The organism is Tessaracoccus sp. SD287 (assembly GCF_017355265.1).
Lineage (GTDB): Bacteria > Actinomycetota > Actinomycetes > Propionibacteriales > Propionibacteriaceae > Aestuariimicrobium.
In genome coordinates this window covers 1-54,730 of sequence record NZ_JADIJQ010000012.1, presented here as the reverse complement: position 1 = coordinate 54,730, position 54,730 = coordinate 1, and the positions used below count along the sequence as shown (strand labels likewise).

At 70.1% G+C, this 54,730-nt stretch carries 57 protein-coding genes, 3 tRNA genes and 1 pseudogene (1 of these 61 cut by a window edge); 23 read left to right on the top strand and 38 right to left on the bottom strand.

The features are described from left to right. The 4 genes from IPV09_RS06950 to IPV09_RS06935 form a co-directional block, all read right to left on the bottom strand. A protein-coding gene (locus IPV09_RS06950) for a ribose-phosphate diphosphokinase (RefSeq protein WP_207474511.1) crosses the window boundary here: on the bottom strand, positions 1-197 show its 5' end (the start). Its footprint begins 784 nt before the window's first position; only the first 197 of its 981 coding nucleotides appear in the window; it begins with the start codon at positions 195-197; its stop codon lies off the left edge, out of view. Beyond that, positions 194-1,492: a bifunctional UDP-N-acetylglucosamine diphosphorylase/glucosamine-1-phosphate N-acetyltransferase GlmU gene (gene glmU, locus IPV09_RS06945; RefSeq protein ID WP_207474510.1), complete on the bottom strand. Its 1,299-nt coding sequence runs from the start codon at positions 1,490-1,492 to the stop codon at positions 194-196. Before glmU ends, IPV09_RS06950 begins: the two co-directional genes overlap by 4 nt. 27 nt (positions 1,493-1,519) lie before the next feature. Beyond that, complete coding sequence (locus IPV09_RS06940; protein ID WP_207474509.1) at positions 1,520-2,902, bottom strand: 6-phospho-beta-glucosidase; 1,383 nt, start codon at positions 2,900-2,902, stop codon at positions 1,520-1,522. A gap of 42 nt (positions 2,903-2,944) precedes the next feature. Next, positions 2,945-3,023: transfer RNA gene (locus tag IPV09_RS06935), tRNA-Gln, on the bottom strand. A gap of 105 nt (positions 3,024-3,128) precedes the next feature. On the opposite strand from IPV09_RS06935, the gene IPV09_RS06930 reads away from it, so the two are divergent. Then, positions 3,129-3,776, top strand: coding sequence for a TetR/AcrR family transcriptional regulator (locus IPV09_RS06930; protein ID WP_370590248.1), 648 nt, complete (start codon positions 3,129-3,131; stop codon positions 3,774-3,776). On the opposite strand, the gene IPV09_RS06925 is transcribed toward IPV09_RS06930, so the two are convergent. The 5 genes from IPV09_RS06925 to rsmI are packed head-to-tail and all read right to left on the bottom strand — an operon-like array spanning position 3,773 to position 7,874. Continuing rightward, positions 3,773-4,267, bottom strand: a complete 495-nt coding sequence (locus IPV09_RS06925; RefSeq protein WP_207474508.1) for a MarR family winged helix-turn-helix transcriptional regulator — start codon at positions 4,265-4,267, stop codon at positions 3,773-3,775. The two genes, IPV09_RS06930 and IPV09_RS06925, sit on opposite strands and share 4 nt — an antisense overlap. 26 nt (positions 4,268-4,293) lie before the next feature. Beyond that, positions 4,294-5,232, bottom strand: coding sequence for a 4-(cytidine 5'-diphospho)-2-C-methyl-D-erythritol kinase (locus IPV09_RS06920; protein WP_370590247.1), 939 nt, complete (start codon positions 5,230-5,232; stop codon positions 4,294-4,296). 4 nt (positions 5,233-5,236) lie between these two features. Then, positions 5,237-6,103: a 16S rRNA (adenine(1518)-N(6)/adenine(1519)-N(6))-dimethyltransferase RsmA gene (rsmA, locus tag IPV09_RS06915; RefSeq protein WP_207474507.1), complete on the bottom strand. Its 867-nt coding sequence runs from the start codon at positions 6,101-6,103 to the stop codon at positions 5,237-5,239. Continuing rightward, the gene (locus tag IPV09_RS06910; protein ID WP_207474506.1) at positions 6,100-7,002 is read right to left on the bottom strand and encodes a TatD family hydrolase; all 903 of its coding nucleotides are present in this window, start codon (positions 7,000-7,002) and stop codon (positions 6,100-6,102) included. The genes rsmA and IPV09_RS06910 overlap by 4 nt, the downstream gene beginning before the upstream one ends. Then, positions 6,999-7,874, bottom strand: a complete 876-nt coding sequence (rsmI, locus tag IPV09_RS06905) for a 16S rRNA (cytidine(1402)-2'-O)-methyltransferase (RefSeq protein ID WP_207474505.1) — start codon at positions 7,872-7,874, stop codon at positions 6,999-7,001. The genes IPV09_RS06910 and rsmI overlap by 4 nt, the downstream gene beginning before the upstream one ends. A 206-nt stretch (positions 7,875-8,080) precedes the next feature. On the opposite strand from rsmI, the gene IPV09_RS06900 reads away from it, so the two are divergent. Continuing rightward, positions 8,081-9,670 carry a dolichyl-phosphate-mannose--protein mannosyltransferase gene (locus IPV09_RS06900; RefSeq protein WP_242681343.1) on the top strand — a complete coding sequence of 530 codons (1,590 nt, stop codon included), beginning with the start codon at positions 8,081-8,083 and terminating at the stop codon, positions 9,668-9,670. A 9-nt stretch (positions 9,671-9,679) separates the two neighbouring features. Here the strand turns inward: IPV09_RS06900 and IPV09_RS06895 are convergent, their stop codons facing one another. After that, positions 9,680-10,876, bottom strand: coding sequence for a serine/threonine-protein kinase (locus IPV09_RS06895; RefSeq protein WP_207474504.1), 1,197 nt, complete (start codon positions 10,874-10,876; stop codon positions 9,680-9,682). 57 nt (positions 10,877-10,933) lie between these two features. Here IPV09_RS06895 and IPV09_RS06890 point away from each other — a divergent pair, with 57 nt between their 5' ends. Continuing rightward, positions 10,934-12,079 carry a hypothetical protein gene (locus IPV09_RS06890; RefSeq protein ID WP_207474503.1) on the top strand — a complete coding sequence of 382 codons (1,146 nt, stop codon included), beginning with the start codon at positions 10,934-10,936 and terminating at the stop codon, positions 12,077-12,079. Between the two features lie 113 nt (positions 12,080-12,192). Here the strand turns inward: IPV09_RS06890 and IPV09_RS06885 are convergent, their stop codons facing one another. Both IPV09_RS06885 and IPV09_RS06880 read right to left on the bottom strand, forming a co-directional pair. Beyond that, a complete protein-coding gene (locus IPV09_RS06885) occupies positions 12,193-13,446 on the bottom strand; it encodes an APC family permease (protein WP_370590246.1) in 1,254 nt (417 codons plus the stop codon). A gap of 36 nt (positions 13,447-13,482) precedes the next feature. Beyond that, on the bottom strand, positions 13,483-14,031 hold the full coding sequence (locus IPV09_RS06880) for a DUF2231 domain-containing protein (RefSeq protein WP_207474502.1): 549 nt from the start codon (positions 14,029-14,031) through the stop codon (positions 13,483-13,485). 134 nt (positions 14,032-14,165) lie between these two features. Between IPV09_RS06880 and IPV09_RS06875 the strand changes: the two genes are divergently transcribed. The 3 genes from IPV09_RS06875 to IPV09_RS06865 are packed head-to-tail and all read left to right on the top strand — an operon-like array spanning position 14,166 to position 17,560. Next, positions 14,166-15,185, top strand: coding sequence for an ABC transporter substrate-binding protein (locus IPV09_RS06875; RefSeq protein ID WP_207474501.1), 1,020 nt, complete (start codon positions 14,166-14,168; stop codon positions 15,183-15,185). After that, positions 15,182-15,988, top strand: a complete 807-nt coding sequence (locus tag IPV09_RS06870; RefSeq protein WP_370590245.1) for an ABC transporter ATP-binding protein — start codon at positions 15,182-15,184, stop codon at positions 15,986-15,988. Before IPV09_RS06875 ends, IPV09_RS06870 begins: the two co-directional genes overlap by 4 nt. 3 nt (positions 15,989-15,991) lie before the next feature. Next, positions 15,992-17,560, top strand: coding sequence for an ABC transporter permease subunit (locus IPV09_RS06865; protein ID WP_207474500.1), 1,569 nt, complete (start codon positions 15,992-15,994; stop codon positions 17,558-17,560). A 16-nt stretch (positions 17,561-17,576) separates the two neighbouring features. Here IPV09_RS06865 and IPV09_RS06860 read toward each other — a convergent pair whose 3' ends face one another. The 3 genes from IPV09_RS06860 to IPV09_RS06850 are packed head-to-tail and all read right to left on the bottom strand — an operon-like array spanning position 17,577 to position 20,695. Beyond that, the gene (locus tag IPV09_RS06860; protein WP_207474499.1) at positions 17,577-18,632 is read right to left on the bottom strand and encodes a glycosyltransferase family 4 protein; all 1,056 of its coding nucleotides are present in this window, start codon (positions 18,630-18,632) and stop codon (positions 17,577-17,579) included. After that, entirely contained in the window at positions 18,622-19,797 is a 1,176-nt protein-coding gene (locus tag IPV09_RS06855; RefSeq protein ID WP_207474498.1) for an MFS transporter, read from the bottom strand. Before IPV09_RS06855 ends, IPV09_RS06860 begins: the two co-directional genes overlap by 11 nt. A gap of 31 nt (positions 19,798-19,828) precedes the next feature. Then, positions 19,829-20,695 (bottom strand): HAD family hydrolase, encoded by an 867-nt coding sequence (locus tag IPV09_RS06850; RefSeq protein WP_207474497.1) that lies wholly within the window; start codon positions 20,693-20,695, stop codon positions 19,829-19,831. Between the two features lie 191 nt (positions 20,696-20,886). On the opposite strand from IPV09_RS06850, the gene IPV09_RS06845 reads away from it, so the two are divergent. Next, positions 20,887-22,248, top strand: a complete 1,362-nt coding sequence (locus IPV09_RS06845; protein WP_207474496.1) for a hypothetical protein — start codon at positions 20,887-20,889, stop codon at positions 22,246-22,248. Between the two features lie 4 nt (positions 22,249-22,252). After that, positions 22,253-23,167, top strand: a complete 915-nt coding sequence (locus IPV09_RS06840; RefSeq protein ID WP_207474495.1) for an alpha/beta hydrolase — start codon at positions 22,253-22,255, stop codon at positions 23,165-23,167. Between the two features lie 10 nt (positions 23,168-23,177). Here the strand turns inward: IPV09_RS06840 and IPV09_RS06835 are convergent, their stop codons facing one another. From IPV09_RS06835 to IPV09_RS06820, 4 genes are all read right to left on the bottom strand, one after another. After that, entirely contained in the window at positions 23,178-23,363 is a 186-nt protein-coding gene (locus IPV09_RS06835) for a DUF6767 domain-containing protein (RefSeq protein WP_207474494.1), read from the bottom strand. 49 nt (positions 23,364-23,412) lie between these two features. Then, entirely contained in the window at positions 23,413-23,643 is a 231-nt protein-coding gene (locus IPV09_RS06830) for a hypothetical protein (RefSeq protein WP_207474493.1), read from the bottom strand. A gap of 119 nt (positions 23,644-23,762) precedes the next feature. After that, complete coding sequence (locus IPV09_RS06825) at positions 23,763-24,674, bottom strand: SDR family oxidoreductase (RefSeq protein ID WP_207474492.1); 912 nt, start codon at positions 24,672-24,674, stop codon at positions 23,763-23,765. Next, complete coding sequence (locus tag IPV09_RS06820) at positions 24,671-25,123, bottom strand: nuclear transport factor 2 family protein (RefSeq protein ID WP_207474491.1); 453 nt, start codon at positions 25,121-25,123, stop codon at positions 24,671-24,673. The genes IPV09_RS06825 and IPV09_RS06820 overlap by 4 nt, the downstream gene beginning before the upstream one ends. Positions 25,124-25,226: 103 nt before the next feature. Here IPV09_RS06820 and IPV09_RS06815 point away from each other — a divergent pair, with 103 nt between their 5' ends. After that, entirely contained in the window at positions 25,227-25,886 is a 660-nt protein-coding gene (locus IPV09_RS06815; RefSeq protein WP_207474490.1) for a TetR/AcrR family transcriptional regulator, read from the top strand. An 82-nt stretch (positions 25,887-25,968) separates the two neighbouring features. Here IPV09_RS06815 and IPV09_RS06810 read toward each other — a convergent pair. The 3 genes from IPV09_RS06810 to IPV09_RS06800 all read right to left on the bottom strand — a co-directional run bounded on the left by IPV09_RS06810 (position 25,969) and on the right by IPV09_RS06800 (position 27,087). Further along, a tRNA-Ala gene (locus tag IPV09_RS06810) sits at positions 25,969-26,041 on the bottom strand. A 70-nt stretch (positions 26,042-26,111) separates the two neighbouring features. Beyond that, the gene (locus IPV09_RS06805) at positions 26,112-26,552 is read right to left on the bottom strand and encodes a cyclopropane-fatty-acyl-phospholipid synthase family protein (protein ID WP_207474489.1); all 441 of its coding nucleotides are present in this window, start codon (positions 26,550-26,552) and stop codon (positions 26,112-26,114) included. Positions 26,553-26,610: 58 nt separating this feature from the next. Beyond that, on the bottom strand, positions 26,611-27,087 hold the full coding sequence (locus IPV09_RS06800) for a cupin domain-containing protein (RefSeq protein WP_207474488.1): 477 nt from the start codon (positions 27,085-27,087) through the stop codon (positions 26,611-26,613). Positions 27,088-27,243: 156 nt separating this feature from the next. Here IPV09_RS06800 and IPV09_RS06795 point away from each other — a divergent pair, with 156 nt between their 5' ends. Beyond that, positions 27,244-28,755 (top strand): Hsp70 family protein, encoded by a 1,512-nt coding sequence (locus tag IPV09_RS06795; RefSeq protein ID WP_207474487.1) that lies wholly within the window; start codon positions 27,244-27,246, stop codon positions 28,753-28,755. 2 nt (positions 28,756-28,757) lie between these two features. Here the strand turns inward: IPV09_RS06795 and IPV09_RS06790 are convergent, their stop codons facing one another. Both IPV09_RS06790 and glp read right to left on the bottom strand, forming a co-directional pair. Further along, positions 28,758-29,537, bottom strand: coding sequence for a hypothetical protein (locus IPV09_RS06790; protein WP_207474486.1), 780 nt, complete (start codon positions 29,535-29,537; stop codon positions 28,758-28,760). 94 nt (positions 29,538-29,631) lie between these two features. Further along, positions 29,632-30,921 carry a gephyrin-like molybdotransferase Glp gene (gene glp, locus IPV09_RS06785; RefSeq protein WP_207474485.1) on the bottom strand — a complete coding sequence of 430 codons (1,290 nt, stop codon included), beginning with the start codon at positions 30,919-30,921 and terminating at the stop codon, positions 29,632-29,634. Positions 30,922-30,939: 18 nt separating this feature from the next. Here glp and IPV09_RS06780 point away from each other — a divergent pair, with 18 nt between their 5' ends. The 4 genes from IPV09_RS06780 to IPV09_RS06765 all read left to right on the top strand — a co-directional run bounded on the left by IPV09_RS06780 (position 30,940) and on the right by IPV09_RS06765 (position 33,150). Next, positions 30,940-31,602 carry a 5-formyltetrahydrofolate cyclo-ligase gene (locus tag IPV09_RS06780; RefSeq protein ID WP_207474484.1) on the top strand — a complete coding sequence of 221 codons (663 nt, stop codon included), beginning with the start codon at positions 30,940-30,942 and terminating at the stop codon, positions 31,600-31,602. A 50-nt stretch (positions 31,603-31,652) separates the two neighbouring features. Continuing rightward, entirely contained in the window at positions 31,653-31,994 is a 342-nt protein-coding gene (locus IPV09_RS06775; protein WP_207474483.1) for an FmdB family zinc ribbon protein, read from the top strand. 87 nt (positions 31,995-32,081) lie between these two features. After that, complete coding sequence (locus IPV09_RS06770; protein WP_207474482.1) at positions 32,082-32,711, top strand: SAF domain-containing protein; 630 nt, start codon at positions 32,082-32,084, stop codon at positions 32,709-32,711. A gap of 58 nt (positions 32,712-32,769) precedes the next feature. Continuing rightward, the gene (locus IPV09_RS06765; protein WP_207474481.1) at positions 32,770-33,150 is read left to right on the top strand and encodes an MscL family protein; all 381 of its coding nucleotides are present in this window, start codon (positions 32,770-32,772) and stop codon (positions 33,148-33,150) included. Positions 33,151-33,159: 9 nt separating this feature from the next. Here IPV09_RS06765 and IPV09_RS06760 read toward each other — a convergent pair whose 3' ends face one another. Both IPV09_RS06760 and IPV09_RS06755 read right to left on the bottom strand, forming a co-directional pair. Continuing rightward, positions 33,160-33,519, bottom strand: a complete 360-nt coding sequence (locus tag IPV09_RS06760) for a hypothetical protein (protein WP_207474480.1) — start codon at positions 33,517-33,519, stop codon at positions 33,160-33,162. Continuing rightward, complete coding sequence (locus IPV09_RS06755) at positions 33,516-34,892, bottom strand: UTP--glucose-1-phosphate uridylyltransferase (RefSeq protein ID WP_207474479.1); 1,377 nt, start codon at positions 34,890-34,892, stop codon at positions 33,516-33,518. Before IPV09_RS06755 ends, IPV09_RS06760 begins: the two co-directional genes overlap by 4 nt. 59 nt (positions 34,893-34,951) lie before the next feature. Between IPV09_RS06755 and IPV09_RS06750 the strand changes: the two genes are divergently transcribed. Next, positions 34,952-35,027, top strand: a tRNA-Arg gene (locus tag IPV09_RS06750). Between the two features lie 6 nt (positions 35,028-35,033). On the opposite strand, the gene trxA is transcribed toward IPV09_RS06750, so the two are convergent. From trxA to nagA, 5 genes are read right to left on the bottom strand one after another with little or no spacing between them, the layout of a single operon-like run. Then, a complete protein-coding gene (gene trxA, locus IPV09_RS06745; protein ID WP_207474478.1) occupies positions 35,034-35,402 on the bottom strand; it encodes a thioredoxin in 369 nt (122 codons plus the stop codon). Between the two features lie 56 nt (positions 35,403-35,458). Beyond that, a complete protein-coding gene (locus tag IPV09_RS06740) occupies positions 35,459-36,226 on the bottom strand; it encodes a class I SAM-dependent methyltransferase (RefSeq protein WP_207474477.1) in 768 nt (255 codons plus the stop codon). Positions 36,227-36,240: 14 nt separating this feature from the next. Then, positions 36,241-37,317, bottom strand: coding sequence for a hypothetical protein (locus IPV09_RS06735; RefSeq protein ID WP_207474476.1), 1,077 nt, complete (start codon positions 37,315-37,317; stop codon positions 36,241-36,243). Continuing rightward, positions 37,314-38,009, bottom strand: coding sequence for a metal-dependent transcriptional regulator (locus IPV09_RS06730; RefSeq protein ID WP_207474475.1), 696 nt, complete (start codon positions 38,007-38,009; stop codon positions 37,314-37,316). The genes IPV09_RS06735 and IPV09_RS06730 overlap by 4 nt, the downstream gene beginning before the upstream one ends. Then, a complete protein-coding gene (gene nagA / locus IPV09_RS06725; RefSeq protein ID WP_370590244.1) occupies positions 38,006-39,154 on the bottom strand; it encodes an N-acetylglucosamine-6-phosphate deacetylase in 1,149 nt (382 codons plus the stop codon). The genes IPV09_RS06730 and nagA overlap by 4 nt, the downstream gene beginning before the upstream one ends. 99 nt (positions 39,155-39,253) lie before the next feature. On the opposite strand from nagA, the gene IPV09_RS06720 reads away from it, so the two are divergent. Further along, positions 39,254-39,934 carry an acVLRF1 family peptidyl-tRNA hydrolase gene (locus IPV09_RS06720; RefSeq protein WP_207474474.1) on the top strand — a complete coding sequence of 227 codons (681 nt, stop codon included), beginning with the start codon at positions 39,254-39,256 and terminating at the stop codon, positions 39,932-39,934. On the opposite strand, the gene pdxH is transcribed toward IPV09_RS06720, so the two are convergent. After that, positions 39,912-40,574, bottom strand: coding sequence for a pyridoxamine 5'-phosphate oxidase (gene pdxH / locus IPV09_RS06715; RefSeq protein ID WP_207474473.1), 663 nt, complete (start codon positions 40,572-40,574; stop codon positions 39,912-39,914). The two genes, IPV09_RS06720 and pdxH, sit on opposite strands and share 23 nt — an antisense overlap. A 55-nt stretch (positions 40,575-40,629) precedes the next feature. On the opposite strand from pdxH, the gene serC reads away from it, so the two are divergent. Next, positions 40,630-41,736 (top strand): phosphoserine transaminase, encoded by a 1,107-nt coding sequence (gene serC / locus IPV09_RS06710; RefSeq protein WP_370590243.1) that lies wholly within the window; start codon positions 40,630-40,632, stop codon positions 41,734-41,736. Between the two features lie 5 nt (positions 41,737-41,741). On the opposite strand, the gene IPV09_RS06705 is transcribed toward serC, so the two are convergent. Further along, positions 41,742-42,728, bottom strand: coding sequence for a hypothetical protein (locus IPV09_RS06705; RefSeq protein ID WP_207474471.1), 987 nt, complete (start codon positions 42,726-42,728; stop codon positions 41,742-41,744). A gap of 111 nt (positions 42,729-42,839) precedes the next feature. On the opposite strand from IPV09_RS06705, the gene IPV09_RS06700 reads away from it, so the two are divergent. Next, a complete protein-coding gene (locus IPV09_RS06700) occupies positions 42,840-43,691 on the top strand; it encodes a hypothetical protein (protein ID WP_207474470.1) in 852 nt (283 codons plus the stop codon). Here IPV09_RS06700 and IPV09_RS06695 read toward each other — a convergent pair whose 3' ends face one another. Then, positions 43,692-47,096, bottom strand: a complete 3,405-nt coding sequence (locus IPV09_RS06695; protein ID WP_207474469.1) for a pyruvate carboxylase — start codon at positions 47,094-47,096, stop codon at positions 43,692-43,694. 80 nt (positions 47,097-47,176) lie between these two features. On the opposite strand from IPV09_RS06695, the gene IPV09_RS06690 reads away from it, so the two are divergent. After that, positions 47,177-47,839 carry an SIMPL domain-containing protein gene (locus IPV09_RS06690; protein WP_207474468.1) on the top strand — a complete coding sequence of 221 codons (663 nt, stop codon included), beginning with the start codon at positions 47,177-47,179 and terminating at the stop codon, positions 47,837-47,839. Positions 47,840-47,842: 3 nt separating this feature from the next. Here the strand turns inward: IPV09_RS06690 and IPV09_RS06685 are convergent, their stop codons facing one another. Continuing rightward, positions 47,843-49,393 carry an NCS2 family permease gene (locus IPV09_RS06685; protein ID WP_207474467.1) on the bottom strand — a complete coding sequence of 517 codons (1,551 nt, stop codon included), beginning with the start codon at positions 49,391-49,393 and terminating at the stop codon, positions 47,843-47,845. A gap of 113 nt (positions 49,394-49,506) precedes the next feature. Here IPV09_RS06685 and IPV09_RS06680 point away from each other — a divergent pair, with 113 nt between their 5' ends. Beyond that, positions 49,507-49,788 (top strand): DUF2530 domain-containing protein, encoded by a 282-nt coding sequence (locus IPV09_RS06680; protein WP_207474466.1) that lies wholly within the window; start codon positions 49,507-49,509, stop codon positions 49,786-49,788. Here IPV09_RS06680 and IPV09_RS06675 read toward each other — a convergent pair. Together IPV09_RS06675 and IPV09_RS06670 are read right to left on the bottom strand one after the other, a co-directional pair. Continuing rightward, positions 49,752-50,537: a DUF3027 domain-containing protein gene (locus IPV09_RS06675; RefSeq protein WP_207474465.1), complete on the bottom strand. Its 786-nt coding sequence runs from the start codon at positions 50,535-50,537 to the stop codon at positions 49,752-49,754. The genes IPV09_RS06680 and IPV09_RS06675 overlap by 37 nt on opposite strands. Further along, positions 50,538-50,921 (bottom strand): cold shock domain-containing protein, encoded by a 384-nt coding sequence (locus IPV09_RS06670; protein WP_207474542.1) that lies wholly within the window; start codon positions 50,919-50,921, stop codon positions 50,538-50,540. A 173-nt stretch (positions 50,922-51,094) separates the two neighbouring features. Between IPV09_RS06670 and IPV09_RS06665 the strand changes: the two genes are divergently transcribed. Next, positions 51,095-52,408, top strand: coding sequence for an MFS transporter (locus IPV09_RS06665; RefSeq protein ID WP_207474464.1), 1,314 nt, complete (start codon positions 51,095-51,097; stop codon positions 52,406-52,408). Here IPV09_RS06665 and nagB read toward each other — a convergent pair. Then, on the bottom strand, positions 52,402-53,184 hold the full coding sequence (gene nagB, locus IPV09_RS06660; RefSeq protein WP_207474463.1) for a glucosamine-6-phosphate deaminase: 783 nt from the start codon (positions 53,182-53,184) through the stop codon (positions 52,402-52,404). The two genes, IPV09_RS06665 and nagB, sit on opposite strands and share 7 nt — an antisense overlap. Positions 53,185-53,327: 143 nt before the next feature. On the opposite strand from nagB, the gene IPV09_RS06655 reads away from it, so the two are divergent. Together IPV09_RS06655 and IPV09_RS06650 are read left to right on the top strand one after the other, a co-directional pair. Next, positions 53,328-54,116, top strand: coding sequence for a hypothetical protein (locus IPV09_RS06655; RefSeq protein WP_207474462.1), 789 nt, complete (start codon positions 53,328-53,330; stop codon positions 54,114-54,116). Continuing rightward, positions 54,113-54,730 (top strand): annotated as a pseudogene (locus IPV09_RS06650) (DEAD/DEAH box helicase); the annotation flags it as partial. The gene IPV09_RS06655 and the pseudogene IPV09_RS06650, both read left to right, overlap by 4 nt.

The window sequence follows — 54,730 nt, the reverse complement described above, 5'->3', positions numbered from 1 at the left end:
TGGATGACGAAGGCGTCCGAGCCTCGCACCGACTCCTCGAAGCGAACGTAGATCTCGGTGTTGGCGTAGGCCAGCGCCCGGGTGGGCACCAGCGGGACGCCCATCAGTTCGGAGATCTCATGGGCCAATTCTGGGTATGCGCGCCCCGAGAACAGCTTGATCTCTTTGTCATTGGGGCGCTTGACGCCACTGGTCACTGGGAGTCCTCCGGACGATCGGTGTGCTGGGCATTGACGTGGATGGTCTCGGCATCGATCAGGATCGCACCGGGCTGGAGCAGACTACCGGCCTCGACCCCGACCCCACCGACATAGCTCAACGGAGCGATGGTGGAGCCGTCGCCGATGGTGGCGTTGCGGATGGCGACGAAACCGGCCGCGGTGGTGCCCTGGCCGAGTTGGGCACCCGGCCGCAGGTGGGCGAAGGGACCGACCACGGCACCGGGCCCGACCACCGCCAGTTCGGCGTGACTACGAATGACGGTGGCGCCTTCACCGACCTCGACGTCTCGCAGGGTGGTGTCGGGGCCGATAGTGGCCCCGGACGCAATCGAGGTGGCGCCCTCCAGGTGGGTGTTGGGCAGCAGGGTGACGTCCTGGCCCAGGTCGACCTCCGACTCGATCCAGGTGCTGGTGGGGTCGAGGACCGTGACGCCTGCCCGCTGCCACTTCTCGACGATGCGGCGGTTCATCTCGGCATGCATCCGGCCCAACTGGACCCGGTCGTTGACGCCCTCGGTCTGCCACAGGTCGTCGATGATGTGGGCGCCGACCCGGTGACCGGCCCGGTTGGCGATGGTGATCACGTCGGTCAGGTACAACTCGCCCTGGGCATTGTCGGTGTCCAGGTTCGACAGGCCGTGGCGCAGCACCTCGGCGTCGAAGACGTAGATGCCGGAGTTGATCTCGCGGACCTCGGCCTCATCAGGGCTGGCGTCCTTCTGTTCGACGATGCGGGCGACCCGGTCGCCGTCGCGGATGACTCGACCGTATCCGGTCGGGTCGGGCACGACCGCCGTCATCACGGTGGCCTTGTTCCCGGCGCTGCGGTGCGCCTCGACCAGTTCCACCAGCGTCTCGCCGGTCAGCATGGGCACGTCGCCGTAGGTGACCACCACCTCGCCGGTGATCTGCTCCAGTCCGACCAGTCCGCAGCCCACGGCATGCCCGGTGCCCTTCTGCTCCTCCTGGACCGCGGTCCTCACCTCGGGGGCGATGTCGTGCAGGTGCTCGAGCACCTGCTCGCGGTTGTGGCCCACCACGACCACCAGGTTCTGCGGGTCGAGCGCCCCGGCCGCCGAGACCGCGTAGCTGAGCATCGTCTGGCCGGCGACGCGGTGCAGCAGCTTGGAGGTGGTCGACTTCATCCGGGTGCCGCCACCGGCTGCCAGCACGACGACGGCAGCCACCGGTGACGGGCTTCCTGGGTCCTGGGGACGGGATGGGTCCTGGCTGGGCTGGGTCACGGGTTCCTCCGCTTCACGGCTGTACATCGAGGTGCCGGACTGGCGGTGCCCACTCTATCGGCTCGGCGACGACCCCAGTGCGGCCAGTTGGGGATAGTGCGCGACCAGGTCGTCCAGCACCTGGGTGGCGACGGCGTAGGAGTCGACCAGCGGGTGGTGCACCAGCGCCAGCAGCGCCTGCCGGCGGGACTGCTGCAGGGCGGCGGCGATGGTGGCGTTCTCGACGTACTTGGCGTTGCTGACGATGCCCCGGGCGTGGGGCCACAGGTCATCGACCGGTTGGGGATGGATGCCGGTGGCGTCGATCCGGCAGGGGGCCTCGATGACGTCCTCGTCTGCCAGGGCGCCGATGGTGCCCCTGTTGGCGACGTTGAGGATCAACTCGGCCGGTTCGTCGTTGGCGATGGCGTGCATGATGGCCAGCGCCACCTGGTCGTAGCCGCCGGTCTGCAGGTCGTCCTGGTCGCGTTCGAAGCTTCCGGCAGCCTCACGGTTGGATGCCATGTAGGTCTGCTCGCGTTCGAGCCGGGTCGCCTCCCACAGGTCCAGCGCCCCGGGTCCCCCACCCAGGGCGGCGACCGCGGCGTAGAAGCGTCCCTGCTGGGCCGCCAGGAACTGTCCCCGCGGGTCCGTGGCCGCCAGGTCGGCGGCCAGTGCCTCACGGGTGAAGTAGTAGTAGTGCAGGTACTCGTTCGGGATGGCACCCAGTGTCTGGATGAGCGGGGCACCGAAGAGCCTGCCCTCCTCGAAGGTCTCCAGCAGGTCGGCGCGCTCCAGCAGCAGCGGCAGCACGTCCGCGCCGTCCACGTGCAGTCCGCGCAGCCAGCCCAGGTGGTTCAGGCCCAGGTAGTCAGGACGGATCTGCGCCCCCGGCTCGTCGGGCACCAGACCGGCCCCCCGCAGCGCCTTGAGGGCGCGGCGGGCGAGCCCGACAGGTGAGTCGCAGATGCCCACGACCCGGTCGCCGAGCCGCTCCCGCAGCACCTGGGTGATCACCCCGGCCGGGTTGGAGAAGTTGATCACCCAGGCCGAGGGCGCGTGGGTCTGGATGGCCTCGGCGAACTGCAGCGCGACCGGGATGCTTCGCAGCGCATAGGAGATGCCGCCGGCGCCGACGGTCTCCTGGCCGATGACCTGGTGGTCCAGGCAGATGCGTTCGTCGGCGGCCCGGGCATCAGTGCCGCCGACGCGGACCGCGGAGAAGACGAAGTCGGTGCCCGCCAGGGCCTGGCCTAGGTCGGTGGTGGCGATGACGGTGGGCGCGTCCTCACGACCGGCGGCCAGTTCGGCGACCACCTGGCTGATCGCGGCCAGGCGCACCTCGTCCACGTCGTACAGGCGCACCTCGCTGACCCGTCCGGGGCTCTGGTCGGCCATCAACGCGCGGTAGACCAGCGGGACGCGGAAGCCGCCGCCACCCAGAAGGGTCAGCTTCATGGTGTGGCCTCCTGCGGTCGGAGTTTGAGTCGAACGCGATTGCTCCCCGGGCAGGAGTCGAACCTGCGTCGCTAGTCCTGATTCAAAGTCAGGCGGGCCCTACCGGCAGACCAACCGGGGAACGCTGCCGCACGGGCAACACCGACACTCTACGCAAACTCCCTCGCCGAGCGCATGTCGTGGCGTCGCGGTGGAACCCGACCCCGTCATCGGGGAAACTGGGCCGGTGACCCAGACACCAGAGTCCCGCCGCGTCCGCGTCCGGATGACCAGCGCGGAACGTCGCGAACAACTGATCGACGTGGCCAGGGCGTTGTTCGCCGCCAATGGCTTCGAGGGCACCTCGGTCGAGGAGATCGCCGCCCGGGCCCTGGTGTCCAAGCCGGTGGTCTACGAGCACTTCGGCGGCAAGGAGGGCCTCTACGCCGTGGTCGTCGACCGCGAGTCGCGGGCCCTGCTGCAGTCGATCCGCACCTCGCTGATGGTGCACGCCGGGTTCCGGGAGCTGATTGAGCGGGGCGCCATGGCCCTGCTGGACTACATCGACGCCGAACCGGACGGCTTCCGCATCCTGGCCCGCGACTCCACGGTGGGCAGCAGCGGCGGGTCCTTCGCCAGCATCCTGAGCGACATTGCCGCCAAGGTCGAGGACCTGCTGGCCCGTCCGTTCAGCCGCCAGGGCTACGACCCCACCTTCGCCGGCCTGTACGCGCAGGCGCTGGTGGGTCTGGTGGCCATGGTCGGCCAGGCCTGGTTGGACGCGCGTGAACCGGCCAAGGAGGTGGTGGCGGCGCACGTGGTGAACCTGGCCTGGAACGGCATGCGCAACCTGGAGTTCGAGCCCGGGCTGATCTCGGGCGACGACGGGTCCTAGTGGGCCTGGATCTGGGCGAGCAGCAGCACGCGCAAGTCGTCGGCAATTCGGTCGAGGCGCTCCCCCGACAGGCTGCCCAACAGCGCCGTCTCGGTGGTCAGCAGGCTGTCCAGGGCCGCGTCCACCCGCTGCCTGCCCGGGGTGGTCAGGGTGACCAGCACCCCGCGCCCGTCGACGGGGTGGCTCTCGCGGACGACGAAGCCGCGCTCGACCAGCCGGTCGACCCGGTTGGTCATGGTGCCGGAGGTGACGTGGGTCTCCTTGAGCAACTGTCCCGGCGTCAGCCGGTACGGCTCACCGGCGCGACGCAGGGCCGCCAGCACGTCGAACTCCCAGATCTCCAAACCGTGCTCGGCGTAGGCGCTGCGGCGGGCCATGTCGAGGTACTGCTCGAGTCGCTTCACCCGCGACCACAGTGCCATCGGTTCCAATGACAGGTCGGGACGTTCGCGACGCCAGGCGGTCATGAGTTCGTCTACTTCGTCCTGCATGACCCTCAGTCAACCACGCCTTCGCCTCAGCTGACGGGGCGGGCCCCGGGGACCGGCCCCACGGCGCGGCGCACCGACCACACCGCCGGGTGGGTCTTCATCTGGGCGGCCAGGTCCATGGCCTGCTCCTCGGAGCCGACCAGGAACGCGCAGGTCGGCCCCGAACCGGACAGCATCGCGCCCAGCACACCGGCCCGGCGTCCGTGGTCGAGCACCCGGCCCAGTTCGGGGCGCAGGCTGATGGCGGGCCGTTCGAGGTCGTTGACCAGGGCCGCGCCGACCCCGGCGACGTCACCGGTGGCCAGGGCGTTCATCAGTTCCCGCGGAATCTCGGTGCCCGGCTCGACCTCACCGGCCGCGTGCATCTCGTCGAAGCGGCGGTAGACCAGAGGCGTGCCGAGTCCGTCCCGGGCCATGGCCAGCACCCAGTGGTAGGCGCCGCGGCTGATCATCGGGACCAGTTCGGTGCCTCGTCCGGTGCCCCGGGCCGTGCCGCCGACCAGCGCGAAGGGCACGTCGCTGCCGAGCCGGCTGCCCAGCTCGTGCAGGTCGTCGGGTTGGGTGTCCAGGTCCCACAGCATGGCGCAGGCCAGCAGGGCGGCGGCGGCGTCGGCGGACCCGCCGGCCATGCCGCCGGCCACCGGAATGGTCTTCATCACCGACATGGCCACCCCGTGGTCGACGCCGTAGGTCTCGCGCAACAGTTCGGCGGCCCGCACGGCCAGGTTCCCCTGGTCCTGGGGCAGGGTGTCGGCGCCCTCACCGCGCAGCTCGATGCTGATGCCCTCGGCGGGCAGCGCCTCGAGGTCGTCGTAGAGCGACACGGCGTGGAAGACCGTGCCGAGCGGGTGGTAGCCGTCATCCCCCAGCGGCCCGACCTTCAGCGCCAGGTTGACCTTGGCTGGAACCCGTACCTTGACCCGGCCCAACATGTGCAGCGTCGGCTGCGTCCCGGTCTGTTCCACCCGCTCAACCTAGCCCAGAGTGAAGCGCCTCGGCGATCTTGGCGAAGGCGGTGATGTCCAGGGTTTCGCCTCGGGCCCGGGGGTCGAAACCTGCCCGTTCGATCACCTCGGACGCCGCGGCCGAGCCGCCGCACAGGCCGGCCAGGGCGGCGCGCATCATCTTGCGGCGCTGCGCGAAGGCGGCGTCGATCACGGCGAAGACCTGCGCGCGGGTGGCGGTGGTCTCAGGTGGTTCCCGCAGGCTGATCTTGACCAGACCGGACTCGACGTTCGGCACCGGCCAGAACACCGTGGGCGGCACCGTGCCCACCCGGGTGGCCGACGCGTACCACGCGAGCTTGGCCGACGGCACGCCGTAGACCTTGGAGCCCGGCGGGGCCACCAGCCGGTCACAGACCTCGAGTTGGACCATCACCAGACCCGTGCGCCAGGTGTCGAACTGCGCCAGCAGGTGCAGCAACACCGGCACCGAGACGTTGTAGGGCAGGTTCGCGACCAGCGCGGTGGGCGCCGGGCCGGGCAGGTCCTGGACGGCCATGGCATCGGACTCGACGACCCGCAACCGGTGGGCCGCCTCGGGCATCCGCTCGCCGATGGTGCCGGGGAGCGCCCGAGCCAGCCGGTCGTCGATCTCAATGGCGGTCACCGAGGCCCCCACCTCGAGCAGTCCCAGGGTCAACGAACCGAGACCGGGGCCGACCTCGATGACCACATCGTCGGCGCTGACCCCGGACAGGGCGACGATCCGGCGGATGGTGTTGGCGTCGATGACGAAGTTCTGGCCGCGCTGCTTGGTGGGCGTCAGGTCGAGGCGGGCCGCCAGTTCGCGGACCGCCCCGGCGCCGAGCAGTGCGCTGTCGTGTCCACTCATGAGAGCTCCTCCATGTCGTCGGCCTCGATCTGGCCCCACTCGCCGTTGAACGCGTCAAAGGTGTTCTGGACGATCAGGTCGCAGAACTCGTCCAGGTCCTGGCCCAACTGGTCGGCCACGAAGCGCACGGTGTGCGGCAGCAGGTAGGGCGCGTTCTTCCGGCCGCGCACGGGAACCGGGGTCAGGAAGGGGGCGTCGGTCTCGACCAGGATGCGGTCCAGGGGGGTGATTGCCAACGCCTCGCGCTGGGGGCCGGCGGACCCGAAGGTGATGACCCCGGGGAAGCTGAGCCACGCGCCCCGGTCGAGGCATTCGCGGGCGAAGTCGGCGTCGCCGCTGAAGCAGTGCATGACGATGCGCCGTGGCAGGCCGACCTGGTCGAGCACCTTGAGCACGTCGGCGTGGGCGTCGCGGTCGTGGATGACCAGGGTCAGGTCGTGCTCGATGGCCAGCTCGATGTGGCGGGCGAAGCTGTAGCGCTGGCGGTCGTGTCCCTCGGGGTCGCGGGTGCGGAAGTAGTCGAGTCCGGTCTCGCCAATGCCGCGGACGAAGTCACCGGCGGTGGCGAGCTGGGCGACCTGGGCGAGCTGCTCGTCCAGCGCGTCACCGGCCCGGGCGGCCTCGTTGGGGTGGATCGAGACGCATGCGACGACCCCCGGCGTGACCCGGGCCAGGTCGACGGCGTACTGGTTGCCCTCGACGTCGCAGCCCACCTGGACGAGTCGGCTGACCCCGACCCGGCAGGCCAGGGCGAGGCTGTCGGGCGCCGACAGGCCGGTGTACTCGGTGGTGGTGTCGGCGTGGGTGTGGGAGTCGATGACCGGCCGCGGCAGCGCCTCGGGCAGTGTCGGCAGACCCCGCTCGGCCAGCTGCTCCTCGAGCCGGGACGGGTCGCTCATCGATCTCCTCCGGTGTCCCGGTCGGCGATCGCCCGGGCGTACAACTGCTTGCGGTTGACCCCGGTGGTGGCGGCCACCTCGGCGACGGCCGCCGACAGTTTCTCGCCCTGGGTCATGCGGGCGCGCACCAGGGCCAGCGGGTCGATGTCGTCGTCGCTGGCCGGGGCGCCGGCGACGACGACGCTGATCTCGCCGCGGGCATGCTCGACCGCCCACGCGGCCAAGGCGCCCAGGCCGTCGCGGCGCACCTCTTCGTAGGGTTTGGTGAGTTCCCGGCAGACCGCGGCCGGACGATCGACGCCAAAGGCCTCGGCGGCGTCGGTCAGGAAGTCGGCCAGCCGGTGGGGCGCCTCGAAGAAGACCATGGTGCGCGGTTCGTGGGCCAGGTCGGCCAGGCGGCGTCGGCGCGGGCCGTCCTTGCGGGGCAGGAACCCCTCGAAGCAGAAGCGGTCGGTCGCCAGACCGGAGACGGCGAGCGCGGTCAGCACCGCCGAGGGGCCGGGCACCGCGGTGACCTCGTGGCCCGCGGCCAGGGCGGCCTGGACCAGCCGGTATCCCGGATCGGAGACCAACGGCATGCCGGCGTCCGAGACGACCAGGACGTCGCCGTCGGCCAGCGCAGTGACCAGCTCGGGGGTGCGTTCGGCCTCGTTCTGGTCGTAGAAGCTGACGATGCGGGCGTCGGTGTGCAGTCCCAGCCGGCGCAGCAAGGTGTGGAAGCGGCGGGTGTCCTCGGCGGCGATCAGGGGGGCCGCCACGATGGCGGCCCGCAACGCGTCGGAGGCCTGGTCCTTGTGCCCGATCGGGGTGCCGGCGAGCACGACGCGTCCGGGTCTGTCCTGGCCGACGGTCGGCGCCTCGAGGTTGGTCACCCGTCCATCTTGCCCGTTCGGCGGACGAGCCGTGACCAGCCAACGCCTACGATGGCGGGGTGACGCGTACGCCCGAGCAAGACGACACCCTCACCGAAGCCCGTCCAGCGGGCTCGGTGGTCTATGGACCGGTCAGCCCCGATCTGGCCGACCAGCCGATGCTGCCGCTGCCGGTGGGCGAGCCGATCGTTGCGAACAGGCCCCTGCTGACCACCATTGAGCGCCTGCAGGACGGGCCGCCGAAGTCTGGTGTGGTCGGCTGGGTGGTGACGATCGCGATCACCCTGTTCGCGTTGGGGCTGCGGCTCTACCACCTGGACTTCCCCCGCAAGCTCATCTTCGACGAGACCTACTACCCCAAGGACGGCTGGGCGCTGCTCAATTTCGGCTTCGAACATGACTTCGTCAGCGAGGCCAATGCCCAGATTGCCACCGGCAACCTGGGCGCGTTGTTCGTGCAGGGACCCTGCTCGCGTCCGAACGCCGTCGACGACATTTGCTCGGCCTACGTGGTGCACCCGCCGCTGGGCAAATGGCTGATCGCCGCGGGCGAGGCCGTCTTCGGCATGAACTCGTGGGGATGGCGGGTGCCCTCGGCCGTGTTCGGGGCGTTGATGATCTTCCTGGTCATCCGCCTGGCCGCCCGGCTGGGCCGCTCGATGCTGGTCGGCGCCATCGCGGGAATCCTGCTCTGCTTCGACGGGCTGCAGTTCGTGATGAGCCGCACCGGTCTGCTCGACATCTTCCAGGCGACCTTCGTGGTGGCCGCGGTGACCGCCGTCGCCGCCGACCGGGACTGGTTCCGGCACCGGCTGGCCCGGCACCTGCTGAAGATCGGCGAACCCGACCTGGGCGGACGGTTCGGGCCGGCCTTGTGGTGGCGTCCGTGGCGGATCGTCGCGGGAGTGATGTTCGGCTGCGCCATCGCCGTGAAGTGGAACTCGATCTACGCGCTGGCAGCGATCGGGCTGCTGAGCGTCTTCTGGGACGTCTCGGCGCGCCGTCTGGCCGGCGCCAGGGGGCATGCCTGGTGGGCGTTGCTGCGCGACGGCATCCCGGCCTTCTTCTCCATGGTGGTGCTGGCGGTCCCGGTGTACATGGCGACCTGGCTCGGCTGGTTCCGGACAACCGCCGGCTGGGACCGCAACTGGACGTTGAACGAGGCCAACCAGGGCTCGGTGCTGGCCGACCTGCCGAACTGGCTCGGCTCCTGGCTGGCCTACCACCGCTCGATGTATGAGTTCCACACCGGTGACTTCATCAACAACGCCACCCACGTCTACGAGGCGCACCCGGCCGGCTGGCTGGTGATGGCACGGCCCATTGGCATTGACGCCCAGAACGACATCCAGCCCGGGCAGCAGGGCTGTGAGGCCGTCGGCGACACCTGTCTGCGGGTGATCACCGCGCTGGGCACCCCGACGCTGTGGTGGTTCGCCGCGGCGGCGCTGATCGCGGGCATCATCTACTGGGTCGCCGGGCGCGACTGGCGGTTCGGGCTGCCGATCGTGGCAGCGTTGGCGATGTACCTGCCGTGGTTCCAGTACACCGAGCGTCCGCTGTTCTTCTTCTACGCCGTGTGCATCGTCCCGTTCACGGTGGTGGTGCTGGCGCTGGTGCTGGGCAAGTTGTTGGGTGCCGCCGGGGACGCCGACCGCAGGCGCAACTCGTGGATCGTGTCCTCGGTGGTGGGTGTGGTGGCCCTGAACTTCGCGTTCAACTGGCCCATCTACACCGACGAACTGCTCACCCGCCGCCAGTGGCAGCTGCGGATGTGGTTCGGCAGCTGGATCTGAGCCGACCGGCTAGATCAGCATCAGGAACAGGGCCAGCCCGGACAGGATCACACCCAGGGCCAGCAGCCCCCAGCCGACCGACTCGGGCAGCGCCGCGTAACCGGCCAGGAACGAGCGACGGCCCGGGGTGACCCCGACGGTCGGGGCGTATGGCGGTGGCAGGGCGGCGCTGCGTCCGCTGACCGGGGAGTTCTGGTACTGGCCGGGCGTGTCGCTGATGCTCCACCCCGGGGCGGGTCGGTGCGGCTGGGCACCGCTGGGCACCCGCTCCATGGGGAACGCCTGGCCCGGCAGCGAGGTGACCGTGCCCCCGGCCGGGATGGCGTCGGGTCGACTCGGCCCGGTGAATGCGGTGGTGATCGGACCGGCGTGGTTCCAGCCCTCGGGGAAGTCGGGGATGCGGTCGGGGATCACGATCGGACGGTTGCCGCTGCGCGGCAACGTGGTGGCCCGCAGCGCCTCCAACGCCGAGCGGGCCGTCTGGTAGCGCCTGGTCTCGTCCTCGAACAGTTTCGCGATGAACCTGCCCAGCGGCACGTCGGCGGCAGCGGGCGGAATCACCGGGGCACCCTCGGCGGGGGGACGTCGCCCGGTCAGCATCTCGAGCAGCACCACCCCGACCGAGTACAGGTCCTGCTGGGGTGTCGGGTCGGCACCGTACTGGGCCTCGGGCGACATGTAGCCGGGTGTGCCGATGACTTCGGTCGCGCGGGTCATCCGAGGGTCACCGATGGGGGCGGCGATGCCGAAGTCGGACAGGTAGGTGTACGGGTCGATCCTGCCGGAGGTGGCGCTGGGCTCCATCAGGATGTTGGCGGGCTTCACGTCACGGTGCACCAGCCCGGTCTCGTGGACCGCGATCAGGGACTCCAGCAACTGGTCGATGACCCGCACCGACCAGACCGGCGGCAGCGCCCCCTGCTCCTTGATGATCTGGGCCAGCGACCCGCCGCGGATGAGCGGCATGGTGAACATGACCTTGTCGTCCTCACCGGCCCAGCCCAGGGGGGTGACGACATGCTGGTGATCGACCCGCCAGCTGGTCTCGCGCATGAAGCGGATGAGTGAGTCGGAGTGGGACTGCTTGAGCACCTTGCCGGCCCGGTACTCCTTGACACGCAGGTCCCAGACGCGCCAAATGACGCCGCCGCCCCCGCTCGCCAGCGGGTCGACGAGCTCGTAACGACCCGCGAAGACTTCACCCATCGCGCCCATCCTGCCAGTTGTCGGGCCATTCGGCCTCCCCTGTCTAGACTCACCCCCATGACCCGACCGCGCTGGCCGACCCGGCTGTTGGCCGGCCTGGCGGCCGGTGTGATGCTGGTGGTCTCCGGTTGCAGCAGCGGCGGCGACGACGCGGTGTACGGCAAGCGGGTCACCGGCACCAGCGTGTCGACCGGCGCCCCGGTCCTGGTGGTCGGCGACTCGTGGGACGAGGTGGGCGCCACCGACACCGACCAGGGCGTCCGCGTCTACACCATCGAGCGGGCTGCCGGTGAGGACGTCACCGCCTCGGTCAGCGCGGTGGCCGCGCCGGGTCAGGACGACGGGCTGGACGTGGAACTGCGTGACGCGTCCGGCACCCGCTGCGGCAGCGCCACGGCGTCACGCTATGCGAGCTCCCGTAACCCGCTGATGTCGGCCACCGTCGGCTCGACGGTGCGCGCCGGCGACCAGTGCCTGGCTTCGACGCGGCTGGTGCTGTCGGTGCGTCGCGCCGGCTCGGGTACCGACCCGGTGCAGGTGCGCCTCCGGTTGTTCACGGTGCCGAACGTGGAGAACACGTTGTACCCCGTCCATGAGCCGCAGCAGCAGCTGTCACCACTCAGCGTCGGTGCCAGCGCTCCCGGCACCCCGGGCCGTTGGCTGGGAGACGCCGGGGAGCTCAGCCCCCGGCAGACGGTGAGCGGCAACGTGGGCCCCGCCGCACTGCATACTTACAGAATCCCGTTGCAGTGGGGCCAGGGCCTGCAGGTGCAACTCGTCTTCCCCGACCCCCCGCCGACGGTGCAGGAGCAGATGCAGGACGCCGACATGCGCGGCGGGCTGCACCTGGTCAACCCAGCCGGTGAGTTCGGCACGTACTCCTCGATCTACCTCTCACCAGGTGGCGTGGTGGAGGTGAACCTCGAGCCGGCGTTCTATGCGAGTGGGAAACTGACCAACCTGCCCGGGTACTACACGCTCATCGTGGGCGTGACGAGCACGAAGGAGACCGCAGCCGTGCTGCCCTACCAACTCATCGCCGCCCCCTACGGGGCCGTCAACAACGGGCTGGGTCCGCAGGTGGTTTTCGCCACCCCGTCGTCGGGCGTCCCCGAGGCGGTGCTGTGGGTGATGCTGGTGGCCGGCGTCCTGCTGATCATCGCCGGCATGGTGCAGGTCACCCTGCACCGCCAGTCCGCCTGAGGAACGTGTGGTCCTGCCCCTTCGAACTTGGTGGTGCCGGTTCAACCACGCTCTACCCTGCTCCAAGTGACACCACTGTGTTCGAAGCGCCGAGTTGGGCTGGGCCACCGTGGTCAGGAGCGAGCACGCCGGTGCAGCACGGCGGCGCGACCGAGCAGGCCGACGGCGAGGACCACCACACCGGTCACCAGCACCTTCCAGGTCAGCGTGGCCACCAGGGCCAGGCACAACACGATGCCGAGCACCTGCAGCACCCGGGGGTAGCGGCGTCCCTCGCGCTGGCGCAGGGCGGCGGCGTTGGCGACGGTGTAGTAGAGCAGCACGCCGAAGCTGGAGAAGCTGATCACCTCGCGCAGTCCCCCGAACAGGACGAGCACGCTGACCGCGACGGCCAGGGCCACCTCGGCGCGATGCGGCACTTGGAAGCGGGGGTGGATGCCGGCGAACCAGGTCGGCAGGTCACGCTCGCGGGCCATGGCCAGGCTGGTGCGGCCGATACCGGTCATCAGGTTGAGCAGGGCACCCAGGCAGGCCAGCGCGGCGGCGGCACCGACCGCGACCCCCAGCGCCCCGGACGGATCAATGGCGCGGGCGGCATCGAGGACGGGGCGGGTGCTGGCCGCCAGCGCGTCCGGCCCCAGCCGGTCCAGCAGGGTCAGCGCGACGGCGACGAAGATGGTCAGGGCAATGGCCAGGGCGGCGATGATGGCCCGCGGGATCGTCCGGCCGGGGTCGCGGACCTCCTCGCCCATGGTGGCGATGCGGGCGTAGCCGGCGAAGGCGAAGAAGAGCAGACCGGCGGCCTGGAGGGTTCCCAGGATCGTGGGCTCGATGCTGAGCCCGGCGAGGTGGCGGGGGCCGTCGATGGCCAGGTTGCTCGCCGTCCACACCATCAGCACCGTCACCACGACGGCGACGATGAGGCGGGTGGCCAGGGCGGTGCGGGTGATGCCGCGGTAGTTGATGGCGGCCAGCGCCAGGACGGCTGCGACAGCGACCAGGCGTTGGGCCCATCCGTCGGGCACCAGGTAGGCGGCGAAGGTGAGTGCCATGGCTGCACACGAGGCGGTCTTCCCGATGATGAAGCTCCAGCCGGCGGCGAAACCCGACCAGGGGCCCAGCTCCGCGCGTCCATAGGCGTAGCTGCCGCCGGCGACGGGATGGACGGCGGCCAGTTGGGCCGAGGAGGTGGCATTGCAGAAGGCGACGACGGCGGCCAGCAGCAGGCCCACCAGCAGGGCGGCGCCGGCTACCCGGGCTGCTGGGGCGAAGACGGCGAAGACGCCGGCGCCGACCATCGAGCCGACGCCGATGGTGGTGGCATCAGCCAGGCCGAGGCGGCGGGCAAGGGTGGTGGGGTGGCTCACGTGAGCTCACGCTAGGCCAGCCAGATGACGCGAAGGTTACTCCTCACCGAAGGCCGGGTCGTGGCTGCCGACCTTGCGGGCCACCGACAGGTGGCCGCCCAGGTAGCCGCCCCAGCTCATCATCGCCACCGCCGCCAACGACAGCGCCGTGCCACTGCGGTGGTGGCCGGCGCGGCGCGCGACCCAAGAGCCCACCTGCAGACCCAGCGCGGTGCTGTTCGCCAACACGTGGATCAGGCCCACCCGCTTCTGCTTCTGGGTGGCGGTGGAGATTTCGGCGGCACCGGTCAGCACCGCGGGCAGCGTCGACAGGATGCCCAGGCCGGTCAGCAGCTGGGCAGACTCGGTGGCCCGTCCCGGGCGGATCAGGTCGAGCGTGGTCGCCGACGACCACAGCCCCAAGGGCAGCACCACGATGGCGGGATGCAGTGCGTGTCCCGCCCAGTCGCCCTGCAGCACGCCGCGGATGGTGTCATTGGCGACCACCGCCTCGATGAGCGGACGCAGGCCCTCGACGCCGGCGTCGATGTCCTCGTTGTTCTCGATGCTGATCATGGTCTCGACAAGGGGACGGTTGCCGGTCATTTCTTCCTCCAGGATGATGGGTGTCCAGACAACCAGAGTGATCCCCCCTGCCGATGCGCGGGCAGGTTGGGCAAAACTCACCGGGCAGCACCCACCGCTGACTAGGATGTGGAGTCCCCGGCACAGGAGGTCACATGCCCAGCTACTCTCGTCGCGCCGTGCTCGGTGGCATCGGTGCGCTGGCAGGAATCGGCCTGGTCGGCTGCGGCCAGGACTCCCCCTCGGCCGCCGGCCCCGCCGAGGTGACCTACCAGTTGTCCTGGACCCACTCCGTGCAGTTCGGGGGCACCTACCTGGCCCAGGACCGCAAGCTGTTCGAGGAGCAGGACCTGAAGGTGAAGCTGGCCGCGGGCGGCCCCAACGTCGCCGGTGACGCGAACACCGTCAGCGGGGCCGCACTGATGAACATCTCGGTGGCCGATGGCGTGGCCCGGGCCAATGCCGAGGGCGCCGACCTGGTCATCATTGGCGCCCAGTACCAGAAGAGTGCGGCGACGATCCTGTCGTTGGCCGACGCGCCCCTGAAACAGCCGCAGGACCTGGTCGGCAAGAAGATCGGCGTCGCCGGCACCGACACCCCGGGGCTGACGGCCTTCATGGCCACCAACAAGCTCACCACCGACCAGGTGCAGTTCATCCCCAGCCAGTACGACCCGGCCGTGCTCACCGCCGGCCAGGTCGACGGACTGTACTGCTTCTACAACGACCTGCCGGTGGCGCTGGCCACCCAGGGCATCGAGGGACACTCGATGCTGTTGGCCGACTTCGGCTACAACCCGATGAGCCAGACCTACACGGTGCTGCGCTCCAGCCTGGACGACGCGCGCCTCCGTGACCAGATCGTGCGGCTGTTCCGCGGCGACGCCCGCGGCTGGCAGTTGTACCAGGACGACCCGAAGGCCGCCGCCGACGTCACCATCAAGGCCTACCCGGATGCCGGGCTCGACCCGGCCGCCCAGCAGAAGCAGGCCGAAGTGCAACTCGACCTCATGTACTCCGAGACGACCGACAGGTTCGGGTTCGGCTGGTTCACCGATGAGCAGGTGCAGCAGAACCTGGAGTTGTTCACGCAACTCGGCATCGAGGGCGCCACCGCCGACCTGTGGGACCGGTCCATCCTCGACGAGGTGTACAAGGACGGACCCACGGCGTGACCCTCGCGTCCACCCAGCAGGCCGCCCCGGAGGTCACCTGTGTCGCGGTGGCCAAGACCTTTGCCACCGCCGGCGACCCGCTGGTCGTCCTGGAGACCCTGGACCTGACCCTCGAGGCGGGCTCGGTGACGGCCCTGGTCGGCCCCTCCGGGTGCGGGAAGTCGACCCTGCTGCGGATCATTGCGGGACTGGAGCGCCCCGACCCGGGCGGCACCGTGGGCATCGGCGGGGACGATCCGCTGGCCGTGCGTCGGCGCGGCGAGATGGCCATCGCCTTCCAGGACGCCTCACTGCTGCCCTGGCGCACCACCGCCGGCAACGTGGCGCTGGCGCAGCGGCTGGCTGGGCAGGCCGTCGACCACGACCGGGTCCGCGAACTGCTCGCCATGGTCGGTCTGGCCGGCTTCGAGACTGCCCGCCCGGCGCAACTGTCCGGTGGGATGCGCCAGCGGGCGGCGATCGCCCGCTGCCTGATCACCGAACCCCGGCTGTTGCTGCTCGACGAACCCTTCGGCGCGGTCGACGAACTCACCCGACGGAAGCTCAACATCGAACTGCCGCCGCTGTGGTCGGGTGCGGTCACGACCACGCTGCTGGTCACCCATTCGATCTCCGAGGCGGTGTTGTTGGCCGATCGGGTGTTGGTCATGTCCCCGCGGCCGGGCACGATCATCGCCGACCTGCCCGTCGAACTGGAGCGGCCGCGTCGCCTGGAGCACCTGCACAGTCGACGCTTCGGGGAACTCGTCGACCAGATCGGCACCCTGCTGGGCGTCGACCGAGTGCCCGGCGCCGGGGCCTGAGCGGTGGTCAGGGCTGGCTGGCGCAGGGCGCTGGCCGGGGTGGTGTTCCTCGGCCTGTGGGAGTGGGTCGGACGGACGGTCCTGGCCGGCAGGCACCTGATCGGGGTGCCGTCGGGCATCGCGGCCAAACTCGTCGACAACGCCGAGGTGTATGGGCGAGGGTTGTGGTTCACCACCCGTGAGGCCCTGCTGGGCTACCTGTGGGGCAACCTGGCGGCGATGGCCCTGGCACTGCTGGTGGTGCTGGTGCCGGCCCTGGAACGCCTGGTGCTGCGGTTCGCGCTGGTCGTCTACTGCCTGCCTCTGGTCGCCCTGGGCCCCCTGCTGCGGCTGGTCTACGGGTTCGGGGACGGGCCGCAGATCACCTTGGCGGCGTTCGCGGTGTTCTACCTGACCCTGGTGCCGCTGCTGGTCGGCCTGCGCGCGGTGCCCCGGTCATGGTTGGACCTCACCGCCACCTACGGGCGGGGACGCTGGACAACGCTGGTCGTCGTCCGGGGTCGGGCATCGCTGCCCTACCTGATGGCTGGCCTGCAGGCGTCGGTGCCGGCCGCCTTCCTGGGTGCCCTGGTCGGTGAGTTCACTGGTGCCGAACGCGGCCTGGGGGTGCTGTCGATCCTGGCGCTGCGCAGCCTGGACACCGACGGTCTGTGGGCGCTGATGCTGTTGAGCACGCTGGTGTCGTTGGCCGGCTACGGTCTGGTCTCGGCGCTGGCCCGCCGGGTGGCACCCGAGCGTCCCGAGGTGCTGCTCACTCCCCCCGGTTCCCCCGCTCGCCGACCGGTCTGGCAGCGCGCAGCCCACGCCGTCGCGGGAGTGCTGGTGACCGGCGCCCTGGTGGTCGGTGCCTGGGTCGGACTGTTCGAACTGCTGGGACTGAACCCCTACTTCGCCAAACGACCCGACGACGTCTGGGCATGGCTGGTGACCTCACCGGCAGCGGCCGGGCACCGCCAGGAACTTCTCGCCGCCTCGGGGCAGACCGCGGCCGTGGCCATCCCGGGATACGTCGCCGGGCTGCTGATGGGCGTGCTGCTGGCGGCGGTGTTCTCGTTGTCGGCCAGGACCCGCCAGGCGCTGACCCCGGTCGCGGTGGCGTTGCGGTGCGTGCCCATCATCGCCATCGCGCCCCTGCTGGTGGGGGCGCTGGGCCGGGGTGCGTTCGGGACGGCGGTGGTGGTGGCCATCATGACGTTCTTCCCCACCCTGGTCTCGTGCCTTTACGGGCTGGCGCGGCTTCCCGGGCAGGTCGCCGACGTCTTCGCCACCTACGCCACCACGCCCACCCGGGTGCTGCTCCTCGGACGGCTGCCGGCCATGGCACCGGCGTTCTTCGCGGCCGCCCGGATCGCGGCACCCACCGCCCTGCTGGCGGCCACCGTGGCGGAGTGGCTGGCCACCGGCACCGGACTGGGCAACATGATGGCCGTGGATGCGGCGACCAGCCGGTACACCTCGCTGTGGTCGACGGTGGCGGTGGTCACCCTGATTGCCCTGACGGCCTACGCGCTCGTCGAGGTCGTCGAGGCCCGGGTGCTGGCGGTGCTGGCCCCCGAGCAGCGTCGCTGGTGAGTCACTGAAGGATGAGTCACGGACTGTCGAGGGCTGCCGAGACGATCCGGGCGGTGTCCTGCCAGGTCGGCAGCTGGGCTCGCCGCCGCAGCGCCTGGCGGCGCCAGCGCTGCCGGGTCGCCTCGTCGGTCAGCCAGTCCCGCAGCACGGCGGCCAGCGCCTCGACGTCGCCGGCGGGAAAGGTTGCCCCCGCGCCGGCCTGGGCCTCGACGGCGCCGGTGCCAGAGACCACCACCGACGCGATGCCGTGGGACAGGGCTTCGCTGACGACCATTCCGTAGGTCTCGTGGCGCGAGGTGTGGACCAGCAGGTCGGTGTCGGCCCAGACCTCCTCCAGTGCCTCACCGACCACGCTGCCGCACAGGGTGACCCGGTCGGCCAGGCCCGACCGGGTGATCCGGTCGGCGACCCTGACGGTGAGGGCCTCATCAACGGTGTCGGGGCCGACCAGTCGCGCGGTCCAGTCCAGGTCCTGCAGGCATGCCAGTGCCTCGACCAGGGTGAGTGGATCCTTGCTGGGCGTGAGCCGGGCCAGCCACAGCAGGCGCGGCGCTCGTCCGGTCGCGGCGGGGCCCGGGCCGGGAGCGATGGCGGCCGCGCTCACCCCCGGCAGCGCGACGACGGCGTCGTGGCGGTCGTAGCGGGACGCGACCTGCTCACCGGCCCAGGTGCTGGTGACCAGGACCTGGCTGGCGGCCCGGACTGCTGCGGCGTCGCTGAGCCCGAGCCGCTGCCGGTCGGTGGGCGGCAGCGAGGGGTCGTCGGCCGGGAAGTAGTGCACCATCACCATGACCCGGCGTCCGGCGGTGGTGGCCGCTCTGATCAGCCCGGCAGCGCCCGCGGCGACGATGTTGCCCAGCAGCCAGGTGTCCTCGTGGTCGAGCAACTCGGCCAGGTGCTGGCGGTCCTGGTCGGTGGGCAGCGGCCAGGAGCCGGCGACGTCGTACTCGTGCAGGTCCCATCCCAGTGCCCGCAGGCCGGCGGCCAGTTCGTCGTCGTAGCGGTTGCCACCGCTGGGCAGGTCGCTGCGCCAGCGCGCGAAGCCGAGTCGTCGGTGGACCTCAGCGGCCACGTCGTCCACCCCCGGCCAGCGGCGCGATCACCGCGCCGATCACCATCATCGCCATCGGCACCAGCAGTGCCGTCCGCAGGCCGACGTCGTCGCCGACCAGGCCCAGCAGCGGCGGCCCCACCAGAAAGGCCAGGTAGCCGATGGTGGACGCGACCGCCACCCGTGCGGCCGGGTTCGGGCCGGAGTCGGCGGCCAGTGAGAGTGCCACCGGGAACCCGAGGGAGGCGCCCAGTCCCCACAGCACGACGGCGGCCGAGGCGACGGCTGCGTTGTCGACCACGCTGACCAGCAGGATGCCGATGGCGCCGAGCACCGCGCTCCAGGCCAGCGCCGGCCCGCGGCCCAGGCGCGCGATGACCGGTCCGCCGACGAAGCGTCCAGCCGTCATGGAGGCCGCGAAGACTGCGTAGACCAGGGAGCCCAGGGCGGGGTCGAGTCCGTGGCCGTCGACCATCACCAGGGGAAGCCAGTCATTGGCGGCACCCTCGGCCAGGGCCATCGCCAGGACGACCAGCCCGATCAGCAGTAGCCGTGGGTCGCGCCAGATGCCGCGTCTGGCAGTCGTTGCGGTGTGCTGGTCGCCGGGGACCCGACGTCCGGTGCCCGGAGGAAGGTGGCGGATGGCCCACCAGAACAGACCGACGCCGACGACGCCGATCGTGACCAGGTGCCAGGTGACCGGTAGACCGGCGGCGATGGCGCCGATGCCGGCCAGGGCCCCGACCACCGTGCCGAAGCTGAACCCGCCGTGCAGCAGGGGCAGGAAGGGACGCTGGATGATCTTCTCGACGTCGGCGCCCTCGACGTTCATGGCGACGTCCGCGCCACCTGCGCCAGCGCCGAACATGAACAGCCCGGCGACCACCAGGACGGCGGACCCGGCCGCCGCACCCAGGCCGATGGTGGGCATGCTGGCCACCACGCCAATGTTCCCGATGGTGATGACCGGGCGGGCGCCGAAGCGCAGGCAGAGCGCCCCCGAGACCAGGATGCCCAGCATCGACCCACCCGACAGGCCCAACAGCACCAGTCCCATCTGGCCCGTGCTGGCGCCCAGCAGGTCACGGATCGCGGGGGTGCGGGTGACCCAGGACGACAGCGTCAGGCCGGCCAGGAAGAACAAGGAGAACAGTGCCCAGCGTCGCTGGTCGACGGTCGAGGTCACGGGACTCCTCATCGGGTCAGGAGCCGTGGGGTCAGCTCCCGAGCAAGTGTTCCAGAACGGTGACCACGCCGTACTCGGCGTTCGTCGGGGCCACGTAGCGGGCCCGGGCACGGATGCCGGGGTGGGCATTGCCAATGGCGAAGGACAGGTCGGCGGCGTCCAGCATTTCAGCGTCGTTGAAGAAGTCGCCGAAGGCGACAGTCTGTGCCCGGGTGACGCCCAGGCTCGCCTGCAGCGCCTGGACCGCGGTGCCCTTGGTGGTGCCGCCGGCCATGATGTCGATCCAGTGGGCGGCCGAGACCACGACCTGGTGGTCGTCCTCGAGGACGCTGAACACGTCGCGCTTGGCGTCGTTGGGGTCGCCGAAGTCGTAGATGGCGACCTTGAGGATGTCGTCGTCGACGACTGCCAGGTCGTCGACCACGGTCAGTTCGGTGAAGTAGGTGCCGACCTCGGTGACGAACTCCTCGTCGGCGCGCTCGACCCAGGCGCCCTGGCGGCCACACAGGATGACGCCCAGGTTGCGTCCCGAGGCGTGGGCCTGGTCAAGGGCACGCTGGACGTTGGCGGGGTCGACGGTGCTCATCGAGATCACGTCACCGTCGCGCATGACCAGGCTGCCGTTCTCGGCGACGAAGGTGGTGAAGCTCTCGTAGCGGGTGAACATCTTGTTCAGCGTCGGGTAGGGGCGCCCGCTGGCCGGGACGAACGGGATGCCGGCCTCGTCCAGGGTTTCGACCAGGTCATCGAAGCCGACGGGGAGTTTCCCGGCGTTGTCGAGCAGGGTGCCGTCCATGTCGCAGACGACCAGCCGGACGTCGTGCTGGTCGGGGTCGATCTGCTGCCAGGTTTCGAGGTGGCTCGTGGTCAGGACGGGGGTCTGCTGAGTCTGGGTCACTACTTGACCGTAGCCCCATGCGGTGAACGCTGGGTGTCGGGGCCGAGGGGCGATCAGGGTGCGACGGGTCGCGGGATGTGTGCCTGCGCAGGAGAAGTTATCCACAGATCGGATGAGCGTGCTTGAACGTCGTGGCGAACCTTGGGAGAATTGAACATGGGTTCGATTCAATGAGGAATGAGGTGGTCACCATGGAATTCAGCGCAGCACGAGCGCGGCAGAAACTGGCCGAACTGGACGCCGTGCACCAGGCCCAACGCCGCGCCGAGGCCGACCGGATGCGACTGTTCGCCGAGTTCGCCGACGAGTACCGCTGGCTGCCCGACGACGGTCCGGCGCTGGCCGGTGCCGAGGGGTTCGCCCACTGGGGCGGGGACGGCACCCCTGGGGTCGCGGAGTTCTGCACCCTCGAAGTGGCGGCTGCCCTGCGCCTGACCGAAGAGAGCGTGCGCCTCGACATTGGTTATGCGCTGGCGGTCCGGCACCGGCTGCCCCAGACCTGGACGGCCACCATGGCCGGACGACTGCGGGTCTGGCAGGCCAAGGAGTTCGCCCGGCTCACCCACGACCTCAGCTACGAGCAGGCGGTGGCCCTCGACCGTGAGGTCGGCCCCCAGATCGGGCAGGTGTCCTACACCCGGCTGACGAACCTGATCAGGGGTCGGGTGCTGGAACTGACCCAGGCTGTCGCCACCACCGAGCACGAGCAGCTCAAGGCGCAGTGCGACGTGGTGGTCGAGGAGCCCGTGGCGGGTTACGCGCGGGTCTTTGCCACTCTGCCTACAGCGGAGGCGCTGGTGCTGAAGGCGCAGATCGATCGCGTGGCACACCTGTTGGTTCAGCAGGGGTCCTCCGAGGGGTTGGGGATGCGTCGGGCGCTGGCCCTGGGCATGCTGGCCAATCCTGCCCGTGCACTCCAGGTGCTGCAGGCATCGGTGCAGGGCGTCCTTCCCGCAGCCGATGCGGACTGCCCGTCGCGGGGGCAGGCGGGTCACCTGTGCGGGCAGGTCACCGTCGACCCCGACCGGCTGCTGCCGCAGGTCAACCTGACGGTCCACCTCACCGACCAGGTGCTGCGCGACGGCGACGGGGTGGTCCGCGGGGAGGCGCTCGGCCCGCTGCTGGCCGGGTGGGTCAAGGATCTGGTCGGCCACACCCGGGTGACGGTCCGACCGGTGCTGGATGCGGGCAACCTGGTGCCCACCGACTCCTACGAATGCCCGGCCCGGATGCGTGAGGCAGTCGAATTGCGCAACCCCTACGAGGTGTTCCCCTATGCCAAGCGCCGTTCCCGCGGTCTGGACATGGACCACACCCAGCGCTGGCAGGACGCCCCACCAGAGTTGCTGACCCGCACCGGCAACCTCGGTCCGCTGTCGCGCAAGGTCCACCGAGCCAAAACCCATGGCGGTTGGCTGCTCGAGCAGACCGCCCCCGGCGTGTTCGTCTGGCACTCCCCACTGGGCTTCGGCTACCTGGTCACCCCGTCCGCGTCCTGGATGATCAAGGACCCCACGGGCAGGATCATGGTGACTCCAGAACCGCTACGGTGACGCGGTGAGCCACCTTCCCTACGTCAGCTTCCTGCCGCCAGGACGGCGCAACAACCTGGTCGACCCGGAGTCGACGTGGTGGAGCTGGCACGGGCATCGGGTGCATGTGGCCCGCGCCCGTCGTCCTGACGCGGCGGTTCGCCTGCTCGTGGTTCACGGTGCCGGTGGGCACAGCGGCGCCCTGTGGCCGCTGGCCGCGTTGGTGGCTGGTCGCGGCCTCGACGTGACTTCGCTGGACCTGCCCTTGTACGGTCTGACCGAGGTGCCCGATCGCAAGAGCGTGCGCTACGACGACTGGGTGCGCCTGCTGGTCGACTTCGTCGCGGCAGAGGACGACGGTCGTCCGCTGCTGCTGTTGGGCGCGAGCATCGGCGGGCTGTTGGCGCTGGAGGTGGCCGCCCGCAGCACGCATGTGAGCCAGGTCATGGCGACGTGCCTGCTCGACCCCTCGGACTGGCGGGCGATGGTCAGGATGACCCGGTTCGGGCCGCTGGGCGTGCTGGGCCGACCGCTGTCGCGACTGGTGGAGCGGCGTTGGGCCGGTTCCGCGCTGGCCAGGACCATGATCCCGATCGGTTGGGTGGCGAACCTGGCCAGGATGAGCCGCAACCCCGCGCTGTCCAGACTGTGCGCCACTGATCCGCTGGGTGGCGGCGCTCGGGTGCCGATCGGGTTCCTGACCTCCTACGTCGCCTACCGGCACACCGCCCCGGCGCAGATGACCACGCCGGTGACGCTGGTGCACCCGAGTCACGACGACTGGACGCCGGTTGAGTTGAGCATGCGGGTGTTGCGGCGGGTGGCGGCGCCGGCCTCGATGGTGTTGCTGCGTGAGTGCGGCCACTTCCCTGTCGAGGAACCCGGGTTGGGTGACCTGCTCGAAACCATCGACGCGATTGTTGCCGATCTCGCCGACTAGCGGGAAGGCGTCAGGCCACCTTGCCGGCCGCCCGCCACTCGGACTGCTTCTGCTTCCAGATCTCACGCAGGTCCGGGTCCTCCAAGACCAGACGCACGGTCTGGCAGTCCTGTGGTCCGGTGGCCCCGGGCACGCACAACGAACAGGGGTCACCGGGACGCAGGGGGCATTTCGGAGTCGCGAACGAGCGGGCCATGATTGACAATTCTACGAACCGGCCCTGAGCGCCAGACCGCCGGGGCCGGTTAAGCCGACTCCTGCTCCAGCCGGTCCAGCTCGGCGTCCAGCAGCTGCGCCCTGTCGTCGGCCCGCTGCATCAGCACTCTGAACACGATCACCAGCGCCACGAACCCGGCACCCAGCGGGACGACCCACCACCAGCCCCAGCCCAGCGACTGCTGCCAGACGGCGATGATGACGGTGGCGATCATGAACAACGAGAGCAACGTCACCAGGGTGACGACGATCCTGTTCATGGGGACGCTCCTCTGTAGTGCGACTCCGATGATCCTATGGGCCGGCGGTCGCTGGGGCCGAACGCGACGCCGAAGCTGGCCCCTCGATGCCAGCGACCCCCTGGGGTGCGACGTCTCCGTCAGCCGCGTGGACCGCTGAAGGCTGTTGCTCCTGACTGTTCGCGGAGGAAGTCTCTGCCGGATTTCGGTGTGATCCCCCGCTCGAGCAGGGGCTGCTCGTCCCAGGTGGCCTCCTGGATGTCGGCGAGGAGTCCGGCGCCGAGAACGCACGCGAGGGCGTCCTTGCGGCGCTCGAGCAGGCGGATCGCGAGACGGGCTGCGAGGCGCGGCATGTGCCGTGCCGTCATCCGATGCTGGGTGAGTTCGGCCGCAGTCGAGATGGCCTCATTCATCGTGAGAGGTTCCGGGCCACCGAATTCAATCAGTGCTGGAGGATCCGGCTCCAGCGCGACTGCTGCGACCAGAGCGGCGACGTCCTGCGTGGCCACCCAGCGCCGTTTCGTGTCACCCTTCCCTATCACTACGGCTGTCCCTGCCTCCATGTCGAAACGGGCCGCGGGTCCGAGGAGGACTTCCTGCAGGGCGTCCGGACGGAGAATGACGGATCGCATCGGCGAGTCGGCCAGGCGCCGCTCGATGGCCAGCTTGGCGCGATCCAAGGGCGTGCCGATCGCCGAGTCCACCCCGGCAAAGGACACGTAGACGAACCGGCTCACACCCGCGCTTTCCGCTGCGTCCACCAAGGAGCGCATGCCGTGTTCATCCACATCGCGGACTGTCGCCGGGCTCAGCCCGACCAGGCGTCGACCGACTGCCGTCGCCGTGGCGATCACCGTGTGGACGTCCTGGCAGGCCGCCGTGAGGCTGGCCGGCACGGTGAGGTCGCCCCGAACGACTTCCAAGCCCATCTCTCGCACGACGGTGTCGTCGCTGCTCGGCCTCACCAGAGCCCGAAGGTCGTGTCCCTCCGAACGCAGAAGCCCGGCGACGCGCCCGCCAAGGTCACCCGTGGCACCGACGATGAGGATCATGACCGGGCCCCTGTCATCTGGGCACCGACGACCGTCCGGACGGCCTGGTCCACGTCGCCCGATTCATTGTCGACCGGCTCGAGGTAGAAGCGGACGGCGGAGAGGAGGTTCTCGCGTGTGGTGAAGACCGCGACACCGAACTGTTCAACGGGGCGTCCGTCGAGACGCGTCCCGCGGGTGGTCCACTCGACCCAGACCTTCCCATCGGGCGCCGTCGTGGCATCGAGGACCTGCACCGTGAGATCGGGGATTCCCGCGAACAGCGCGGACCAGTTGGAACGCACTTGCGCGCTTCCGGTGAAGTTGCGGCCGGGGTGGTTGGGGGTGATGTTGGTGTAGTCGTCGGCGAACTCGGCGACCAGCGCGTCGATGTCGTGTCGCATGGCGGCGGCGAACATGCGTTGCACCGGCCCGTTGGGGAGGCGACTCACACCGTCTGGCGTGTCCATGATCTTGGCTCCTTGGTGCCTCCGGCGGTGAGGCGGAGGCCTCGATGCGAACCTGCTAGGGTAATTCAATACAGTTGACTGTATCGATTGGAGTTTACGCCGCATGTCCCGCCCCGTCAACGCTTCGACCCCTCCCAGTCGGAAACGGCCCTACGACGCTCGGCGGCGTCAGGAAAATGCCGAGGACTCGCGGCACCTGGTGACGGCACGGGCGCGCGAGCTGTTCCTGGCCCAGGGGTTCGGGGCCACGACCGTCGCCCAGATTGCGCGCGCGGCCGGCGTGTCCCCCGAATCGGTGTACAAGAACTTCGGAGGCAAGCCCGGGCTGGTCCGAGCCATCCAGCAACAGGGCCTGCTTGGTTCCGGGGGCCTGCCGGCAGAACAGCGTTCCGATCTCGCACAGTCGACGGCGCCGAACGCGGCCAGTCTCATGGATCAGTTCGGCCGCTTCACGACCGAGGTGGCGCCACTCGAGGCTCCGATCCTGCTGCTGATCCGTGATGCGGCCGCCACCGGCGACACCGACATGGCTGACATGCTGCGCGAGACCGACGACGCGCGGCACCGCCGGATGCTGACCAACGCGCGACAGATCGAGTCCCGGGGGTTCCTGCGTCCGGGGCTCAGTGCGCTTGAGGCTGCCGACATCATGTTCGCGTGTACGAATCCCGACCTGTACGAGAGCCTGGTGATCAAGCGAGGATGGCCGGTCGAAAGGTTCGGCACCTTCATCGCCAGCACGCTGAAGGCAAATCTGCTCTAGGACCCCCGAAACCGGCCGCAGCGGGCCCGGGCGCGACACTGCCCCGTCATCAGACGGGGCAGGTGGCAATACTCTGCTTACGTGGAGCTAAGGGGATTCGAACCCCTGACCTTCTCATTGCGAACGAGACGCGCTACCAACTGCGCCATAGCCCCAGGTGCTGCAACAGCGTCCAAACATTATCACCGCCACCCGGCACCACCAAAGCGGCTCCCCCCACCGGCGTCAGCGGCCCCGATACGGCGCCAGGTCGACCTCCTGCAGCGGGTCGCCACCGTCGACGAACAGCCGACCCTCGGGCTTCAGCGCGGCCACCACCTTCTTCAGCGCCAGCGCCTTGTTGCGCGGGTGGCGCTCGTCCAGGTCACCGACCCGGACGGCGAAGACCAGGTCGAACGGCTCCTGGTCGAGCAGGTCGAAGTCCTCGATCGCCACATGCCGTGCGCTCAGCAGCCCGGCATCGATCTCGTCGGCGGCGCTGCGATAGATCTGTGCCACGCCCTTGTCGGAACGGTCGATCACCAGGACGTGACCGCCGGGGCCCACCTTCTGGGCCACGGCCCGGGCCGCGGCACCGGGCGCGCCACCGATCTCGAGCACCCGCATGCCTGGCTCCAGTGGCAGCGCGTCCACGATTTCCGCCAGTCGTACAGACAGTCCGGTCATGGTTCCCCCATCGACGGTTGCGACGATGGTAGCCCCGCCACCGGGGACTGGCCAGCCCTCAGGCGTGCTGATCCTCGGCCAAATGCGGGGACTGCACCGACCAGGCCGGGGGCTCGTCGTTGCCCGACTCCTCGTCGGCCTCGGCGATGTCCTTGCTGGCATGCACCTTGCCCGCAGCATGGTGCACCGGCGCATAGATGGTGTAGAGCTGCAGCGGCTCCTGCCCGGTGTTGACGATGTTGTGCCACGACCCGGCGGGAATGATCACGCAGTCCCCGTCGCCCAGTTCGGCGGTGAAGTCCAGGTTGTCCTGCGAGGGCCCCACCTCGGCCCGACCCTGACCGGAGTCCACCCGGACGAACTGGTCGGTCTCGGGGTGCTGCTCCAACCCGATGTCCTCGCCGACGGGAATCGACATCAGGGTCACCTGAAGGTAGCGACCGCTCCAGGCCACGGTGCGGAAGGTGCTGTTGTGCACGGTCGCCTGTTCCAGGTTGAACGTGCTCGGGTGGGGGCCATTGTCGCTGATCGTCATTGGTCGTGTCCTTCCGGTCGTCGCTGTGGTCGTTGCCCCCGACTCTAGTAGCCCCCACGGCGCCGCGATACAGCACATCGTTACCGAGTCGGCGCGCACCCGCCGATCCCCGGACCTGACGCGACGGCCGCCCCGGTGACGACATACCCTCAAGACATGCGCCTCGGAATTGATCTTGGAACCACTCGCACCCTGGTCGCTCGGGTCGACCGCGGCAACTACCCCGTGGTCAACTTCTTCGACGCCGACGGCGACGCCCACGACCACTTCCCCACCGTGCTGACCGCCCACCCCGAGCGCGGCATCCTCTACGGTTTCGACGCCGTCGACGCGGCCCGGACCGACGACCTGCGGCTGGTCCGCTCGTTCAAGCGGCGGCTGGCCTATCCCGACGTCAATGTGGACACCACCATGAGCATCGGCGGCGCCAGCGTCCCCCTGGTCGACGTCTTCACCGGGTTCCTGGCTGCCTTGCGCACCGCGCTGGTCGAGCGCTCCTCTCTCAGCGGCGAGTTCGACCAGGACGAGACCATGGTTGCCGTCCCGGCCCACGCCCCCGGCATCCAGCGTTTCCTCACCCTGGAGGCGTTCCGCCGCGCCGGCTTCACCGTCCTGGGCGTGGTCAACGAACCGTCGGCCGCGGGCTTCGAGTACACGCACCGGCAGGGGCGCACCCTGAACTCCCGGCGCACCCGGGTGATCGTCTACGACCTGGGCGGCGGCACCTTCGACGCCTCACTGATCAAGGTCGACGGCACCGCCCACGAGGTGCTCGACACCGCCGGCAACAACCGGCTCGGCGGCGACGACTTCGACGCCGCCCTGGCCCAGGTCGCAGCCACCACCGCCGGCCTGCCCTATGGCCACCTGGAGCACCGCACCTACGAGGCCCTGGTCGACGACTGCCGCAACGCCAAGGAGTCCATCAACGCCCAGACCCGTCGGGTCACCGTCGATGCCGACGGCTACCCCATCACCGTCGACGTCGCCGACTTCTACACCGCCGCCGGCACCCTGGTCGACCGCACCATCGAGACGATGGCCCCGCTGATCGGCGCCCTCGACGACCAGGGCCGGCTCACCCTGGACGACACCGAGGTGGCCGGCATCTACCTGGTCGGTGGCGCCTCGGGGCTGCCGCTGGTCGCCCGACGGCTGCGCGAACAGTTCGGACGACGCGTCCACCGCTCGCCCTACCCGGCGGCCTCGACCGCGATCGGTCTTGCCATCGCTGCCGACGAGTCGGCCGGGTTCAGCCTGCGGGACCGGCTCTCGCGTGGCTTCGGGGTCTTCCGCGAGGCCCATGACGGCCAGGGCATCAGCTTCGACCAGATCTTCGACCGCACGACGGTCACCGGGTCGGACACCTTCGAGGTGATCCGCCGCTACCGGCCACACCACAACATTGGCTGGTTCCGATTCGTCGAGTACGCCACCGTCGACCCGCACGGCCTGCCCAGCGGCGACATCGTGCCCTTCGCGGAGATGCTGTTCCCCTACGCCCCCGAGCTGCGCGGCCGTGACCTGGACGATCTGGCGATCACCCGCACCGGCGAGGGCGGCGTCGTCGAGGAGCGCTACCTGATTGACCCCAACGGCATCGTCGAGGTGCACGTCACCGACCTGACCAGCGGGTTCACCATCAGCCGGGTGCTCGGCGAGAACTGAGGCTACTGCCCGACGACGCGGCCGTAGTCGCGGGGCTCGACGGGCTCGACGGTCGCGTCGGAGTCCTGGGGTTCTGCGGTGACGGGTCGGACGTCCGGGGCGGTCAGGGTGGGCATCGACAGGTCAATGGTGCGCACCGTGCGGGGCACCATTGGCTTGGACACGTAGGTGGGGGTGGTCACCGGGATCGGGTCCCACAGGGAGCCGGTCGACTCGATGGGTCCGCTGAGCTCGATGGAGTGCTCGGCATCCTGGTCGGTGTGATGGACGGGCTGGCGCAGCGGCGACACGTCCAGGGCAAGGGTCTCGTTCATCCACCCCGCGTGCAGCCGTTCCATCCGGGCGTCCAGCACCTTGTTCAGCGAGACGACGCTGAAGCGGGCGACCACCAGGAACGTGACCAGCAGACCAGCCGGGATCACCGGCACCCACCACGGCAACGTGACGCCGGGAACGGGCTGCAGCGCCAACAGGGCGACCCCGACCAGGGTCAGGGTCAGCAGGCCGAGCACCACCCGCAGCCGGCGACGTGCCGCCAGCCGGTACAACTCGCGGATCTCGTGGACGCCGGCCGAACGGGTCAGCGGGGTGCTCACCTCGAGCAGCGGGTCGTGGCTCTCGGCGGCGAACGGGTCGGACGAACGCTTCAGGATCGTCATCGAGTCGGCGAACCGGTCAGCGAGTGGGTCCTCCTCGACGGTCTCGCGGCGGGCGGCGAGCCACGGAATCAGATACGCCAACCAGCCCACCACGAGGATGGCGAAGATCAGTCCTGAACCCATGCGGACTACCGTAGGGGCCGCGGCGTGGGCGCCGGGCCACCCGAGGCGGCGTGTTGGGGAAACATCTGGCTCGTCGGCCTCACAACTGCAGTACTCACAGCTCCAGTACCTGCACCTGCTGGCCGGCCTGCACGACCTCGGTGCCCTCGTCCAGCAACACCAGGGCATTCACCCCGGCCAGGTCGGCCAGGTTGGCCTGCTCACGACGCGGGCTCAACTCGACCGAGCGGGTGCCGCGGTCATTGGTCAGGGTGGCCCGGGCAAACTCGTAGACCCCCGGCACCGAGCGGATGACGCTGCGGGTGATCGCCCGCACCGGCGGACGCACGACCGGATCGGTGCCCATCAGCTTGCGGATGAGCGGCTGCACGAAGGCGTGGTAGGAGACGTAGGCACCGAACGGGTCGCCGGGCAGCATCACCATCGGCACCCTGTCCTCACCGATCAGCGCGAACCCCTGCGGGCGCCCCGGGCTGATGTTCACCTCGGCGAAGTCGGCCGCCCCGAGCTGGGGCACGACCTCGCCCAGCAGGTCGCCGTCCTCCTCCCGGAAGCCGCCGGTCGAGATCACCAGGTCGGCGCGGATGAGTTGGTCCGAGATGGTCTCGCGGACCTCATCGACGTCATCGGAGACGACGCCGATGCGCCACACCTGGCAGCCCTCGGCCTTCGCCGCGGCGGCCAGCATGTAGCCGTTGGCGTCATGGACGTGGCGGTGGCTCGGCAGTGGGCGTCCCGGCTCGACCAGACCGCGGCCGGTGCTGATCACCACGATGCGGGGGCGGGGACGGGCCAGCACCTTGTCGATGCCGGCACCGGCCAGCAGCCCCAGCAGGCGCGGGTCCAGGTCGACACCGTGGGGCACCAGCACCTGTCCGTCGGCCACGTCGGAGCCGGCGGCGCGCACGTGGGTTCCCGCCTGCACCCGGCGGGTCAGTTCGAGTTCCTGCGGGCTTCCCTGGACCTCGCGCAGCATGGAGTCGACCACCACGGTGTCGGCACCGTCGGGCAGCACCTGGTGTTCCTCGACGCGCACCCCGGCGCCCTCGGGCAACGCGCCGTCCACGTCATCGACCACGCGCAGCAGGGGCGGGTCCTCGTCCTCGAAGTCGCCGGCTCGCACCGCGACGCCGTCCGCGGCCGCCGTGCTGGCCCGCGGCAGCGGCGCCGGTGCGGTGATCTCCTCACAGATCGCCAGCCCGTGGGCGTCCAACAACTGCATGCCGAAGGGGGCCAGCGGCTCCACCAGGCTCAGCAGGTAGTTGCGATGGTCAGCCAGGCTGCGCAGTCCGTCCTCCCCCACCGCGGGTCCCGGGGGGAGGGTTGGCCGTGGCGTCTCCACCACGATCTCTTCTACGGGCTTCTTCCTGCCGAAAAGTCGCATGCCACCTACGATAGGTGAATGCCCTCCGAAGACGTTGACGCACACTCGGGGTCGCACCACACACCGGTGACTGAGGTCGACTTCGCCGTGGCCGCCGACAAGCGCCGGCTTCGCCGCCTGGCCCGCGAATTGCGCCAGCGAACCTCGGCCCAGGCACGCCGCGAACGCGACACCGCCAGGATGCGCCACCTGATGCCGCTGGTGCCCAGCGACGCCGTCGTCGCGCTGTACCTGTCGAAACCCGACGAGCCCTCGACGCTGGAGGCCGCGGCCATGCTGTGGCGCCGCGGACACCGCATCCTTGCCCCCGTGCTCAGCAACGATGCCCAGGTCCTGCGTCGCCGCCCCTCCTGGGCCTGGTACCAGGGCCCGTCCCGGCTGCGCAGCGGCTACCGCGGCATTCCCGAACCGATCGGCCCGGCGCTTCCTGCCGATGCCCTGTCCGAGGCCGACGTCATCCTGGTCTCGGGCCTGGCCGGTGGCCGCGACGGTTCCCGTCTGGGTGCGGGGGCGGGCTGGTTCGACCGGGCACTGCAGCACGCCCGCCAGGACGCGGTGGTCGTCCTGCTGCTGGACGACGAGGACATCTGTGACTCGGTCCCCAGCACGGACCACGACTTGCAGGTGGACAGCATCCTCACCGAATCGGGCAGTTTCCGCGTCCCGCAGGCCACGGCGTAGGATGGACGGTGGCCCGTCACCCGGTCACCCCGTCTGCCACAGGATTGTCAATGCCCACGTACCAGTACCGCTGCAAGGATTGTGCGAACGACCTCGAGGTCGTGCAGAAGTTCACCGACGCCTCCCTGACCGAGTGCCCCCACTGCCGTGGCGAGTTGCGCAAGGTGTTCAATGCGGTCGGCGTGGTCTTCAAGGGCTCAGGCTTCTATGCCACTGACAGCCGCAGCAAGAACACCGCGACGGCCACTCCGGCGACCAGCACCAGCAGCGACACCGCCACCCCGGCGGCGAGCCCGGCCGCCACGCCCGCCGCCGCACCGGCACCTGCGTCTGCCCCCGCGACGTCCTCGTCATCATCGTCGTCCTCGACCTCGAGCAGCACCAGCGCCTGAGCAGCCGACGCTGTGGACAACGCCCGTTCACAGCATTGGTCTGTGGACAACTGAGCATCGGGACCCTGTGCGGCCCATAACCGGGGTGTGAAGCAGACCGTCGCACCCCATCCCTGGCGCCTGCGCGCCACCACCTTCATCCGCTGGCACCGTCGAGCCTTGGCCGCCCTGGCGGCGGCGGTGATGGTGCTGGCCGGGCTCACCGTGCTCGCTCCCCCGCAGGCTGCCAGCGTCGCGATAATCGTCGCGGCCACGGACCTGGGCGCCGGCCACCGGCTCACGGCCGGCGACCTGGAGGTGGCGCGATACCCCCCAGGGCTGGTCCCGACCGGTGTCGCCAGCACCCCGGAGGCGCTGCTCGGACGGGTGCTCATCGGCCCCTCCCCGCGGGGAACGCCGCTGGGTGCGCACTCCGTGGTGGACGCGTCCCGCCTGCCCCGTGGACGCATGCTCGTCCCGGTCCGCGTCGACGACCCCGCCGTCATGTCCCTGCTGCGCGCCGGCGACCTGATCACGGTGATCGGCACCGATGACGTGGGTACCCCGGTCGTGCTGGCCCGCAGGGTGCGGATCGCCGCTGTGCCCGGTGCCGCTGACCCCGGTCCGCTGGGTGACGCGGGCGTTGGCGGGGTGGTCGTGGTCGACGTGGACGAGCCGACCGCCGTGACGCTGAGCGCGTGGTCGACCAACCCGGGACTCTCGGTGACGCTGGGGTGACATGCTGGGCCGGGGGTATCCGGCACTGGCCCCCACTTCCCCACCCGAAGGACATGCCATGACCGGCTTCAAGGAATTCATCATGCGCGGCAACCTCATCGAGCTTGCCGTCGCGTTCGTCATCGGTGGCGCCTTCGCCACCGTCGTCGAGGCATTCACCAAGATCGTCATCGAGTTGCTGGCCAAGGCCGGCGGCGCGCCCAATTTTGACGCCTGGCAGCCGGGCGGCCTGACGTCGGTCGGTCCGTTCCTGACGGCCCTGGTCGCCTTCGTGCTGATGGCCGCGGTTGTCTACTTCGCCATCGTGAAGCCCTACACGGCGCTGCAGCAGCGCATGAAGAAGCAGGGCCAGGAAGAGGTCGTCGCGACCGAGGTCGAGGTGCTCACCGAGATCCGCGACCTGCTGGCCAGCAACCGGCAGAGCCCGAACACCCGCTGATCTCGCCGCCTACCCGTGGTGGGGCGGTTTGTCGGCCAACAGCCGACGCTCTGCTGGCCCCAGCACCCTGGGCCCGTGGTGCACGGTGGGCTGCAGCCCGTCGAGTCCCAGCTCGCGGCGCAGTTGCTGCAGCAGGCTGCCGAACTGCCCCCACGGCACCGTCACCTCGTCCGGCACCGGGTGGGGCCACGGGTCACGCCTGGTCTGGCACAGCTGCCGGTGCTGGCGCAGCCGTTCGGCGTCCCACCCGGCGCCGGCCAGGCCGGCGATGACCACCGGGGCCGTCAGCGGCTGGCCGGCCACGCCGTCCGGCGGTGCCAGGGGCTCACCGGTCAGCGCGTGTCCGAGCGCCAGGAAGAGGTCACTCACCCCCGCAGCACCGTGCCGTCGTCCACCCTGCGGGCGTCCTCGGCCGGCAGCTCCACCGCCCCCACCACGCTCACGTCGGTGCCGAAGCTCCAGTCCCCCTGGACAGTGAAGGAGGTGGCCTCGCGCAGCCCGATCGGGCCGGCGAAACGGGCGTCGAAGTCCTGGACCAGCTTGAAGTGCTCGGGGTCCAGGTTCACCTTCACCGTGGCATCGGTGGCGGCGACCAGCCGGTAGTCCTCGTCCAGCTCGTACAGATCGGATCGCAGCAGCAGCAGTTCGTTGGTGGTCTTCACCGGCAGGAAGCGGTCACGTCCGACGCAGATGGCGGTGGCGCCCTCGAAGACCTCGACGGCGGCGCCCATGGCGCTCTCGATCTGGATGACCTTCGTCGAGGACTTGTCGGACGGGTCGACGGTCTTCTCGTTGCGGATCATGGGCAGGCCGAGCACTGACGCTCGCTCGACCAGGGCGTCGCGCAGCATGACCAGGTCGAACCACAGGTTGTTGGTGTGGAAGAACGGGTGGCGGTGCTCGTCGGTGAAGTAGTCCATCTCGTCGTCGGCGGTCTGGGCGGTGTCTCGCAGGATGAGTTGCTGGTCGGCCTTGCGGATCGCCAGGTGGCCGCCCTTGCGGTCATTGACCGTGCGGTGGCAGACCTCGGCAGCGTAGGGGGCTCCGCTGGCGGCGAACCATCCGGCGATCTGCGGGCTGGGGGCGGTGCCGAGGTTGTCCCCGTTGCAGACGTTGGCGTACTGGTAGCCGGCCTCGATCAACTGGTCGAGCACCCCGGAGGTCTGCAGGGCGATGTACAGGTCGCCGTGGCCCGGTGGGCACCACTCGAGTTCCGGGTCGGCCGGCCACTCCACCGGTTCCAGTCCGTCGGCGGTCAGCTTCGGCTCACGGTTCTGGACGAAGCCGAGCGGCAACCCGTCACGGGCAAGTTCCGGGTAGGCCGCCAACGCCTGTTCGGTGTCGGCGGCGGTCCGGAAGGAGTTCATCAGCAGCAGCGGCAGCCGGACCCCGTGGCGTTCCCGGGCCGCCAGCACCTGCCTCACGATGACGTCCAAAAAGGTGAGGCCGTCACGCAGGGGCAACAGGTTCTTGGCCTTGTCCAACCCCATCGAGGTGCCCAGACCGCCGTTGAGCTTGATGATGACGGTCTTGTCGAGCGCCTCGCGGGCCGCGTCCAGGTCGACCTCGAGGTCAGCCAGCATCGGCGGGTCCAGCAGGGGTTCGATCGTCTCTTCGAGGATCAGCCCCGTCTGTCCCGACTCGAGCTGACGGTAGTAGTCGCCGAAGACGGCGATGGCGGCCTCCGGCAGACCATCGGCGCGCATCTTGTCCTGGGCACGTGCAAGTCCAGCATCGCTCATGCCGCCACCCTACCGAGGTTGGTCGGCGTCGGTGGCGGGTACTAGGCTGGGCTGCCGATGGCCCTGTAGCTCAGGGGATAGAGCAGAGGTTTCCTAAACCTTGTGCCGCAGGTTCGATTCCTGCCAGGGCCGCCAGCTCGCTCAGAGGTTCTCGGCAGCCGCCTCGGCCTTGAGCTTCTCGACGTCGAGTTCCTTGACCTGGTCGATCAGGCTGTCGAGCTGCTTGCCGTTCAACATGCCGGCCTGGCGGAAGACCAGGGTGCCGTCCTTGAAGGCCATGATGGTGGGGATCGAGGTGATCTCGAGCCCGGCAGCCACGTCCCGCTCAGCCTCGGTGTCGAGCTTGGCGAAGGTGACGTCGCCATGCCGCTCGGACGCCTCGTCGTAGATCGGGGCGAAACGCTTGCAGGGGCCACACCAGTCAGCCCAGAAGTCGATCAGCACGACCTCGTTGGTGTCGATGGTCTCGGCAAAGTTGCCGGCGTTCAGTTCAACGGTCTTGTCGCCCATGGGGGCCTCCTCAGAAGTCGGTTCCAGACATCGGCTACAACGCCGTGCGGCGTCGACTAATTCCGGGGCTTGATGGCGACCACCCGGCGCATCGGCACCGGCACCCGCACCGGGACCCCATCCTTGACCCGGTCCACCAGCCACACCGCGGCGTCGTGGACCCGTGCGGCGTCCACGGTCGGCAGGTGCAGCGCGTTCAACAGCATCTCGGCATCCTCGAGGGTGGCCACGTCGAAGTAGTAGCGCTCCCGGGCGTCCTCGATCTTGCGCAGGCCGTGGGCCATCAGCATCGGACCCATCGACATGTCCAGGCGCACCGGGAAACGCGGCGGACCCTTCAGCCGGGCCGTCAACGGGCCCAACAGCTTCATGTCGGTGATGTTGATCGGCCGATAGGTGGGGGTGATGGCGGCGAACATGCCGCCGGGACGCAGCACCCGGGCGACCTCGTCGAGCAGCGTCCCGGTCTGTTCGATGACCGCCAGCGCCATCGACGAGATGACCGCGTCGACGGCGGCATCGCCCACGGGAAGGTGCAGTCCGTCCGCCCGGGCCCACGGGCCGGGACCCAGGGCTTGCGCCTCCTGGATCTCGTTGGCCGACAGGTCGATGCCGAACACGGTGCGGCCTTCACGGGCGAGCATCCGGCTCATCGGGCCCGATCCGCACCCGATGTCGACGACCTTGGTCGACGATCCGCTGACGGCCCGCGCCAACCACGTGTGCGGACTGTGCTCACCGGCTCGGGCGCGCCCGAGCACCGCCGCCGCAACCCCGGGACGTTCGTGGTGGAACCGGTCGATGTAGTCGTGCCACTGGGCCATGACCACCAGCTTAGTCAGCGGCCGGCATGGTTGAGGGTGGTGACGATGTCGTCGGCGATGTCGTGCAGCACGTGGCCCGGGCTGATCTGCCGCTTGGCGACCACCGACACCAGCAGCGACAGGCCCGGCAGCGCCTCGTCGGGGTCACTGGTGTAGGTGCCACGCTCGAGCTCGAGCAGCAGCGGGTTGGTGCCGTCGTTCCACGGCTGGGTGAGCTTCGTCCACGACGCGATCCAACCCTCGGAGATCTCGGCGATCGACGGCACCCCGAAGAAGTGGCCCACGGGGGCGTGGTGGCGCAGCGCCACCAGCGGCGACTCCAGGTAGATCAGGGCCAGCCGCAGCCGGGCGTCCAGGTCGCGCCGCTGGGCCAGTGAACCGCGGACGGCCCAGGAGCACGGATTGGGGCAGGTGGGGCCGACGTCGGGCCGCTGCCCCGCATCGACGGTCTGGTGATTCATCCCGCACACCGCCAGGGCGTCACCCAGCCGGGAATGGAACTTGTCGAGGTAGTTCGTGTAGCCGGCCAGGTCACCGCGGCCGGCATTGAGCGAGCGTCTGGCCGTCGAGCGCATCGCCGATGAATGCGGGCAGGCGGGGTCGTCGGTGCCCCAGCGTTCGCCGACGTCGCGGGGCATCCGCAGCGGGTCGCCGCCGTGCCCCAGGGTCGGCTCCCACGCCAACTGGCACAGGTACTCCCCGATCAGGTGGGCTGTGACGACCAGCGCCTGCGGTTCGTGGCGCTCCGAGCGCAACGCGACCACCTCGAGCATCAACTCGTAGAGCGGCACCAGTGAGCCCAGCGCCCCGCGTTCGCGGGCCCGGGGTTCGATGGGGAAGCAGCTGCGGCTGAGCTGGTGGCTCCAGGGACGACCGGGGGCCAGCCTGGCCAGTTCCAGGAAGTCCTCGGCGTCCAGCGAGATCACCCGGTGTCCGATCGAGGCGTACTGGTGGGCGAGCTTCAGGGCCGGGTCGTCGTCGCCGTCCAGCAGCCGCTTGCGCAGCATGGATTCCGCCGCGTCGAACCAGTGCCCCTCGGCGAGGGCGACCAGGCCCGCATCGTCCATCGTCTGGTGGGCGGGATGATTCATGCCACCCGGCCGAACAGCCCGTCGATCACCCAGCCGTGGGGCACCCGCACCGGCGGATGGCCGGCGACGGCCAGGTCGAGGGGCCGAGCTGGGTCGAGGGTCACCTGGACCCCCGGACGCAGCCCTGCCCCGGCAAGCAGCGCCAGCAGGGCGTCGTCGGCCTGGACGGCCTCGCTCATCCGCACCAGCACGACGTCCACGGGGGCGTCCGCCTGCCGCAGCAGCTCACCGAACGGCTGGTTGCCCTCTCGGAACCGGGGCGCCGGGTCGGTGACGCCGAAAACCTCCATCCCGGGAATCGGGTTGCCGTAGGGCGACTGGCTGGTGTCGGGCAGCAGTTCGAACAGCTTGCGTTCGACCTCGTCGGAGATGACGTGTTCCCACCGGCAGGCCTCGGAGTGGACCAGTTCCCAGTCCAGGCCGATCACGTCGATGAGCAGGCGCTCGGCCAGTCGGTGCTTGCGCATGACCGCCTCGGCCAGCGACTGGCCCTCGTCGGTGAGTTGGATGGTGCGGTCGATGCCCAGGTGCAGCAGCCCGTCGCGCTCCATCCGGGCCACCGTCTGCGAGACGGTGGGGCCGCTCTGGTGCAGGCGCTCGGCGATCCGGGCCCGCATCGGCGGCACCCCCTCCTCGTTGAGCTCGTAGACGGTCCGCAGGTACATCTCCGTGGTGTCGATGAGTTCGCTCATGACGCTGATCCTTCCACCCGGACGCCGTGCCGCAAGACCTTCTGCAGCACGCCGTCATCATCAAGAATGCACAGGTCGGCGCGCCGTCCGGGCAGCAGTGCCCCGACCTGGTCCAACCCGAAGCGTCGGGCCGGCGTGGTCGATGCCATGATCGCTGCCTCACCGACCTCGCGGCCCACCTGCCCCACGACGTAGGCGACGGCGGCGGCCATGGTCAGCGTCGACCCGGCAATGGCGCCGAGGGTGCCGTCGTCCTCGAGGATCTTCGCGACACCTTCGCGGACGGCCACCCTGAGGCTGCCCAAACCGTAGTCGCCGTCGGACTGGCCGGTGGCGCTCATGGCGTCGGTCACCAACGCCACCCGGTCGATGCCGGCGGCGTCAATGGCCATCGCGATCACCTCGGGATGCAGGTGGGTGCCGTCGCAGATCAGTTCCACCATGGCGCGCGGGTCGTCCAGCAGCAGCGGGATGGGGCCCGGCTCGCGGTGGTGGATGGGACGCATCGCGTTGAACAGGTGGGTGACCACCGACGCCCCCGCCTCCAGGCAGGCGCGGGTCACCGTGTGGTCGGCGTCGGAGTGGCCGAATGCCACCACCACCCCGGCCTCGGTGAACCGGCGGGTGGCGTCGATGCCGTGGCTGCGTTCGGGGGCCAGGGTGACCGACCGGACGGTGCCGCCGGATGCCCGCAGGATCGCCTCCACGTGCTCGGGTGCCGGGTCGGTCAACAGGGCAGGGTTGTGGGCGCCCTTCCTGGCCTCGGCCAGGAACGGTCCCTCGAGGTGGATGCCGGCGAGCTCGCCCGATTCGACCAGGGGACGCAGCCGCCCGATCTGGGCGATCACGTCGTCCATCGACTCGGTGACGGTGCTCGCGAACAGGGTGGTGGTGCCGTGGCGTCGGTGGTGGTCGATGGCGGCTGCGACCCCGTCGGGGTCACCGCCGGCCAGGTCGGCGCCGGCCGCGCCGTGGCAGTGGGTGTCGACGAAGCCTGGCACGATCCACCCGTCGACGACCTCCGCGCGGGCGTCGAGGCCGTCGCGCACCTCGGTGATGCGGCCCCCGTCGATGACCAACGTCAGCGGCCGCGGCTGGGGGCCGGCGTCGCCCGTGACTACCCGTTCTGCAGCGATCAGTGCCACGACCGAACCCTTCCGTCAATCTGGTGATCTGGTGGTCACAGCCTATGGTGCGCCGCCGACACCGGCGGCCAGTTGACCACCGGCGGTAGCGTGAGCCTCGTGGACCCCACCGATCCGGCAACCCCGACCTGGGTCAGGCGCGTCAGCGTCGACCCGGGACGCCTGTCCGGCTGGATTGACCGGTTCCGCCAGGGCCACGGGGTGACCACCTGGACACCGGCCGCCGACCAGGTGCTGCTGAGTGCCGCCGACGGCGCCCATGCCCGGCTGGTGAACTACTGGGAGCCGATCGACGAGCAGGCCTCCCCCGGCGCCGTGATCGCGCACCTGACCCGGGACCGGCGGGTGGCGCTGCTGCTGGGACGCAAGGGTGCCCATGCCGTGGGCATCGCGCAGGGCCCCGACCTGGTGGTCTCCAAGGTGGACACCTCCTACGTCCAGGGCAGGACCAAGGCCGGTGGCTGGTCGCAGCAGCGCTACGCCCGCCGCCGCGGGAACCAGACCGACAAGGCCATCGATGACACCATCGAACGGTGCCTGACCCGGCTGCTGCCCGAGCTCGCCACCCTCGAGGCGGTCGTCTGCGGTGGGGACTCGACCTTCGTCGACGCCGTTCTGGCCGATCCCCGGTTGCGTGGCCTGGCGGCGTTGCGCAGCGCGCACCCCACCCTGCCCGTGCCCGACCCGAGGCTCGAAGTCCTCAAGGAGGCGGTGGCCGCGGCCCGGGCCATCAGCATTGACCTGGACGCGGCAGCGATCACGGGTCGAGCCGGCCGCTGACCCAGCTGCCGTCGGGCTGCAGGTCGAAGACCAGCCGGTCGTGCAGGCGGCTGGGCATGCCCTGCCAGAACTCCACGTGGTGCGGGCTCACCCGGTAGCCACACCAGTCGTCGGGGCAGGGCACGTCCCGGTCGAGGTAGGCGGCGGTCGCGGTGGCGAACTCCGCCTCCAGCGACCCCCGGGTCTGGCGCGGGTGGGACTGGTGGGCGACCAGTGCGGCCACCTGCGAGGCTCGCGGCCTGGCCCGCCAGTACGCCTCGGCCTCTGCCCGCGACTTGACCGAGGCGACGCCCTCGACGCGGACCTGACGATTCTGGGTGGGCCAGTACAGGTGCAGACCCACCCGGGCCTGGTGGGCGATGGCCCGGCCCTTGCGGGACGTGGCATGGCTGTAGAAGTCGAAGCCGCCGTGCTCGCCGAAATCCCTGCCGAAGGCCTTGAGCAGCACCACCCGGCTGCTGGGTTGCCCGTCGGGGTCGACGGTGGCCAGCGTCATGGCCGCGGCTTCGACCAGTTCACCGGCAGCCTCACCCTGGCGTGCCTCGGCGAACCACTGCTCGAACAGGGGCCACGGCGAGGCGCCCTCATCGGCGATGGGCTGCCCGGCGTACTCGCGTCGGGCGTGGTGCAGGTCAACCATGGGACTCATTGTGGCCTGCTCAAGGGTGCCGGTGCGAGCGTGGAAGAATCGCCCCATGAATCTGCGCATCCCCACCGACCTGCTGCCCCGCGACCCCAGGTTCGGCAGCGGCCCCGCCAAGATTCGTCCCGAGGCCGTGGCGGCGCTGGCGTCCAGCCCGCTGCTGGGCACCTCCCACCGGCAGGCGGGGGTGAAGAACCTGGTCGGACGCATCCGCGAACTCGCCGCCGCACTCTACGACGCCCCCGAGGGTTACGAACTGGTGCTGGGCAACGGCGGCTCGACGATCTTCTGGGATGTCGCGACCTGCTCGCTGGTCGACCAGCGCAGCGCCCACGGCGTCTACGGCGAATTCAGCAGGAAGTTCGCCACCGCCACTGCCCGGGCACCGTTCCTGGCCGACCCGGTCGTGTTCGAGTCGGCACCGGGCACGGTCGTGGTGCCGACCGCCACCGACGGGGTCGACCTCTACGGCTGGGCCCAGAACGAGACCTCCACCGGTGCCGCGGCCCCCGTCCAGCGTCCCCGGGACAGCGGCGAGGCGCTGGTGGTGGTCGATGCGACCTCGGCGGCCGGTGGCATGGCCGCCGACCTGTCCCAGACCGACGTGTACTACTTCGCGCCGCAGAAGAACTTCTCCTCCGACGGTGGGCTGTGGCTGGCCTTCTGCTCACCGGCAGCGCTGGCCCGGGCCGAACAGGTGACCGGGCGCGGCGACCGCTGGGTGCCCGAGTCGCTGAACCTGGCCGTCGCCGCCGCCAACTCGCGGTCGAACCAGACCCTGAACACCCCGGCCATCGCCACCCTGGTGCTGCTGGCCGAACAACTGCAGTGGATGGTCGAGCGCGGCGGCATGGACTTCGTCACCGGCCGCACCAGCAACTCCTCGGGGCGCGTCTACCGCTGGGCCGAGGCCCACGACCTGGCCTCCCCCTTCGTCGCGGCCGAGTTCCGCTCGCCGGTGGTGGCCACCGTCGACTTCGCCGACCAGGTGGACGCCCGCCGACTCGCCGCCGACCTGCGAGCCAATGGGATTCTCGACACCGAGCCCTATCGCAAGCTCGGTCGCAACCAGTTGCGCATCGGCTGCTTCACCAGCGTCGACCCCGACGACGTCAGTGCGCTGCTGGGGTGCATCGACTGGTTGCTGGGCCAGTACTGAGCTGCTCAGGCACCCCGGCGGGGGTGCCGACCGCCGCGCGGCAGCAGTGTCGCCAGCCCGGCCAGCACCGCCAGGGCGCCGGCTCCGGCGATGGCGAGCATGGTGCCGGTGCGCCGGGCCGACGCGGTGGCCTGCTCCGTGGGCTCCGGGGTGGCCGGTGCCGTCGGGCTGGGGCTCGGGGTCGGGGTGGGCGTGGGGGTCGGTGAGATGGAGGTCATTCCGGTCGGCCGCTGGTTGGCGGTGACCCGGGGGGTGGCGCCGCCGGCGCCCAGCATGATCAGCCGCTGCTCCAGGCCCAGGGTGAGCGCCTCACCGGTGCGGGCGATGGGTGCCACGGCATCGACGCTCAGATCGAAACCGTTGATGAGGAACAACCCGCCCGCAGCCCAGACGGCCATGCTGGAGCCGTCAGGCAAAAAGGTCATGTCGCTGACCCCTGCCGGCGCGCTGCCGAGCCGGGTCAGGGTGTTGGTGACACCTGTCCGAGGCTGCGCGCTGGCGCGGTAGACCCCGGGGTTGGCGCCGCGGGTGATGACGTACAGGTTGCCGCGTCCTGAGACCCCGAAGGCGGCCGCGTCGTGGGGGCCATCGGAGTAGCTGAAGCTCCACTCCCTCGCCACGATCTCGCCGTAGCGGGGTTCACCGACCCGCAGCACCGTCACCGACGTGCGGGAGGCGTCCGGGTCACCAATGTCGGCGACGTAGAGCACACCGGCGCGGCTGGCGAGGGCCTGCACGCTGGTCACCGACTGGGTCAGATTCATCGTCCCCTCCACCGAGCCGGACGGGCCGAGCGCCACCAGGTCGGACGAGGTGGGGTCGGCGACCGCCCAGTACACCCCCAGGTTGGTGTCGGCGGCCAGACCGGTGAGCGCGAGTTCACGGCTGACGGTGAAGGTGGCATCCTCTGCCAGTGCAGGCACCGACTGCACCCCCAGGCTGATGGCGAGCGCTGCCGCGAGCGCCGCGCACCATCGGCTCAGGCGAGCCATGCGCCCAGCACCACCAGGACCACCAGTGCCACCAGACCCAGGGTCACGACGGCTTTGCGGCTACGGGGGTTCATTCCAGACACCTTAGCCCGCATCGGTTACCGTTGGCACATGGGTGAGCTACGGCTGCATGCGATCAGCGTGTACGACGTCAGGGACATGTTCGGTGCCGATCCAGACCTCGCCGCGGAGCTGCGGCGGATCGCGTCGAACGTCTTCTCGGTGCCCGCGAGCGAGCAGCAGCGCAAGCCGAGCATGATCCAGCGCATCGGGCCGATGTTCCGTCGGGATCCGCTGGCGGTGGTGGTGGGCCATGACGACCCGACCCCGTCGGACTGGGAGGCGCTGATCGCCGGACGCTTCGTGGAGCCGTCCCGGTTGATCGCCAGCTGGAAGGTGGTCGACGCCTGGGTCGACGAGCGTGACTACGGCACCACCACCTTCACCCTGACCACGGCGCAGGCAGAGGCCTTTGACTTTGCCCTGACCAAGGCGGGACTGCACTCCCAGTACAGCCTGGGGGCGTTGATGGCCAATGACATCGCGCTGCCGCTGCGCCCAGCCCACGGCATGCGCATTGGTTACGCCAAGAACAGCCACGTGCTGGCCACCGCCCAGGCACTGCGGGCCGTGGTGGCACGGGTGGACGAGCCGTGGCGCGGCGGCGCCGAGCACCTGTTGGCGTTCCTGGACGACTTCGCGGGCTGGACCCAGCAGGCCGTCCAGGCCGACCGGGTGCTGCCCGACCTCTACGTCGCTTGGTGGGAGACCAACCGCGCCGAGATGGCCACCCCCCAGCACGGCGAGCAGCCCTACGCCACGGGCACCCAGCCGCGCGCCACCGGCGAGTGGGACCCGCACGAGCCGCTGGTCACCGGACGCCAGACCCGCTCGAACCAGCCCCGCGACATTGACCCGACTGCCCCGATCGTGACGGGGCGCCAGATCCGGCGCCCCCGCTGATCAGGCGGGCTTCACCACCAGCAGCAGGTCGCCGCCCTCGGCCTGGACCGTGTCGGTCACCACGACCCGCTCGACGACACCCGAGATCGGCGCGTTGATCGCCGCCTCCATCTTCATGGCCTCGATCACCGCCACCGGGTCACCGGCGGTGACGCTGTCACCCTGACCGACGCGCACGGTGACGGCACCCGAGAAGGGGGCGGCCACGTGGCCGGGGTTGCTGGCATCGGCGCGCTCGGCGGTCTGGATGTCGGCCTTGATGGATCGGTCCCGCACCCGCACCGGGCGCATGGCGCCGTTGAACTGGGTCATCACCACCCGCTTGCCCTTCTTGTCGGGTTCGCCGATGGCCTCCATGGTGGCGATCAGGGTGACCCCCTTGTCCAGGGTGATCACCTGCTCCACGTTGGGGCGCAGTCCGTAGAGGTAGGGCAGCGTGGGGATGCCGGTCAGGTCGCCGAACTCCTCGCGCGATTCCTCGAAGTCCTTGGTCGGGCCGGGGAACAGCAGCCGGTTCAGCGCCTTCTGCCGGTCCCGCCCGGCGGAGTTGAGCAGTTCCTCGTCCTCGGGGGCCAGTTCGGTCTGGCGCACCGGTGTCGCGCGTCCGACCAGGGCCTTGGAGCGGAACGGCTCGGGCCAGCCGCCGGCGGGAATACCGAGTTCGCCGTTGAGGAAGCCGATCACCGAATCGGGGATGTCGAACTTCTGCGGGTCGGCCTCGAACTCGGCCGGGTCGGCGTTCACCGCCACCAGGTGCAGGGCAAGGTCACCGACCACCTTGGACGAGGGCGTCACCTTGGTGGGGCGGCCCAGAATCTTGTTGGCCGCCGCGTACATGGCCTCGATCTGCTCGAACCGGTCCCCCAGTCCCAGCGCGATCGCCTGCTGGCGCAGGTTGGACAGCTGACCGCCGGGGATCTCGTGGGTGTAGACCCGTCCGGTGGGGCTGGCCAGGCCGGACTCGAAGGGGTGGTACACCTTGCGGACGGCCTCCCAGTAGGGCTCCAGGTCGCTGACCGCGGCCGGGTCCAGGCGGGTGCTGCGTCGGCTGTGGACCAGCGCATTGACCAGTGCCGAGGCGGGCGGCTGGCTGGTGGTGCCCGCCATCGGGGCGCTGGCCAGGTCGACGGCGTCGACCCCGGCGTCAATGGCCCGCAGCAGGGTGGCGGTCTGGCCGCCGGCGGTGTCATGGGTGTGCAGGTGCACCGGCAGGTCGAAGTTCTTGCGCAGCGCGGTGACCAGGTCGAAGGCGGCCGGCGGACGCAGCAGCCCGGCCATGTCCTTGATCGCCAGGACGTGCGCCCCGGCCTGGACGATCTTCTCGGCCAGACGCAGGTAGAAGTCGAGGGTGTAGATGTCCTCGCCGGGGTCGTTCAGGTCGGAGGTGTAGCACAGCGCCACCTCGGCGACCGCGGTGCCGGTCTCGAGCACCGCCTCGATCGCCGGCCGCATCTGGTCGACGTCATTGAGCGCGTCGAAGATGCGGAAGATGTCGACGCCGGTCGCGGTGGCCTCCTCGACGAAGGCGGTGGTCACCTTCGTCGGGTAGGGGGTGTAGCCGACGGTGTTGCGTCCGCGCAGCAGCATCTGCAGGGCCATGTTGGGCATCGCCTCGCGCAGCTGCGCCAACCGCTCCCACGGGTCCTCGCCCAGGAAGCGCAGGGCCACGTCATAGGTGGCACCACCCCAGCACTCGACGCTGAGCAGTTCCGGGGTCATCCGGGCGACGGCGGGGGCCGCGGCCAGCAGGTCGCGGCTGCGCACCCGGGTGGCCAGCAGCGACTGGTGGGCGTCGCGGAAGGTGGTGTCGGTGACCTCGACGTGGTCGGACTGGCGCAGCCACTGCGCGAACCCGGCGGGGCCCAGCTCGTCCAGACGCTGCTTGGAGCCGGCCGGTGGCAGGCTCTTGCGGTCAAAGGCGGGCAGCTTGTCGGCCGGGTCGAGCGTGGTCATCTGCTCGCCGTTGGGACGGTTGACGGTGACGTCGGCCAGCCAGCGCAGCACCTTGGTGCCACGGTCGGCCGGGGCCCGCGAGGTGAGCAGGTAGGGACGCTCGTCAATGAACCGGGTGGAGGTGTTGCCGGCCTCGAAGTCGGGGTCGTCCAGCACCGCCCGCAGGAACGGGATGTTGGTGGAGACACCGCGGATGCGGAACTCGGCCAGGGCGCGGCGCTGACGGTTCAGCGCCGTCTGGAAGTCGCGTCCCGAGGCGGTGACCTTGACCAGCAGCGAGTCGAAGAAGCCGCTGATCTCGACCCCGGTGGCCGTGGTGCCACCGTCCAGTCGGATACCGGCACCGGAGGCCGACCGGTAGGCGGTGATGACGCCGGTGTCGGGACGAAAGCCGTTGGAGGGGTCCTCGGTGGTGATCCGGGCCTGCAGGGCGTGGCCGCGGACCTCGATGCTCTCCTGGCTCAGGCCCAGGTCGGCCAGGGTCTCCCCCGAGGCGATCCGCATCTGGGAGGCGACCAGGTCGACGTCGGTGACCTCCTCGGTGACCGTGTGCTCGACCTGGATGCGCGGGTTCATCTCGATGAACACGTGCTGGCCGGCGCGGGGGCCGGCGGTCTCGACCAGGAACTCGACGGTGCCGGCGTTCTGGTAGTTGATGGCGCGGGCGAAGGCGACCGCGTCGGCGCACATGGCGTCACGCAGCGCCGGGTCCAGGTTGCGGGCCGGGGCCATCTCAATGACCTTCTGGTGACGGCGCTGGATCGAGCAGTCCCGCTCGTAGAGGTGGATCACGTTGCCGTGCTGGTCGGCCAGGATCTGCACCTCGATGTGGCGGGGACGCTGCACGGCCTGCTCGACGAAGACGGTGGAGTCTCCGAAGGCACCCATCGCCTCACGCATGGCAGCGTCCAGGGCGTCACGCAGGTCCTCGGGCTGGTGCACCATTCGCATGCCGCGGCCACCGCCACCGGCGACGGCCTTCACGAAGACGGGGAAACCGATCTCGTCGGCCGCCGCGACCAGCTCGTCGACGTCCTGGGACGGCGCCGAGGAGTTCAGCGTGGGCAGCCCCGCCCGGCGGGCAGCCTCAATGGCGCGCACTTTGTTCCCGGCCATCTCCAGCACGGCGGCCGGGGGGCCGACGAAGATCAGGTCGTTGTCGGCGCAGGCCTGGGCCAGGTCGGGGTTCTCCGACAGGAAGCCGTAGCCGGGGTAGATCGCGTCGGCGCCGGCCTCCTTGGCGGCCCGGATGACCTCGCTGATGTCGAGGTAGGCGCTGACGGGGTGGCCCTCCTGGCCGATCTGGTAGGCCTCGTCGGCCTTGATGCGGTGCTCCGCCTGCCGATCCTCGTACGGGAAGACCGCCACCGTCCGAGCGCCCAACTCATAGGCAGCACGGAATGCACGGACTGCGATCTCGCCACGATTGGCCACAAGCACCTTGGAAAACATGGGGCAAGAGTAGCGGTCCATGGCCGGACGCCGAGGCCCTGACCATCGACGCCGGAGCCCCACCGCAGCACAATGTGGTCATGGAGATCACCGTGCGCGCCGCGGCGCAGGGGCGACGCGCCCCCCAGATTGCCGTCCTCGACGTCCGTGCCTGCCACGAGTCCGACGACCAGCAGCAGGCGTCCCACGCGGCGCACCAGTTGATGAAGAACCTGTCCGACCAGCTGCGCGCCCTGCAGGCCCAGCGTCCCGAGATCGTGGACCGGCTGGTGGTCACGGCGGTCAGCAACCGCAGTTGGCGCCCGTGGAACAACGAGGGCAAGCAGTTGCCGATGCGTCACGAGTCCTCGGGCCGGGTGCGGGTGGCGCTGACCGATGTCGCGGTGGTCGCCGAACTCACCCAGGGGTGGAGTGGGGTGGCCGGGCTCACCGTCGAGGCGCCCGGCTGGGAGCTCACCGAGCAGTCCCAGCGGGACCTGGAGGCGGAGGTCACCGTCGACGCCGTGCAGCGGTGCCGGCAGCGCGCCGAGGTGATGGCCAGGGCGTCCGGCTTCACCGAGGTGGTGCCCCTGCAGGTGGCTGACACCGGGCTGCTGGATCATCCCCGGGACGGCGGGGTCGAGGGTGCCGCAATGGCAATGGCCGCCCCCAGCACGGCGGGCGGCCAGGATGCGGGCTTCGACCTGTCCCCGCGCGACATCGAGGTGCGGGTCGAGGTCGAGGCCCGCTTTCGTGCGCAGTGAGCCTCAGAGGCGGGCGACCAGGTCCATCAGGATGCCCTGGGCGAAGTAGACCACGAAGGCGGCGGCCACACCCCACATCAACGGGTGCACCTGCTTGGCCTTGCCCTTGAGCGCCTTGACGAGCACGTGGACGATGAAGCCCGCGCCGATCCCGACGGTGATCGAGTAGGCGAACGGCATCAGCACGACCACCAGGAAGGCTGGGATGCCCTCCTCGATGTCGTCCCAGCGGATCTTGGTGGCCTGTCCCATCATCAGGAAGCCGACGTAGGCCAGTACCGGGGCGGCGGCCTCCGCGGGCACCAGCGCCACGACGGGGGCCAGGAAGATCGCCACCAGGAAGGCGGCGCCGGTGACCACCGAGGCGAGACCGGTGCGGGCACCCTCGGCCACCCCGGAGGTGGACTCGACGAACGAGGTGTTGGACGAGACCGAGCCCAGCCCGCCACCGACGGCGGCCAGCGAGTCGACGAGCAGGATTTCGCGCAGCCGCGGCGGGTTGCCGTGCTCGTCGAGCAGGTCACCCTCGGCGCCGACGGCCACCACGGTGCCCATGGTGTCGAAGAAGTCGGCCAGCAGCAGCGAGAAGACGATCAGCACCAGACCCAGCAGGTAGCCGAGGTTGAAGTTGCCGTCGGGGCCGTTGAAGGCGCCGAACAGGTCGACGCGGCCCAGCAGGCCGAGGTCGGGGGTCACCCAGGCCGACGCGTCGGGCAGCACCGGGCCAGGCGGTGACCAGCCGGTGGCGGTTTCGGGGCTGACCCGGGGACCGATCTTGAAGACGAGTTCGAGCACCACGGCGACGGCGGCAGTCACCAGCATGGCGATCAGCATCGCGCCGGGCACCTTCTTGGCGATCAGGACGATCAGCAGGAAGAAGCCGAACACGGCCACGGCGATGGGCCACCCGACCAGGTGCCCGCCGACGCCCAGTTCCAGCGGGGTGCCGCCGCCGGGACGGACCACCCCGGCCGAGACCAGGCCGACCAGGGTGATGAACAGGCCGATGCCGATGGAGATGGCCGAGCGCAGCGACGACGGGACGGCACGGAAGATGGCTTCACGTAGGCCGGTCAACACCAGCAGCGTGATCAGGATGCCCTCCCACACGATCAGGCCCATGGCCTGCGGCCAGGTCATCATCGGCGCCAGGGTGAAGGCCAGCATGGCGTTGAGGCCCAGTCCGGCGGCCAGGGCGAGCGGGAATCGCCCGACGACGCCCATCAGGATGGTCAGCAGGCCGGCGACCAGTGCGGTGGCGGCCGCCACCATCAGCTTCGACTCGCTCATGGCGGCGTCGTTGAGCTGGGTTCCGGCGGCGTCCAGGAACATCGGCTGCCCGTTGATGAGGTTGCCGTTCTTGTCCGCGGCGGTGCCGATGATCAGCGGGTTGAGGGCGATGATGTAGGCCATGGTGAAGAAGGTCACCAGACCGCCACGCACCTCCCGCGGGATGCTCGAACCACGGGTGGAGATGTCGAAGAACCGGTCGAGTCTGCCGACCGGTCGCGACGGTGTCGTGGTCAGGGTCTCAGGTGGAGTGTCTTGGGCCATGGTGCGAATCGTAGAACTTCTGCTCAGGCATCGACCAACTGGGAGAGGTCCGGTGGCCACCTGTGCACGTCGACCTGGGGCCGCCACAGCGAAGCGTTCACTAGACTGTCGACATGCCAGCAGACACCACCGCACACCGCCGCGGGTTGACCCAGGCGCCGGTGGAGCCCCTCGACCAGGACGGCGTCCAGGTCGGCATCATCGGCACCATCGCGTGGACCATGGCCGGGCTGGTGCTGCTGCTGCGCGGCGGGTCCGACCCCGTCTGGTGGCTGTGGACCTGTGCTGTCGGCGTCGGCGTCGGTCTGGTGGGGCTTGCCTACTGCGTGGGCCGCCGTGGGCGTCGCCGCCCCGGGGCTCAGTCGAACAGGACCTCGTCGGGTTCGACGGTGTGATACACGGGCAGCGGCAGCTCGATGCCGCGCTGCTCGGCGACGACGTCGGAGTGTCCCCCACAGCCGTGGTCGATGCTCACCACGTGGGCGTCCGCGTCGCTGAACTCGTTGGTGCAGACGCCGAACTGCAGACCCAGGCTGCCCTGGAGGCGTTGGAAGTAGCCGCAGCTGATGCAGTTCGCGGGCGCCTGCCGGGTCATCTGGTTGTCGGGGCCACCCAGCCCGTCGAGCCACCGTTGCGCCGCCAGGTCGCGTCCCTCGCGGGTCAGCACCCGTTCGCGACCCAGTCCGAGCTCGGCGACCACGGCCCGGGTCTGGGACCACTCCGCCGGGTCGGCGTCGGCGGCCAGCTCACCACCGGTGAAGCCCGGCTCCAGCCGCGGATCGTTGTCGAGGGTGGGCAGCAGGATGCCGGCCGCGATGTCACCGCCACGAATGCGGTTCTCCCACGGCAACCACTCGGGCGCCAGCAGCGCCGCCTCGGTGGGCACCAGTTCGACCTCGTTGACGGTGGCGTACTTGCCGCGCGAGGCGCGCGCCATCGACACCGCCCAGTGCCACCCGGAATAGCCGGGGTGTTCGCAGGCGAACAGGTGGGTGACGGCGCGGTCGTCGTCGGCCACCACCCCCACGTGCTCACCGACGCCGAAGTCCTTCGCGAACGCCTCGGCGGCCTCACGGGCCTGGTCGAGGGCGGTCGCGGCGATCGGGTCGAGCTTGGGCTTCTTACGGGTGGCGAGGACCGCCATTCACAACTCCAGTTCGTCAGCGACGGCGCGCAGCACGGAGGCAATCTTCTGCCCGTGGCGCGAATCGGGGTGGCGTCCGCGGCGGTAGTCGTTGCCGATGCCGTCCAGCAGCTTGATCAGGTCCTCGACCATCACCGCCATCTGGTCGGGCTTGCGGCGCGACGCCTTGGACAACGACGGAGGCGCCTCGATCAGCCGCACCGACAGGGCCTGCTCGCCCTTGCGTCCGTCGATGATCCCGAACTCGACCTTCTGGCCGGCCTTCAAACTGGTCACTCCGGCGGGCAGCACGTTGGCGCGCACGTAGACGTCGCCCCCGTCCTCCTTCTGCAGGAAGCCGAAGCCCTTCTCCGCGTCATAGAAACGCACCTTGCCGATCGGCACGTCAACCTCTGTCTTCATCCGGCCGGGGAACCCCGGCATGTGAGCACGATCCTACCGGGTGGGCTGAACCTGCTCCACCCCAGTCGCGCCGCCCGACAGCGAGGTCCTAGGCTGCAGTGTGGGGTGACTTCCCCAGTCACGACGATGACGTCACTACGAACGAACTGCTGCCCATGACTGCTGATCCCACCTCCCCCCGCTGGCGCCGCGGCGCCCTCGGCCAGCGGGGCTATCCCCTGTACCTGATGGCCATGGTCCAGGGGTCCACCGGGTTCTGGGTCTCGAAGATTGCCCAGGACTGGCTGCTGCTGCGCCTGACCGGTGACGTGCAGGCCGTCGGCATTGCCTCCGCCCTGCAGTTCGCGCCGATACTGCTGTTCGGACTGTTCGGCGGGGTGCTCGCCGACAAGTTCAACGCCAAGTGGCTGGTGGTGCTGTCGGCCGCGATGCAGGCAGTGGCTGCGATCGTCGTGGGCCTGCTCGCCACCAGCGGCCTGGTGGAGGCGTGGCACGTCTATCTGGCGGCGGCCTGGGTTGGTCTGTCGAACGTGATCGACCAGCCGGGACGGGCGCGGATCATCACGGCCCTGTCGGGTCGCTTCGTCGGCCAGGCCATCTCGTTGAACTCGATCGCCTTCCAGATCTCCGGTTCGTGGGGTCCGCTGATCTCGGCGGTGGTGGTCGGCGCCTTCGGGCCGGGCCACGCCTTCATCATCAATGCCGTCGCCTGCCTGGTCACGTGCGTCATGGTCGCCCGACTGCCCGTCGACGACCCACCGGGACGCACCGTGGAGAAGGTCGGCCTGCGCGAGGGCCTGGCGACGATCCGTCAGACGACCGAGATCGGGTGGGCGTTGGCGCTGCTGGCCAGCATCGCGGTACTGGGGCTGAACATGCCACTGATCTACGCCGACATGGCCAACACCGTCTTCCAGACCGGCGTCGAGGGATATTCGCGATTCAACTCGCTGGCCGCCGTGGGAGCGGTCACCGGCGGTCTGCTCGCCGTCCGCCGACGCGGCACCTCCCGGCTGCGTGAGCTCGCGGTCCTGCTGGGCGTCTACGGCGGGGTGCTGGTGCTGACGTCGGTCTCACCGACGCCGTGGCTGTTCGGGTTGCTGGTGATCGCCATCAACACGGTGGTGGTGCTCTTCCAACTGCTCGCCAACACCCTGGTGCAGTCCAGCGCCGACCCGGTGGCCCTGGGCCGGGTGATGAGCCTGTTCACGCTGGTGACCTTCGGCGGCAGCGCCCTGGGCGGGCCGCTGATCGGCACCGTCATCGACCTGATCGGTGCCCGCGCCACCCTGGCCACCAACGGCACCCTGCTGGTGGTCGCCATGGTGGTGACCAGCATCGCCATCGGACGATTCGCCGGCCAGACCGTCCGGATGGGTCCGCGCGGGCTGGCCATCATCGAACCGGAGGTGCCCCGCCACGTGCGACTCGGGCTGCCCCCGCGACGGGCGACGCCGACCGGTCAGTGAGGCCGACGCGAACTGGGCAGCAGGGCGAAGGAGTCGCGGTAGTAGTCCTTGAGTTGCAACCTGGCGCCGGCGGCCTCGTCGACGACCACCGTCGCGTAGCGGTGGAACTGCAGGATGCTGGCCGGGCACATCGCCGACACGGGTCCCTCGACGGCGGCGGCGATGGCGTCCGCCTTGGCCGCGCCCAGGGCGGTCAGCACCAGCCGCCCGGCGCCCATGATGGTGCCCAGTCCCTGGGTGACGCAGTGGGTGGGCACGAAGTCGGGGCCGAAGAACCGGGCGTTGTCGGCGCGGGTGCGCGCGGTCAACGTCTTCATCCGGGTGCGGCTGGTGAAGGACGAGCCGGGCTCGTTGAAGCCAATGTGTCCGTTGGAGCCGATGCCCAGGATCTGGACGTCGATGCCACCGGCGGCGCTGATGGCCTGCTCGTAGGCGTCACAGGCGGCGTCGACGTCGTCGGCGTCACCCGAGGGCACGTGCACCCGCGCAGGGTCGATGCCCAGCGGTTCGGTGAAGGTGGCCCGAATGGTTTCGGCGTAGCTGTTGGGGTGGTCACTGGACAGGCCCCAGTACTCGTCCAGCGCGAAGAACTGCGCCCGTCCGAGGTCGAGGGTGCCGTCGTCGACCCGCTCCTTGAGGGCGGCGTAGGTGCCCAGCGGCGAACTGCCCGTCGCCAGGCCCATCACCGGCGACTCGCGACGACCCAACGAGTCGGCGATGCGGGAGGCAGCGATGCGCCCGACCTGCTGTTCGTTCGCACAGATGATGACTTCCACGACATTCCTTTCGACGCCCGGCCGACGCCGACCTGCAGTGCTCAGCGTAGGCGCGAGACTCCACCCCCGTTGCACAAGCGCGCAGCCGAAACGCGCAATCGCTCACTGGGGCGGCGCGGCCAGCCGCTGGGTAGGATTCGACCATGGCTTCCTGGACCGACGGCGCGGAGTACGCGCCCACCGAGCGCCCCGACGGGTTCGCGACGCCTCGCACCGCTCCGCTGGACCAGGCACCGCCGCCGGAGCACCTGGCCCGCGACCGGCCGTTGGAGCCTCCGGCCGAGTTCCTGCCCAGCGCCCCCGCGCCCGCGCTCACCTCGCTGGGGCTGCCCGCGGGGCCCAGCCGTGACCCGGGCCAGGCGTTCGGCACCGTCACCACGGCCATGACGACCAGCGCCTGGGGCTCGACGCATGCCTCGACGACCACCCTCGAGCAGCCCTTCGACCCGCACGCCCCGATGGCCGCGGGGCAGTCGGATTCCCCGCCGCCGGGATTGCCCTTGTCGACCCTGCCGCCGCCGACAAGCCAGCCCGTGGCCCCGGCTCCCCCGCCTGGCAACGGGCCGGTCCAGTACGACGCCATGGGCCAACCCCTGTCCGCGGCCGGCAGGGTGCTGGCCTGGGCACAGTTCCTGGTCCGACAGATCACCGTGCCCATGGTGATCGTGCTGGTCCTGGGCCTGTTGATCGGGCAGGTGGCGTTCGTCATGCTGGTCCTGGCGATCCCGCTGGCCACCCGGGTCCCCGGATTCGGTGGCACCCTGCGCACCGTGGCCGGACTGGCCGCACCGGCGGCCCTGCTGCTGGCCTTCGTGTGGAACATTCACGATGAGGTCACGACCAGCCTGGCCACCTGGTCGCGGCTCGGTGCCCTGGCCACGCTGGCCAGTGCGGTGTACCTGGCCTGGCCCCGCTCCCCCCGTCACCCGTGAGCGCCGCCCCGCGCACCCTGGCCGATGCCATCCGGGGCATGGACGAGCGCCAGCTGGTGGCGCTGCTGATGGCCCGTCCCGACCTGGCGCAGCCGCGCCCCACCTCCTGGGCCGACCTGGTTGACCGCGCCGGGTCGCCGACCTCGGCGGCCATGGCCGTCGACCGTCTCGACACCTGGCAGCGGGCCGTCGCCGAGGCCCTGGCCACTGCCTCCGAACCCACCACCGCTCGCGCCCTGGCCGGTCTCCTGGACGCTGAGGTCCCGGCGGTTCAGGCGGCCTTCGACGCCCTCACCGCCCGCGCCCTGGCCTGGTCGTCCAACACCCGCACCCGCTCGGTCCAGCTGAGCCGGGCAGCGGCGATGGCGTTCGGGCCGTACCCGGCAGGGCTCGCCCAGCCCAGCCCGGTGCCGCTGTCGATGCAGGCGATCGACCAGGCCCTGGCACAGGCCGACCGCCAGGAGCACGAGGTGCTGCAACGGTTGGTCTGGCAACCCCTGGGCCGGTTGCGCAACGCACAGCGACCGATCACCCTGGCCAATGCCGCCACCGCGTCGGAGCGTCTGGTCGCCCGCAAGCTGCTGCGCCCCATCGCCGATGACTCGGTCGTGCTC

Bases quoted from the DNA above. Each gene is read 5' to 3' on its own strand.
- IPV09_RS06815 (WP_207474490.1), top strand. From the start codon at position 25,227: ATGTCCCGCCCCGTCAACGCTTCGACCCCTCCCAGTCGGAAACGGCCC.
- IPV09_RS06680 (WP_207474466.1), top strand. From the start codon at position 49,507: ATGCCAGCAGACACCACCGCACACCGCCGCGGGTTGACCCAGGCGCCG.
- IPV09_RS06700 (WP_207474470.1), top strand. From the start codon at position 42,840: ATGGGTGAGCTACGGCTGCATGCGATCAGCGTGTACGACGTCAGGGAC.
- IPV09_RS06845 (WP_207474496.1), top strand. From the start codon at position 20,887: ATGGAATTCAGCGCAGCACGAGCGCGGCAGAAACTGGCCGAACTGGAC.
- IPV09_RS06775 (WP_207474483.1), top strand. From the start codon at position 31,653: ATGCCCACGTACCAGTACCGCTGCAAGGATTGTGCGAACGACCTCGAG.
- serC (WP_370590243.1), top strand. From the start codon at position 40,630: ATGAATCTGCGCATCCCCACCGACCTGCTGCCCCGCGACCCCAGGTTC.
- glmU (WP_207474510.1), bottom strand. From the start codon at position 1,492: ATGTACAGCCGTGAAGCGGAGGAACCCGTGACCCAGCCCAGCCAGGAC.
- IPV09_RS06705 (WP_207474471.1), bottom strand. From the start codon at position 42,728: ATGGCTCGCCTGAGCCGATGGTGCGCGGCGCTCGCGGCAGCGCTCGCC.
- glp (WP_207474485.1), bottom strand. From the start codon at position 30,921: ATGCGACTTTTCGGCAGGAAGAAGCCCGTAGAAGAGATCGTGGTGGAG.
- IPV09_RS06805 (WP_207474489.1), bottom strand. From the start codon at position 26,552: ATGACCGGACTGTCTGTACGACTGGCGGAAATCGTGGACGCGCTGCCA.
- IPV09_RS06685 (WP_207474467.1), bottom strand. From the start codon at position 49,393: ATGGCCCAAGACACTCCACCTGAGACCCTGACCACGACACCGTCGCGA.
- trxA (WP_207474478.1), bottom strand. From the start codon at position 35,402: ATGGGCGACAAGACCGTTGAACTGAACGCCGGCAACTTTGCCGAGACC.
- IPV09_RS06765 (WP_207474481.1), top strand. From the start codon at position 32,770: ATGACCGGCTTCAAGGAATTCATCATGCGCGGCAACCTCATCGAGCTT.
- IPV09_RS06880 (WP_207474502.1), bottom strand. From the start codon at position 14,031: ATGACCGGCAACCGTCCCCTTGTCGAGACCATGATCAGCATCGAGAAC.
- IPV09_RS06940 (WP_207474509.1), bottom strand. From the start codon at position 2,902: ATGAAGCTGACCCTTCTGGGTGGCGGCGGCTTCCGCGTCCCGCTGGTC.
- IPV09_RS06695 (WP_207474469.1), bottom strand. From the start codon at position 47,096: ATGTTTTCCAAGGTGCTTGTGGCCAATCGTGGCGAGATCGCAGTCCGT.
- IPV09_RS06740 (WP_207474477.1), bottom strand. From the start codon at position 36,226: ATGGCCCAGTGGCACGACTACATCGACCGGTTCCACCACGAACGTCCC.
- IPV09_RS06655 (WP_207474462.1), top strand. From the start codon at position 53,328: ATGGCTTCCTGGACCGACGGCGCGGAGTACGCGCCCACCGAGCGCCCC.
- IPV09_RS06925 (WP_207474508.1), bottom strand. From the start codon at position 4,267: ATGCAGGACGAAGTAGACGAACTCATGACCGCCTGGCGTCGCGAACGT.
- IPV09_RS06875 (WP_207474501.1), top strand. From the start codon at position 14,166: ATGCCCAGCTACTCTCGTCGCGCCGTGCTCGGTGGCATCGGTGCGCTG.
- IPV09_RS06800 (WP_207474488.1), bottom strand. From the start codon at position 27,087: ATGACGATCAGCGACAATGGCCCCCACCCGAGCACGTTCAACCTGGAA.
- IPV09_RS06835 (WP_207474494.1), bottom strand. From the start codon at position 23,363: ATGGCCCGCTCGTTCGCGACTCCGAAATGCCCCCTGCGTCCCGGTGAC.
- IPV09_RS06790 (WP_207474486.1), bottom strand. From the start codon at position 29,537: ATGGGTTCAGGACTGATCTTCGCCATCCTCGTGGTGGGCTGGTTGGCG.
- IPV09_RS06795 (WP_207474487.1), top strand. From the start codon at position 27,244: ATGCGCCTCGGAATTGATCTTGGAACCACTCGCACCCTGGTCGCTCGG.
- IPV09_RS06825 (WP_207474492.1), bottom strand. From the start codon at position 24,674: ATGATCCTCATCGTCGGTGCCACGGGTGACCTTGGCGGGCGCGTCGCC.
- IPV09_RS06820 (WP_207474491.1), bottom strand. From the start codon at position 25,123: ATGGACACGCCAGACGGTGTGAGTCGCCTCCCCAACGGGCCGGTGCAA.
- IPV09_RS06755 (WP_207474479.1), bottom strand. From the start codon at position 34,892: ATGAGCGATGCTGGACTTGCACGTGCCCAGGACAAGATGCGCGCCGAT.
- rsmA (WP_207474507.1), bottom strand. From the start codon at position 6,103: ATGAGTGGACACGACAGCGCACTGCTCGGCGCCGGGGCGGTCCGCGAA.
- IPV09_RS06895 (WP_207474504.1), bottom strand. From the start codon at position 10,876: ATGGGTGAAGTCTTCGCGGGTCGTTACGAGCTCGTCGACCCGCTGGCG.
- IPV09_RS06780 (WP_207474484.1), top strand. From the start codon at position 30,940: ATGCCCTCCGAAGACGTTGACGCACACTCGGGGTCGCACCACACACCG.
- IPV09_RS06675 (WP_207474465.1), bottom strand. From the start codon at position 50,537: ATGGCGGTCCTCGCCACCCGTAAGAAGCCCAAGCTCGACCCGATCGCC.
- IPV09_RS06890 (WP_207474503.1), top strand. From the start codon at position 10,934: ATGACCCGACCGCGCTGGCCGACCCGGCTGTTGGCCGGCCTGGCGGCC.
- IPV09_RS06910 (WP_207474506.1), bottom strand. From the start codon at position 7,002: ATGAGCGACCCGTCCCGGCTCGAGGAGCAGCTGGCCGAGCGGGGTCTG.
- IPV09_RS06730 (WP_207474475.1), bottom strand. From the start codon at position 38,009: ATGAGCGAACTCATCGACACCACGGAGATGTACCTGCGGACCGTCTAC.
- pdxH (WP_207474473.1), bottom strand. From the start codon at position 40,574: ATGGTTGACCTGCACCACGCCCGACGCGAGTACGCCGGGCAGCCCATC.
- IPV09_RS06830 (WP_207474493.1), bottom strand. From the start codon at position 23,643: ATGAACAGGATCGTCGTCACCCTGGTGACGTTGCTCTCGTTGTTCATG.
- IPV09_RS06665 (WP_207474464.1), top strand. From the start codon at position 51,095: ATGACTGCTGATCCCACCTCCCCCCGCTGGCGCCGCGGCGCCCTCGGC.
- IPV09_RS06735 (WP_207474476.1), bottom strand. From the start codon at position 37,317: ATGAATCATCCCGCCCACCAGACGATGGACGATGCGGGCCTGGTCGCC.
- IPV09_RS06690 (WP_207474468.1), top strand. From the start codon at position 47,177: ATGGAGATCACCGTGCGCGCCGCGGCGCAGGGGCGACGCGCCCCCCAG.